This window comes from Komarekiella delphini-convector SJRDD-AB1 (genome assembly GCF_014831675.1).
Lineage (GTDB): Bacteria > Cyanobacteriota > Cyanobacteriia > Cyanobacteriales > Nostocaceae > Komarekiella.
On sequence record NZ_VJXY01000043.1, the window covers coordinates 1 to 57,671 of the forward strand.

Below are 57,671 nucleotides of genomic sequence, written 5' to 3' on the forward strand. Positions count from 1 at the left end.
GGGAAACATCAGATACTGACATTGGTTCAGTAATTGTTTGAGAAAAATTTTTGAGGGATTGAGCTAGGTCTAGTGTTGCAGGTATATTGTTATTACTTTTCAACGTAGGAGACTCCTGGTTGCTTGGATATCAGCCTAAACATCTTGTCCAGGCATCCTACTTTTTTTTGTGCCTTTCACACTACCCTTCATTACCCAACTTTTTCGCGTTGCACCCTGCTGAAATATACTGAAACCAGCGGATGCGCTCCGAGTACCAGTTGGACTTTCTCACCTCTTTGAGTTCATGCCTTAATCGCTCATTCAAATAGCGTCGTTCAAAACCCAGGCGAGCAAATAGTCGGCTACTAGTAAGATTTGTGACTGCATCTACGATAATGCCAGTTGTCTCACTTCTTGCTGCTGCGGCTCTTTGGGAGTAAATTCGGCAGCGAGTTGCCAACCAAAACGAAATACTGATGAAGAGAACTGCCCACGCTCCCACGAGTGCAGCCAGTGGAGGATAGGCGCGATACAGTAACATCGTGGCGACAATATACACGATAATTACTGCCATAAATTCACTAATCAGCATTTGCATCGTCTGCGTCACACCCAAAGAGGTTTCGCTAATCCGATGTGCCAATGCCCCAGAAAAGCTGCTACTAAGGTAACGGTGAGAATGATGCTGTAAGTAGGCATATAGCGATCGGACGATGTGCTGTCGGTGGATCGGATGAAGGATTGTCTGTAAAAGTCCAGCGGCTCGCCCGAATAACACTTCACCCACACTCAAGGCAGTGAATAACATCAGGGGTTGGCTCACGGCATCGAAAATCTGCTTACTGTCCCCTGGCGATCGCGTCACGCTCCGAATGATCTCACCAATGGCATAAGGCAACATGATGCCGCAGGTTGCATGTATTACCTCCAGAATCACCATTGTCACGTACCACCAGCGAAACTGATTCACGAAATAGCAAATGAAACTAAAGGTCGTCGCTGGCAAGGCTGGGGCATCGGCAGCACGTTGAAAGGATTTTGATTGTCTGGACTTTTTGGGCATGAATGCTGAATTAATATTCATTCCTAACGCAGACTTAACGCAGAGAATCTCCCTTGCGATATTCGGCAGTCAGGTTGTCTAGCTTTTGTTTCAAACTGTCGTCGAGTTTTAGTTCTACAGCCTTGAGGGTGTCAGTCAGTTGTTCTGGACGGCTAGCGCCAATAATGGGGGCAGTGATAATTGGATTAGCCAGTACCCAAGCCACCGCTAGGGTAGTGAGGGATAGTCCGGCTAGATCGGCCACTGTGCGTAATTCCTCCACAGTATTGAACTCGCGATCGCGCCAGTATCGTTCTTGATAACGTTCTGCGGCAGTCCCCAAGGTGAAACGTGTGCCTGCGGTGGGGCCTTGAGTCAGATTGTGTTTGCCCGTTAGTAGACCACCCGCCAAAGGATTGTAAGAAATTACACCCAGTCCTTCTTCTTTCGCTAAAGGCAAAAGTTCTCGCTCAATTTCGCGGAATAGGAGATTGTAGCGGGGTTGAATCGAAACAAAGCGAGTCAGATTTCGTGCATCGGCGCGACCCAAGGCACGGGCGAGTCGGTAAGCTAGGAAGTTGGAAACACCAATATATCTTACTTTACCAGCACGCACTATTGCATCTAATGCTTCTAAGGTTTCGTCGAGAGAGGTTGAGGCATCATCAGAGTGCAATTGGTATAAGTCTACATAATCGGTTCCCAATCGTCTTAGAGAAGCATTGATCGCATCAAGAATATGTTTGCGAGAAGCACCCTGATCCCAAGGTGCAGGGCCAACCTTGCCGACAGCTTTGGTAGCCAGTATAAAATGTTCGCGTTTGCCTTTGAGCCAACGTCCCACAATTTCTTCGGTGCGTCCAGCCGTAGCTAATCCACCACCCAGAGGATAAATGTCGGCTGTATCTAAAAAGTTAATTCCCGCATCAGCAGCAGTGTCAAGAATCTGCCTAGAAGTTTCTTCATCTGTCTGCAATCCAAAGGTCATTGTGCCAAGAGAGAGACGAGAAACGCTCAATCCAGTTTTACCGAGCTTAGTAGTTGGCAACGTTATAGAATTGCTCATGGTGTTGCTTTTGGGTGTGGAGATTTAAATGTGGAATATTCGGGCGTTTGCTTGGGGGGCTGTGGTCGCAATTCTTGGTGGACTAATCGGTTTAGGTGGTGCAGAGTTTCGCTTACCAGTTTTAGTTAGTATTTTCAACTATCGAACTCTACAGGCAATTATTATCAATCTCATTGTGAGCCTTGTCACTGTTACCTTTTCATTCATTTTTCGGAGTGGCATTATTGGTCTTGAGAGTGTTTTGGCAAACCTGACAGTAATCATAAACATTCTGGCAGGCTCTCTCATTGGCTCTTATGTTGGAGTTAACTATGCAACCCAGATCAACGAACGAACATTAAATCGCGTTGTTGTCGTGTTTCTATTTTTCCTGAGCTTTGTACTAATTGGGCATAATCTCATTTTCAGTTTTCAGAGTTGGCAACTTCCAGACTTACTGAGAATCGGTATAGGTTTTGTAGCGGGAATTGTGATTGGGATATTTAGCAGTATGCTTGGTGTCGCAGGTGGTGAGTTGATTATCCCTACGATCATTCTGGTGTTTGCAATTGATATCAAATTAGCAGGAAGTTTAAGTCTTGCAATCAGCATTCCCACAATCATCATGGGTCTATTCAAATATAGAAGTCAGCGACAACTCAACCAAGTTAAATCAGAGCAAAGTTTTATTGTTTCAATGGCATCTGGTTCAATACTAGGAGCATTCATTGGCAGCAACCTTTTGAGGTATGTAGCAAGTTTTTGGTTGTATGTAATACTAGGTGTGATTCTACTGTTATCGGCTTTGAAGTTAGCAAGGCACAAGCCATCTGCATAATGGGAATATTAACCAGCAAAGGCATCAGTCATTACTGAATTAGATCGATCCAAAGCACACCAGAAAGAATCCGCAGCCGCTATCTCTAAGCAAAAGCATCAGTCATTACTGAATTAGCTCGATGCTACCACAGAAGCCTGACGACAACTCTGTGAAACTAGCCATTGTTGCAGTTTTGAGTCACTATACACTTCATCAGCAATAAAATGATCGCCTTCAGGTAGTACAGTAAAATCTACTGTTCCCCCCAGTCCGCGCAAAGTATCGACAATCTGCTGTGTATCTTCAATCGGTAGTTTTTCGTCCTTTGCGCCTTGGAATATCTGGATAGGAATTTCTTTGAGTCCAGCTAGTTGGGTTTCTTCTAATGTCTTGGATACACGCCCTGATACTGCTACCAAACCAGCGAAGCGACTAGGGTGAGAAGCAGCGATATGCCAAGCCCCAGCTGTACCTAAACTGAACCCAGATATGATGACACGGTATGGATCGATAGACCGGGAGGCAATAAAATTATCCAACAAAGCAATTACATCTGATTCTCGCTCTACCCAAGTATGCCCTTCAGGAAGTTGGGGCGCTAAGAAGAAGTAAGGTAAGGGGCTGGATTCATTTACAAAACGAGGTAGACCCCATTTCAGCAGCACATTTAGATCATTGCCGCGATCGCGTGCGCCATGCAAAAACAACACAAGCGGTGCGGGTTTGTTAGCATCTTCAGCAACAGCCAAGAACAGATAAGGTAATAAACCGGAGCGCTTTTCGATAGGCATAGTTTTAATTTCTCAAGTGTGTGTTGAGTGCTCAGATCCCCGACTTCTTAAAAAAGTCGGGGATCTCGTAGCCTCTCAATGCCTGTAAATGGCAAAGATTTAAGCTACTACAAGGTTCTTCTCAACTTGTGGGGATGTGAGGTTAGTGACTTTGGATTCAATCGCTGTACCCTTGAAGAAGTCGGGGTTAGCTTGGGTGTAAAACTTGTAAGGATTATTGAATACATAAGCCTTAAAGTCTGCCTCAGAAATCACACCTTCTTGTACCAAATCCCAACTTTCTGCCAGTGGGTCGGTCAAATCTGGCACATCCCAGTGACCAACATCTGAGGAATAAATGGCGTTGATTGTCACACCCAAGGGATTAGCTTTATCGTTGAATGCTGCGGCTATAGTGCGATCGTCGGACTCGGAACCAAAGAAGAAACTGTTCACCCAGCGATCGCGGATGTCTTCAATTGTTTCAATCCCAGCTGCTGCAAAGTCTTCCAGTTCGCTACCAATTGGCGCACGGCTATGACGACTAAATGAAGAACCCAGTACACTCTTAGTCAATTCCTCTTTGGTGAGGGAATACCCTTGAGTAATTTCGCCACCAAATCGCTCAAACAACTCAAACAACTCATCAGAATTTGTCAGTTCTGGGTTGTAGTTTTGCAGTCCCTTGAGATTGCGCTTGGAGAAACGATCCACTAAATGAATGTAGACGTGTGCGCCCCAATCTGCACCACCTTCCAGCATAGCTACGCGCAACTGTGGGAAACGTTTAGTAACACCACCAAAGAACAACGCCTTGGCAAATGCTTGTGAGCCATCAGCAAAGTGACCGATATGGTTGTTCATGTAGTTACTGATGGAGGAGCGTCCAGTCCAACCTTGACTACCATAATGGGTAGTAATGGGTACACCTAATTCAACAGCCTTCGCCCAGAATGGATCGTAGTTGTATTCACTATCCAAGCCGTAAAAATCAATGTAAGAGGCATACTTGGCAATTTCGGGAAATTTATCGGCTGGATACTTATCAGCGATCGCCTTAATTGGCCGTTTCACACCACCAGGAATGTTTGCTACTTTTAAACCCAGTGTTTTTACGGCAAACTCTAACTCCTCAATGGCTTCTTGAGGATTACCCATCGGGATACCAGCTACAGGTGTCAGGCGATCGCTATATTTCCTGTACAAGTCAGCGTGATAGTGATTGACTGCACGTTGCAGTGCTTGACGGTTCTCCTTGCTAGCTCCAGCCGGTGCGAGGACATTGTTGGGAAACAGTACCGAATAATCTGACCCCTGCTCCGCCTGACGCTCATAGAACAGTTCAGGAAGAGTGTACGTAGCGAGATCCAAAGTATTGCGGGTGACTCTAGCCCACCAAGGTGATCGAATTGTGCGGTTGTACTGGCGTTCTTCTGGAGTTTGTTGATACCAGTCTTTACCATTGCTCTTGGAATTGAGACGAGAAGCTTCCGCTTTGCGTAATTCATCTACAAGTTTCGAGCCACCGTATTTAGCAATGTAATCCTCAAGCGCCGGAGTAAAATCATTGGTATGAACATCAGTGTCAATTATCGGATAATCAAGGTTTGCTTTGATTGCGGCGGAACGAGAAGTTTTCAATCTGCTATATTCAGTCATGATTTTTTCCTTTATTGTTATTAGACTTCTTGCATAAATATTTTGGAGTTGTTGAATGTTAGTGGCACTCTTGATTCTCTCTGCGCCTCCGCGTCTCTGCGTGAGAAACATTCATTTCCAAATAATGCAAAACCAGAAAATTTACGCCAACACCAATCTCTGATCCACTTGTTTAGCGGCAAATTGATTGCCCGGACGACGCAGCCCCAGATTTTCCCGCAAGGTAGTACCTCCATATTCACTACGGAACAATCCGCGTTTCTGGAGGATAGGAACGACTAGGTTAACGAAGTCATCTAACCCTGTAGGCAAGATAGGAGGCATAATATTAAAACCATCTGCTGCACCATTGTTAAACCATTCCTCTAACTGGTCAGCAATACTTTCAGGAGTACCAAGAATAGTACGATGACCTCTAGCGGTAGCCAGAGACAGGTACAACTGACGCAGTGTGAGAGTCCCACGAGTAGCTAAATCCCTGACTAATTTCAGACGACTCTTATTAGTGTTGGTATCACTGGGTAATTCAGGAGCTACATCATCTAAAGAATATTTCGACAAATCAACACCTTTGTAATAGTTGCTTAAAATCCCCCAAGCTACATCGGGATGAATCAGCGATTGCAGAAATTCGTATTTCTCTTGGGCTTCTGACTCAGTACGGCCAATGATTGGGAAAGCCCCAGGCATGATTTTCAGATCGTCTGGCGATCGCCCATATTTCGCCAACCTACCTTTGACATCAGCGTAAAATTCCTGAGCATCGGCTAGAGTTTGATTGGCAGTGAAAATCACCTCAGCAGTACGCGCAGCTAAATCCCGTCCAGCTTCCGATGCTCCAGCTTGCACAATCACCGGATAACCTTGAGGTGGACGACCAACATTCAAGGGGCCTTTGACAGAAAAATGTTTGCCCTTGTGGTTGAGTATGTGCAGTTTGTCCGGCTCGAAATAGATACCAGATTCTCTGTCACGGATGAAGGCATCATCTTCCCAACTGTCCCACAATCCTTTTACCACTTCCACAAACTCGTCAGCACGTTCATAACGCTGGCTGTGTTCTGGGTGATGCTCAAGACCGAAATTACGTGCGGCATTCTCGTTACCTGTGGTAACTACATTCCAACCTGCCCGGCCTTTACTCAAGTGATCCAAAGAAGCAAACTTCCGTGCCAGGGTGTAGGGTTCTTCATAGGTAGTTGAGGCAGTAGCAATAAAGCCGATATTTTGGGTTACAGAAGACAAGGCCGAAAAGAGTGTGACTGGCTCAAAATGGACAAGTTTACCATTGCGTCTCTGCGTTTGGGCATCGCCACCCCAAACTCCTGGGCTGTCTGCCAGAAAAACTGCATCGAATAAACCACGTTCGGCAGTTTGGGCAATTTCTTTGTAATGTTCAAAATTAAAACCCGCATCTATTTGTGCATCTGGATGTCGCCAAGCAGAAACATGATGTCCAGTGGCTTGAATAAATGCTCCTAAACGAAACTTACGTGTTTTGCTCATCTGCTTTTCTCTTGTTTGTATGTAATTAAATAGCATTCAAACTGGTCGCGGCGTTCCTCACTAACGCCTCTGTATGACTGTGGACTGGGAAAAAGTTTTTTAAAATTTGGTAGTGGGTAATAAGCAACCACGGTAATTTTTCAATTTGCCACCCAATCCCCAGTCACCAGTCCCCAGTCCCTTTTACTTAATGCTTCCAAGCTACTTGGATTGTTGCTGTAAGTTCTTCTGTAAAGTGACCAGAAGGCTCAACTGCTAGTAATGCTTCTTTGATATCTGCTTCAAATTCTTCGGTTTTGTCGCCATAGAAAATTTTCAGAGAAAAGGCTGTAGTGTACAAGTATCCAAGATAGCTAGAGACTGTCCAAGATTTTTCAAATGGCACTTCATATAATTCTTGGCGGGCAAATTTTGAATTGGCAATTACGACTTCGTGGGGAGGATCAACTGGTTTACGAGTACCTTGTCCTAGTTGTCCAGTTCGTCGCTCCTCACCTAACCATTTTTTCACTACTCCAATGGCAGCTTGTTTCCAAGGTAGAGAACTTTCCCAAGGATTATCACCTGTGTTGAGTAATGCTACAGCACCATCATCTGCCAGCAATTCATAAAGGCGTTCAAGTACAAGTTCGCGTTCCATCCAGTGGAAGGCTCTGCCAATGGTGGCTAGTTTAAATGTTCCCAAACTAGGGTTAATCAGTTCTGCACCTTGTTCTAGCCAAGTAATATTATTTGCTCTTACGGCTGCTGCTTGACGTTGCGCTTCCTTAAGCATCTCTGGATCGGGATCAATAGCAACTACTTCCTGAAATTTGGTGCTAAGGGCAATGGCAATTAAACCTGGCCCAGTACCCAAATCAAGAAGTCTTCCTTGACCATTGAGATTAAATATTTCAGTTAGTTTGTCAAATACAGCAGGTGAGTATTTAGTTCTGTATTGAGCGTAAACTTGGGCTGCACCCTCAAATAATGTTGGATCGTAAGTAGGAAGTGTTTTCAGTTGGGTCATAAGTTGGTTTTTAGTGAATCAATCTCTATTCGGGTACTGGGGATTAGGTATTGGGAAAATTATTCTGAATATTTTCCTAGTCTCTGTTGCTAGAACAATCTATAGAGGACTTGTAGTATGAGAATGCCGAGGTTCTTACCAAGTTTGTTTGAACCACCTAGAACATTGATCGGGCGTTTCACTACTACCTGCATCAGGTACACGATTATTTTTGCTCTATCAATATTTTTTGTAGCTTTGGCTAAGTAGTCAGCCGATAAATGAAATACTGTAGTTTATTTCTCTTAAAATACTAAAACTCGATTGATTTACCGTAGTTTGCTTATGTAAGACAGCTTTTCACACTTACGAGAAAAATGCAAGTATTGCTTAACACAAGTTTGCCAATTCCCTTGAAAAATATTTCTTAAGGGGATTGCTTTTTTTATTGTTTTATGCAAATATCCAAAGTTAGAGTAAACTACTAAATCCCGGTAAGCTTTTAGTAGTTTGCTAACAGCCACAAATTAGGCTAATTCAAATTCTTTCTTCTCAAGAGATCATCCCACTTTTTGCCTCTCTTCTCTTAGCTCGTGTGTAATCTTTTAACCCCATTTAGTCTTTGCCAAAAGGTGTTCATAAAGAAACCTCTGTAAAACAATCTATCTGAGAAATGTTTGTCTGCAAAAGGGTGTGTAATCTGGATGTAAAAATCCTGTGGGGTGCTAGCAATCAAAGATTTGTTGATTTTCTGTGCATAACTCAATAGCCAATGTTCAAAGTTTTGTGGGATTACGGGCTAATTATCCCAGCCCTTGTTAATGGATTTTTTATCCTGTCTTCAGCTGCACTTGCTGCTGAAATGCCGAATTTATCTGAGCCTAGATCAGAGATTGAGAAAATTTCCCCAAATAATAGTGCAAACCTTGTTACTAAATCGATTCAGGCTGAATTTAATCAAATTGCCAATGCAGAAATCATCAAAACGCCAGACTCATCACTCCAAAAAGGGAGCTTACTTTCTCAGAAGACTTTAACAAATCAAAACGAACCCATAGGACAAGTTACATCTGTTTCTGAGTTATCTGATGTTCAGCCTACAGATTGGGCATTTCAAGCTTTACAGTCTTTAGTTGAGCGTTATGGCTGCATAGCTGGATACCCAAACGGTGATTTTCGGGGAAACCAAGCCTTAACACGCTACGAATTTGCGGCGGGATTGAATGCTTGTCTCAACAGAGTTAACGAGCTGATTGCTAGTAGCACTGAGAGTTTAGTCACAAAAGAAGATTTGGCTACTTTGCAAAATTTACGAGAACAATTTGCATCGGAACTGACAGCGTTGCGAGGTAGGCTTGATAGCTTGGAACAGCGTCAAGCTAAAGTAGAAGCTAATCAGTTTTCGACAACCACCAAATTGGTAGGTGATGCGACATTTGTGGTGGCTGATACATTTGGCGATCGCGCCAATAATACCCCAGCCAATGACACTGAGGACAGCACCAATACCATTTTTGCCTACCGTGCCAGACTAAACTTTCAAACTAGTTTTACTGGTAGAGATCAACTCACAACGGTATTGACACTTGGTAACGCTATCCCTAACTTGACAAGCTCTACGGGAACCGCAATGACCCGTTTTACCTTTGATACTGATGGTAGAGAAGGAACATATCTGAGTCAGTTAGTATATCGTTTTCCAGTAGGTAGTCAAGCTACTGTCTGGGTAGGGACTAGAGCGCTGCAACCAGCTATTTTTACACCAACCTTAAATGCTTCAGTTGGTGGGCTAAATGGTGCTGCTTCGCGGTTCGCAACATTCAACCCTACTATTTACCGGCCTGGTTTTGATGGTGCTGGCGCAGCTTTTGCATACAAGTTCAGCGATCAATTACAAGTAAACTTGGGTTATATCACCTTTGATGGTCAAGCTAATCTCCCAGACGAAGGTAACGGATTCTTCAATGGCAACCATCTCGCGCTAGCTCAGTTAACCATATCACCTACTCGTCAATTAGATATTGGTCTTACTTACGTCCGTAAATACTTTGGTAATGGAGCTTTTAATCTTACTGGTGGGACAGGTAGCGCCTTCGCTAGAAATCCATTTGGGCAAAACGCTACTACAACTGATAATTTTGGACTGCAATTTAACTGGCGAGCTAGTTCTCGGTTTCATTTAGGTGGCTGGTTTGGCTATACTCTCGCTAATCAGCTAGCTAATGGTGATAGCAATGCAACTATTATCAATGCTGCGCTCACTCTTGCGTTTCCAGACTTGTTTAAAGAAGGTAATGTAGGTGGAATTATCGTTGGTGTACCGCCGAAAGTGACTAGCAGTGATTATCGCCCTACACCCACAGCCCCTCTCCGACAAGACCAAGACACTTCTTTGCATTTAGAGACTTTTTATTCCTACAGGGTAAATAACAACATCCGAATTATCCCAAGTTTGTACCTAATTACCAAGCCTGAACATAATGATGCCAACGATCCGATTTGGGTGGGTTCTCTCCGCACTACCTTTACTTTCTAGCAAACTAACGAAGGGAACTGAGCATGAACACTTGTCTTACTCACTCCTGATTCTCTCTAATTCAGAAATGTAAGGGTTGATTTTTACGTAATTTCGTGTAGAATTCTGACTATAAACTACGGTAATTCGGTCAAGTTGCAGTATTTAGACAAAATACTTTAGCAGTAAAGCATTTATTTCGGCTTATTCTCTACCTATTTGCGTATAACAAACACACGTAATGCCTACGTATTCAATCCTACTGATAAAACAGCCCTTAATAAAAACTTTGTCAAATCAGTAATTAACACCTTATGACTATTACCCTCAAAAAGATTAAAAGTAGCGAAAAATCCCTAGAAGCAGTATTCAACAACAAATTTGCTGATAAAATCATCCCTTGGATAGTACCTTTTATAGTGCTACTACTTTGGGAAATTGCTTCCAGAACTGATTTACTTTCCAGCAGAATTCTTCCAGCACCAAGTAGCGTAGTTTTTACGGCATTTAAGTTAGCTTCAACTGGAGAGCTATTCCAACACATGGGAATCAGTGCTACACGCGCTATATCTGGTTTTATCATTGGTGGCGGAATTGGCTTTATTTTAGGATTACTCACCGGATTTTCTCGCATTGCAGAACAATTATTAGACAGTTCCTTGCAAATGCTGCGGACTATTCCCAACTTGGCATTAATTCCCCTAGTAATTTTATGGTTTGGAATTGGCGATCAAGCTAGATTATTCCTAGTTTCTATAGGTGTGTTTTTTCCCATTTACCTTAATACCTATCATGGAATTCGTAGTGTAGACCCTCAACTCATTGAAATGGGTAGAGTTTATGGCTTAAAAACATCTCAACTCTTGTGGCAAATTGTTTTTCCAGGAGCTTTATCTTCAATTTTAATTGGTGTCCGCTTTTCCTTGGGTATTATGTGGCTATCTTTAATTGTCGCCGAACAAATTGCAGCAGATTCGGGCATCGGTTATATGGCAATGAATGCCCGTGAGTTTATGCAAACAGACGTTGTAGTGTTAAGCATTATCATCTATGCACTGTTAGGTAAACTAGCAAATTCCATCGCTAAAGCTCTAGAAAATAAATTTTTATCATGGAATCCTAACTATACATCTGCTGGATAAAAGCTTAGGTCAAAAATTAAAACTTTTTTAATTTTTGACTTTTATTAATTGATGGCAAAAAAGCCCAAGTTCAGTAACTTAATCACTCAAAAATATCTCAATAAGGAAAAAATTACATGGTTTTAAATATACAAGGCTCACAACTCAATATTTTGGGTTTAAGCAAAGTTTTTGGAAATAAAACTGTCTTAAACTCAATAAATCTAGAAGTAGCACCAGGAGAATTTATTGCTATTGTGGGGCGTAGTGGTTGCGGTAAAAGTACCTTACTACGCCTAGTGTCTGGGTTAGATAAACCTACTACAGGCGGCATATTATTAGATGGAGAACCACTACGTAAGCTTAGTCATTCTGTAAGAGTGATGTTTCAAGACCCCCGGTTACTACCTTGGAAATGTGTGATAGATAATGTAGGTCTAGGTTTGCAAGAAAATTGGCGTGCAAAAGCTGCGCGGGTATTAGAACAAGTCGGACTCAAAGATAGAGCTGATGAATGGCCTTACGTGTTATCTGGAGGACAACGACAACGGGTAGCATTAGCTAGAGCCTTGGTGAGTCAACCACAACTATTACTACTTGATGAGCCTTTAGGAGCATTGGATGCGTTAACTCGCTTAGAAATGCAACATTTAATCGAAGATATGTGGCAACAGAGAGGCTTTACGGCGTTTTTAGTTACCCATGATGTAGAGGAAGCTGTAGCGCTGGCAGACAGAGTGATAGTAATTGAAGAAGGACGGGTTGCGTTAGATTTACCTGTAAGATTGTCGCGTCCACGAGACAGAGCTAGTGAAGTATTTGTAAATATCAGAGAAGCAGTACTACAACAAGTTATGAATAATGAAGACACTCGCGCACATCAATTATTGCAAATGAGCCATTAATACTTTAGCTTTAAGTGGATATCTCATCTAATGAAAAGTGCTGAGTTCCGAGTGCTGAGTTAAAAGACCGCCCACAAGCGAAAAGTTCTGCGAAGAGAAGTTGCCAGGAGGGTTTCCCTCCAAGCTAACTTCGGGGAGGGTTTCCCTCCGCAGGAAACTTTTCAAGACAGTGGTGGGTTCAAGCCCCCACTAATTGCAATTGTGAATTATAAATTATTAACTATGAATTAGATTAACTCTGGTAGCCAGTAATACTCAACATTAGGTTGACTATTGATTTTGTTGGTTGACATATTACTAAATTGGAACTCATGCTTTTCGTAAAATGCACAAGCTCGAATATTTTCTTGCAAAGTGTGAAGCTTCAATCCTGTGGGACAAATAGTTTTTGCTTTCTCAAGCAAAGCTGAACCAATACCCCGATTCTAATAAGTTTTGTCTACAAAAAGCTGGCTTAACCATTTTTCTTCTCGGATGATGACAACAAAACCGACAATTTTCTTTTCAACTTCAGCAATCCAAATATCACCGTGTACAGCTAGGTCATCACGAAAACGAGCTTTCCACGCAATATATGGCTGTGGATGTTGAATATGGATAAAAGTTTGATGCCAAGTTCGATACCAAAGTTGAACAGTATTTTCTAAATCATCAGTTTGGTATGGACGAATTGTAATCATAATTAAATATCAAATTAGTATTTAAATTCATCCTCGGTTTTCATTTAACTGGAGTGATTAAACCCAATTCTAAATAAAGTGGAGATACTATATTTTTTATTTTTGGCAATTTTCTTATAAATATATAAGCTCCAATTAAACAACAGATACCACCAAATAATAAAGCATTATTTACTCCTATTTTACTAGCTAATCCTCCAAAAAATAAATTACCGAATGGTAAGATTCCTAAAAAACCTGTTGTGAATATACTTGTGACTCTCCCCCGCTTAGTTTCATCCACTAGAATTAATTGCACAAAGTTACTAATAGCTGCCAAGGTAAGCGTATTATTCATGCCGACAATGAAAATTAATACTAGGCAAGTGTGTAAATTATGAGAGCGAGAAAACAATATTAAACCTAAACCTAAAACCGTAGCAGAATACGCTATGACGTTTACTAATCCTGTGGCTTGTTTCCTTAAAATCAGATAAAGTCCAGCAATTATCGAACCTAGTGCGGAAGCAGTCATCAAAAAACCCATAGTTTCTGCATCACCATTTAAGATTTCTCTTACGAAAACAGGGATGAGGTTAACATGGGTCATAACCATAAAACAAATCACAATTTGTAAGGTTAAAACATACCTGATGGGGAGGAAATTATAGGCGAAAGCAAAACCTTCTTTTAAATTTTGGAAAATATTTGTGTTTTTTAGTGAATAACTATTAGACACTGATTTAATTTGAGTAGCTAATATAGCAAAAATAAAAGGTACATAACTGATACTATCGACCAAAAAACATGAAGCTGCTCCAAACCTAGCAAGTAGTAATCCTCCTATCATAGGACTGACAAACTTTGCTGTATTAATTAAGAATGAATGAATAGAAATGGCACTGTAAGTATCTGCTTTGTTATCCACCAATCTAGGAATAGTTACTAAACGTGCTGGTAAATCAAACGCTTTGACAGTTCCTTGCATGATACCGATGATAATAATCCACGTCACGGTAATATGACTGTTAATAGTGAGAAAAGTAAGAGTAGAAGATAGCAAAATAGATGCTAGCTGAGTAGCTAATAATACATATCGTAAATTCCAACGATCTAATAATACGCCCACCAATGGTGTAATAATCAAACCCATAAATTGATTTGTGAAACCAACTACACCAACTAACATGGCTGAATTAGTGATTTGATAAACCATCCATACTAGGGCGATTTGAGTCATCCAAGAGCCAAAGAAAGATACGCTTTCTCCAATTACAAAACAACAAACATTTGGAGATTTAAGAGCAGGTGGAATATGCAAAGAAGTAAACAATCGTTTGTCTACTTCAGAACTTTTTTTATGACTTGGTTGCATGAGTATTTTCAGTGGGGAGACTTGAGCCGATTTTTGGATGAAAAGTTCACTGATTTTGTTATTTTTTCACCAAATTATTGAGACAATATTAGAAGTACTTAAATTTAGATAGACGTAAAGTTAGCATACTTAGCATATTCTGACAAGGATACTGAGGCTATAGATTTGGGACTTTGCTCATAACGCACCCTACAAAACAGGGTTTGGGGATGTGCGATCGCCTGCCAACAGTTCACGAATAATTATTTATGATGATCAAAGCAATCCTTTTTGATTTAGACGGTACTCTCCTAGACCGAGAAACTCCACTCCAGCAATTTATTACAGATCAATACGATCACTTTAGCCCATAATATATTTAGTTTTACTAAGATTTAGTCTACCTCAAATTTTGGTTTACGTATACTTTACTTCCTAAGCACTTGTATTGTAGCTGTGACTATGCAATAATATCAAGCAAATCTACGATAAGTCGGTAGATGAATCGTATTTATAGCTTCTGGCACAAGTCTTATACACACAAAGTAATCAGTGAGAACGCGAATACAGTAATACAACTCCAGTTGATATCGAGTTGAAAATTTTGATTTTCGCTTGGTCGTAAAGCTTGATTTTGCTCAAAGTTGACGGTCATCTTAACTATGGAGACATAATCATGACAATTGCCCTTGAACGCCCTACTAAAAAGTCTCGTTCTGCACAGATTCGGGAGCAACTCGGTTATCCCATCATTGATACCGATGTGCATACCCAAGAATTTGAACCAGCCTTTCTTGATTATTTAGCTCAAGTGGGTGGCGCTAAACTTGCCGATAGCTTCCGAGATCATTTACCGGGTGCTGGACGTTATCGTTGGTTCCAGCAAACTTGGGAAGAACGTCATACTTACCGCACTGCTCGTCCTCCCTTTTGGGGGCGTCCTACAAAAGACACTCTAAACCTTGCTACTATTAGCTTGCCGAAGCTACTGCATGAACGTTTGCAAGAAGCTGGGACAGATTTTGCTGTACTGTATCCCAACTTAGCAACCCTAGCACCGCAAATTAAAAACGAAGAAATGCGTCGAGCAGTTTGTCGTGCCGCCAACCTCTATCATGCAGATATATTCCGGCCATACTCCGATCGCCTAACTCCCATTGCTACTATTCCTCTCAACACACCAGAAGAGGGGATAGAAGAATTGGAATATGCAGTCAAAGAACTAGGCTTGAAAGCCATTCAAATTCCTGGTTATGTTACCCGCGTTATTCCTGGCTTCGAGAAATATCCTGACGAAGTACAAAGAGAAGCAACTTGGATTGATAACTTTGCTCTGGATAGCGCCTACGATTACGATCGCTTCTGGGCCAAATGCGTAGAGCTAAAAGTTGTCCCCACTACTCACGCATCCGGTATGGGTTGGACATCTCGCCGTTCGATTTCCAACTATCAATATAATCACATTGGACACTTTGCCTCGGCTGCGGAAGCTTTTTGTAAAGCACTGTTCTTCGGTGGTGTGACTCATCGTTTCCCAACTCTCAGATTTGCTTTTCTAGAAGGTGGTTCAGCTTGGGGTGCTAGTCTCTATACAGATCTCATCTGGCATTGGGAAACTCGTAACCCAGAGATTTTACAGAACAATCATCCTGGTAATGTGAATCGGGAAGAATTACAGGAATTGTTCACTCGTTATGGTGGTAAAGAATTCCAAAATCGTTTTGATGAAATTGGTAGCGGTCTAGGTTTTCACGGGAAATACTTTGCACCTGAAGATCCTGGTGAATTGAATGAATTTGCGGCGGCGGGAATTACCAAAGCGGAAGATGTACGCGTTAGCGAAGCTCCTCCCTAGGAGGCTCGCTTCCTCAATCACTTCTACTTCGGTACAGAATCAGACGATACCCGTGTGGCTTATGCCTTCCATCAAAAAGCTAATCCTTTTGGCGACAGAGTAAAAGCTTTTTTGGGTTCTGATTCTGGTCACTGGGATGTACCTGATATTACAGCTGTTACCTCCAACGCTTACAGCATGGTAGAACGCGGTATCCTCAGCGAAGAAGACTTGCGACACTTCTTATCTATCCATCCTTTGGAGTTGTACACCAGTCTCAATCGTGACTTCTTCAAGGGTACAGCGATCGAGAAAGCAGCAGAAGAATATTTAGCGACTAATACTCGCGCTTAGGACAAGTTTGTGTACCTGATGCCTTAACTCCGCCATCTACGCCGAAGGTGGGCAATGTCCACCTTCTTATCTTGAAAATGGGGAATGACCTGTTTATTAAACCTCTTGCAAAAGTCAAACAGTTAGGCATGTCATTCTGTAGCAAGATCCCGCAGGGTGCGGAACGTAGTGAACAGAAGAATCTCACTCAGATGTTGAGCGGAGCGAAACATGACATTTTAAGCATTTATGCAAGAGGTCTATTATAAAAATTCTGCGTTAGCGTTGGCGGAGCCTCTCGTAGAGAAGGTATCGCAGTTTAATAGGAACTAGAGAGTAAGATTTATGCGATACCCAATATCTCTTCGAGTCTCTTTCAGTATGGAATTGTAGATGAACTTGGTAGGCACAAGATTGAGTTATGGTAAGAAAATTAAATGATAAAGTAGCTATTATTACCGGAGCTTCTGCGGGAATTGGTGAAGCTACGGCCATTGCCTTAGCAGCAGAAGGGGCAAAAGTAGTAATTGCAGCCAGAAGAAGCGATCGCCTAGAAGCATTAGCAAAACTTATCGAATCCAGCGGTGGACAAGCATTACCCATAGTTACCGATATCACCGACGAAACCCAAGCTAACAACCTCATCCACAAAGCAAATGCAGAGTTAGGGCGAGTTGATATTTTAGTGAACAACGCAGGTGTAGCCCTGACAGGTAACATTGATGGCGGTAATACTTCAGACTGGCGACGGATGTTTGATGTCAATATCTTCGGATTGCTTTATGCTACCCATGCAGTTCTACCAATTTTCAAAGCTCAAGGTGGAGGACATATAGTTAATATTTCATCAGTAGCAGGTCGTTTGGCCCGTGCAGGTGTCGGGATATACAATGCAACCAAATGGGGTGTAAATGCCATATCTGAATCTTTGCGGCAAGAAGTGTTGAAAGATAACATCCGCGTCACTATTATTGAGCCTGGTTTAGTAAATACAGAAATCAACAATTATATTACTGACCCCATATCTAAACAGATTAGTGAAGAACGGCGCAAATCAATCAAAGCTTTGGAAAGTGAGGATATTGCCAGAGCGATCGCTTATGCTGTAACTCAACCACCCCACGTTAATGTTAACGAAATTCTCATTAGACCAACTCAGCAAGAACGGTAATTGGATCTTGCATTTGCGGCTTATCTATGTGAATATTCTATAAATAAAATACGGTAAATTGCTTGATTTATCGTAGTATTAAATTTAATTATAGAATAAATGTATGTTGACTAAGTATTTACCAAATCGACTGATGAAGATTGTCAGCAGCTTTCTTCAGAATTATGAAATATTCAGAATTGGCATATTTGCCTTATTCTTTGCCTGCGGGTTAAGTTTGACTCTTGTGATATCTGCGTGTTCTTCCAACAACACAAGTAATTCTGCCGCAACGCAGGCAGCAAATCAAAGCGCGACAAATCAAAACGTTGCAGTTCGGATTGGCTATCAAAAAGCAGCAACTATTCTCAACGCCATAAGAGCGCAAAAAGATTTGGAGAAAGCTTTTGCTGCTAGTGGCGCTTCTGTGACATGGGCTGAATTTCCTTCTGGCCCGCCAATGTTAGAGGCAATTAACGCTGGGAGTATTGATTTTGGCTATACTGGCGAATCACCGCCGATATTTGCCCAAGTTTCGGGTACTCCCATAGTTTATGTTGCTTACGATCCTTGGAGTCCAAAAGCAGAAGCAATTATTGTGCCGAAAAGTTCATTTATTCAGACTCTTGCAGACCTCAAGGGTAAACGAGTTGCTGTTGCTAAAGGTTCAAATACTAACTACTTATTGGTAAAAGCCTTAGAAAAGGGAAGAGTAGATTACAACGATATCAAACCAGCTTTTCTCCAACCTCCCGATGCTCGTGCGGCTTTTGAGGGTAATAATGTTGATGCTTGGGCAATTTGGGATCCTTACTTAGCTGCGGCGCAAGCTGCTACAGGCGCACGCACTCTCACTGATGCAACTGGGTTAGCACCCAATCGTGGTTATTATCTAGCTGCAAAATCCTTTGTTGACAAGTATCCCGATGCCTTGAAAACAGTTCTCGATGAAGTAAAAAAAAGAAGTAACTGGGCGCAAAATAATCCCGCAGAAGTTGCCAAATTTCTCTCACCAGAATTAGGTATTGATGCTGAGGTTCTAGAAGTCGCAGAAAAACGACGGGAGTATGGTGTACTACCGCTAACAGAGGAAGTGATTCGTGGACAACAGCAGATTGCCGATACCTTTTACAAAATCAAGCTGATACCGAAATCTATCAATATTAGCGAAATCGTTTGGAAAGGCAATCAATAATACTAATTCGGAATTCGGAATTCAGAAAGTTAGATACAATCTGGGTTTCAAGGTTTGAATATGTCACCGGATTTTAGAGAATTAGTATAAGAAGGTAGAAGAATATGAATATCGATACTCAGTGGATGAAAACAGATGTGCTTGTCATTGGTGGTGGTACAGCCGGGACAATGGCTGGAATTAAAGCCAAACAAGCGAATCCCGATGCAGAGGTGTTGATTTTAGAAAAGGCTAACATACGTCGCAGTGGTGCGATCGCAATGGGGATGGATGGGGTAAACACCGCAGTTATTCCCGGACATTCCACGCCAGAACAATACGTCCGCGAAGTCACCCTTGCTAACGATGGCATTCTCAACCAAAAAGCTGTATATCAAACAGGCAAATTAGGTTATGAAGTCATCCAAGAATTAGAAAGCTGGGGTGTGAAATTTCAAAAAGATGCCCAAGGCAACTATGACTTAAAACAAGTGCATCGTGTGGGTAAATATGTCTTACCCATGCCAGAAGGTAAAGACCTTAAACCAATTCTTACCCGCCAAGTCAAACGCCACAAAGTCAAAGTCACAAATCGCGTCATGGCTACTCGTGTGTTAGTTAAAGCCGGACGTGCGATCGGTGCAGTGGGATTTGATGTCAGAAACGGCGATTATATTGTTATTCAAGCGAAAGCCGTCATCCTCTGTACAGGTGCTTGTGGGAGACTAGGATTACCTGCTTCTGGCTATCTCTATGGCACTTATGAAAATCCTACCAATGCCGGGGATGGCTATTCAATGGCTTATCATGCAGGCGCAGAACTCAGCAATATTGAATGCTTTCAAATTAATCCTTTAATTAAAGATTACAACGGCCCCGCCTGCGCCTATGTTGCTGGGCCTTTTGGCGCACATACAGCCAACGCCGCAGGAAATCGCTTCATTAGTTGTGACTATTGGAGTGGTCAAATGATGTTGGAAATCTGGAAAGAATTAAACTCCGGGAAAGGGCCAGTCCAACTGAAAATGACCCATCTTGATGAAGATACAATTGCTGAAATTGAATCCATACTGTGGGCGAATGAACGACCAAGTAGAGAACGTTTTCATCAAGGCAGAAATGAAGATTACCGCACTCACGGAGTCGAGATGAACATTTCAGAAATAGGCTTATGTAGCGGTCACAGTGCCTCTGGTGTGTGGGTGAATGAAAACGCTCAAACAACTGTCTTAGGTTTATATGCAGCCGGAGATATGGCCAGCGTTCCCCATAATTATATGATTGGAGCATTTGTTTTCGGTCGTATAGCCGGAACTCATGCCATTGAATATATTGAAGATTTAGATTTTATAGAGCCAGATACAGAGTTTTTAGAAGCTGAAAAAGCTAGAATTTATGCACCTTTAACACGTCCCAATGGCGTACCTCATACTCAAGTCGAGTACAAATTAAGACGCTTAGTTAATGATTATCTGCAACCACCAAAATCAGGTAACAAAATCGAAATTGGTTTGAAGCATTTTATCACATATCAACAAACACTAGATGTAATGGGCGCTCGTGACCCCCATGAATTAATGCGTTCTATGGAAGTTCATTTTATTCGTGATTGTGCAGAAATGGCAGCCAGAGCATCATTGTATCGTCAAGAAACTCGCTGGGGACTTTATCATTACCGCTTAGACTATCCACAAAAAAATGATGAAGAGTGGTTTTGTCATGTCAATTTAAAGAAAAATGAATTAGGACAAATGATATTGTTTAAGCGTCCTGTAGAGCCTTACATTGTGGAAGTAGATATAGTCAAAGAATCGTATAGTGTTGCAGCTAAGTAAGAGGATATTTTAAAAATTTTAGGCGAAATGTAGGGTGTGTTGTCGTGCAGCGCAACGTACCATCAGCAATTCAATGATTTTTCTAAATGCTGGAGCTAATTAACCCAACTCGTGATTTGTATTTAGAGTTTATTGATATGGTGGCGGAATATCAAAAACATGGTGAATCACGCCTATTTGATCAAAATAATTTGACGTTAATTCAAGAAAATTTTTCAGCCTATATTCAATATTTAGAAAATAATTCAAAAGGTATTAGTTTAAAGCCTGGTTTTGTACCTGCAACAACTTTTTGGTTAGTGAAGCAGAGTAAGGTAATCTTGGGGGAAAGCCAATTGCGCCACTGGTTAATACCTACTTTAGAACATCGAGGAGGACATATTGGATATATGATTCGTCCTCTCCAAAGAAGCAAAGGATATGGTACACAAATATTGGCTATGACTTTAGAAAAAGCGAGAAACATGGGTTTGAGTCGCGTTCTCTTAACCTGTAAGCAAGATAATCTTGCTTCCGCCTGCATAATTCAGAAAAATCAAGGTAAATTAACAAGTGAGGAATTTTTGGAAAATTCAGACACAGTTATTTCTCGTTATTGGATTGATTTATGAAAACTTAATTTGAGCCTAATACAAAAAATGAGTTATCAAGCCATAATTTTTGATCTAGATAATACACTGTTAAATTTTGAAATATGCGAACGTCAAGCTATTCTTGGCGCGTTGGAAGCTTGTACAATATCTGTGGATTTGAATGAAATAAGTGAAAGTGTTGTTCTGCAAGTATTTGAAAGTTATAATTACCAGTATTGGAAACAGCGAGATGTCTTTTCTCTTAGTGAAATAACCGAGATGTCTTATCAAAATACACTTGCTGAGTTGAATATAAGAGCAGATAAAATTAGTCATCTTGGTCAAAATTTTTGGCAGATTTTTAATCATTCAGCCGTTACTGAACCTGATGTATATGAAGTGCTAACTGTTCTATCACTTAATTATCGGTTAGCCGTTATCACCAACGGTTTTATAGCAGCACAAGTACCAAGAATGCAGGCTGCGGGAATTGATCATTTTTTTGAAGCAGTTGTAGTTTCTGAAGCAATTGGTTTTGCTAAACCGTCTCCTGAAATATTTCATTATGCGTTATCTAAATTAGATTTAACCCCAGCACAAGTCCTCTACGTTGGAGATTCTATTAATCATGACTATGCAGGAACAAAGCAAGTCAATATTGATTTTTGCTATTACAACAGAAAAAATCACGCTTTAGCAAAAAAGGTGCAACCAAAATTTATCATAACTCAACTTTTCGACTTGCTGGAATTAGTCAAATAATTTTCAGTCAATTACCTTAATTATTGATAAATAATGACTATTTATAATTCAATTGGTCAACAATATTCCCAAACTCGTGTTCCTGATATCCGCATTGTCAATCAACTAATTGATTTACTCAATTTAGCCAAAGGTAGCGTTATCGCTGATATTGGTGCTGGTACTGGTGGTTATAGTTTAGCATTAGCTAACCAAGGATTTTTTGTTCATGCTGTTGAACCTTCTATAGTGATGCAAAAACAAGCAGTAGAACATCCACAAGTTAAGTGGTTTACTGGCTATGCAAAAAATTTACCTCTACCAGATAAGTCTGTTGATGGTATTGTAAGTATCTTGGCAATTCATCACTTTAGTCATCTCGAAAAAGCGTTTCAAGAAATGCAACGAATTATTAGAGATGGGACAATAGTTTTGTTAACTTTTGATATTAGATTGGCTCAGAAAATATGGCTTTACGATTATTTCCCATTTTTGTGGGAAGATGCCTTACGATTTTTACCACTTAATGAACAGATTAATCTAATTCAGAGTAACACTCAAAGACGTGTTGAAGCCATACCCCTTTTGTTACCATATGATTTATCTGATTTATTCGCAGCAGCAGGATGGAGACGACCAGAGTTATATCTTAAACCAGAAGTACGTGCGGGAATATCATCTTTTGCATTAGCAAATCAAGATTTAGTAGAGAAAAAAGTAAAGTTACTTGCGGCAGATTTAAGTAGTGGAGAATGGACTAAAAAATATGATAATATTCACAACTTAAAAGAAATTGATATCGGTTATCGTTTTATTTGTTAGAAGCATATCCAAATATTTCCAAAATATATGATTTATGTGTAAAACATCCAGCCTTTATTGGCGCACAGCCTGATTTACAACCTGATGCTTCAAAGTATCATCTTGATGATGAATATTAATTGAGCAAATTCCATAGCCTACTAATGTCGTTTGAAGGTTCCAGCACAATAGTATAATTAAATAAAAAAGGGCAAGTAGTTTTTATGGCTTTAATCAATCAAAGAATAGATGTTCCTGTGATTGTTGATGAATCAAAATGTTTGGAAAAATGCACAGCTTGTATTGAAGTTTGTCCTCTTGATGTATTAGCAAAAAATCCAGAAACAGGGAAAGCTTACATGAAATATGATGAATGTTGGTTTTGCCTACCTTGTGAAAAGGAATGTCCTACTAATGCAATTACTGTGCAAATTCCTTTTTTATTACGTTAAATATTAGTGTATTTAAAATCATGAATAATGATATACAACATTGGTTAGAAATGCTGCGATCGCCTGATGTAAATGACCGCATAGTAGCAGTCAAAACATTGCAACATCTTGGCGAAGAAGAAACAGTAGACGCACTAATCATCGCTTTACAAGATAAACATATTGCTGTTCAAAAAATAGCTATATCTGCCCTTAGCGAGATTGCTAATTCTGTAGCTATTCCTGCCTTAATTGAATGTCTCAGTTCCGCAGATACAGATATTCGCACTGAAGCTATATCAGCTTTAAACGAGTTAGTTACCCAGAATGATTTACTACTGTTGCTAGATAAACTTCAGAGTGATGATATAAATACCCAACTAAATATCTTAGTACTGTTGCGGAAGATTCATGACATTCAATCTTTACCGTATATTTCACCATTTTTATCATCAAAAAGTCCCGAATTACGTGAGGCAGCTATTACCACATTACGGCATCTCAATAAACTAGAAAAATGTCCACAAGCTTTAGATTTAATATTTGATGAATCAGCAATTGTCCGTCGTGCTACTGCTTTAACTTTAGGACATCTACAAGATACACAAGTAATTACAATACTTGCTCAAGCACTTACAAATGATAGCGACTGGCAAGTTCGCCGGAATGCAGCCAAATCTCTGGCTATTGTTGAAAATCAGCAAGCAATTTCAGCGTTAGAAATAGCTTTAAGTGATGAACATTGGCAAGTACGCAAATCAGCAGCACAAGCTTTGCAAACAATCCCAGATATTCAAGTTATACCGAGATTAATTCAAGCATTAACAGATGAATATGCAGATGTTCGCAAAGAAGCAGTAATTGCTCTTGGTAATTTAGCTCATACTGATATTATTAACCCCTTGCAACAAGCCTTAGATGACCCTGACAAAGAAGTGTCCATCCAAGCGCAACGAGTAATTCAGAAGATGCAAACAGATAGAATAGTCTCAAGGGAGCAGTAAATAACTAAGGGAAAGCGCAATGGGAAATCCATTTCCTGGAATGAACCCGTATTTGGAACAACCTGAACTTTGGCATCAAGTTCACAATCGTTTAATTGTAGCGATCGCTGATGACCTAACTCCCCAAATTGCCCCTAAATACCGAGTTTCTATTGAGGAGCGAGTTTACACTAGTGTAGATGATATCTTACTCGTAGGAATTGCTGATGTAGCAGTTGCTACGAGTAACATTATAGATAACAATATAACTTTGACTGCTGCAAAACTTGCTGAACCTAGTAAAGTGAAAGTTCCTGTACCTGAACAGATAACTGAGCGATTTTTAGAGGTGAGATCGACTCAAAGCAAAGAAGTAGTCACTGTGATCGAAATACTTTCTCCTAAAAATAAACGCTCCAAAGAAGGTAGAGCCGCTTATGAGAGCAAAAGACAGAAAATTCTAGCTTCTGCAACCAACTTGGTAGAAATTGACCTATTGAGACAAGGTGAGTCAATGCCTATTCTCGGAGCATCAGTTGCAGATTATAGTATTTTAGTTAGTCGCAGCTACAACAGACCTGATGCTGATTTATATACTTTCGATTTAAAAAAACCAATTCCTGTTTTTCCTGTACCTTTGCGTGAGGGAGAACCTGAACCGATAGTTGACTTACAAAGGTTATTAAATGAAGTTTACGAACGTGCTAGATTTGATTTAGCAATTGATTATTCACAACCTTTAAAGATAGTGCGATCGCCCGAAGAAGAAGCTTGGGTAAGAGAAGTTTTAGAAAATATTTAAACTAGAGCAAGAGATAAAGTGCAACCAGATTCTCGTCAGAAAGAAGTAGTCCAACTACTCAAACAGGTTATCGAACCTACCTTAAAAAATGACATCGTTAGTTTGGGAATGGTGCGAAATCTCCGCATAGTTGATGACTATATTTACTTACGTTTATATATTGGTTTTCATCAGCACCAATTACAGACAGAAATTCAATTCTTATTATCATCTTTATCTTGGTGTAAAAAAACTTATATTCAAATTTGTACAATTCCCGGTGTTAAAACAACTCTTGCCGTTTCTAGTGGTAAAGGTGGTGTGGGCAAATCCACAACAGCCGTTAATCTAGCCGCAGCTTTAAAATTACAAGGTGCAAAAGTAGGATTATTAGATGCTGATGTTTATGGCCCCAATGTTCCCCAAATGTTGGGTTTAGGACAAGCTGATATTCAAGTGATTAATACTACCACAGGAGATAAGTTTTTACCTCTAGAAGTTCAGGGAATAAAAGTAATGTCAGTGGGTTTACTTGCACAAGCAAATCGTCCTTTGGCATGGCGGGGGCCTGTATTGCATAAAATTATCACGCAATTTTTGCAAGACGTGGAATGGGGTGAATTAGATTATTTATTGATAGATTTACCTCCCGGTACAGGTGATGCTCAAATTACAATTATCCAAGAAAGCCCAATTTGTGGAGTTATTTTAGTGACAACTCCTCAACAAGTGGCTGTTGCAGATGTACGACGTAATATATATATGTTTCGCCAAGTGGGTGTTCCTGTCCTTGGCATAATTGAAAATATGAGTTATTTAATTTGTGGTGATTGTGGTTCACGCATGCCGATTTTTGGTAGTGGTGGCGGCGAACAACTGGCTACAGAATTACAAGCGCCTCTGTTAGGACAAATTCCTATTGATCAGCGCATTTGTAGCGGTAGTGATACTGGAAATCCGATTGCGCTAAGTGAATACGCTTCACCAGTCAGGAAGGTTTTTATAGAAATAGCTACTTCGTTAAATGCTACTTTTATGACAAATTAGGACTCCTATTTGATTTTTGAACAAAACTCAGTACACATCTATCCCTTCTTGACTGTTCCCCATTCCCTACCTTTCGCGCTTGCGCTGCGCTTCTTGCACCACACATGAATCAAATACAAGAAGAAGACGCGATGAATCGCGTCTCTACGAGGGGTGATGAGGTGGTTGTTCGCGATGGGCTACGCCCCGCTGTAGGCGATCGCGTTCCCAATTGATTGGGTTATTGATAATATATTGTCTAATTTTATCGAGGGCAAATTCATCACGAATTATGTTGTCATGAAACCTTTCTTGCCATCCAAAACCTTGATAGATTTGATTAATTTCAAATGTACATCGTCCTTTGTACCACCTAACAATTTTAGAAAGGGAATTTTTAGACAACATCGGGTTAAATAGCCCAGTAACCCCACCCCGTTGACCATTCCCCCCCCGTAGAGACGCGATGAATCGCGTCTTCTTGTGTTTGATTAATCATTAGAATTCCATGAATATGATTAGGCATGACGCAAAACGAATCTATATGACAATTAGAAAAATGATTAGGAATCTCGTACCACAATTTATGAGCAATTTCTCCAATTGGTGATAACTGCATTTCACCTTGCACAACCTCACCAAAAAAGCATTTTTTACCGTCCGTGCAAATAGTAACGAAATATCCACCATTACTAGCATAATTCCACGCTGGTAAACGTGTTGAATCAATTCGATATTTACTTTTGTATTTAGGTTTGTTATTTTTTGGTTGAGGATCATAATTATTCATGATTACATCTTTGATTGATACAAAAATTTATGCAATTATTGCTTTGCATTGATGTAATTGCCAACCCAAAAAACTCGGAATTATTCAAAGCAGTGATCGCTTTTTGATTGCCTGGGTCAATTTTCCCGAAGCTAGATACCGCTTGCCAGTCGTAGCCGAAACCGTAACTTTTCTTGATCGATTGCCCGTTTTGCCAAACGTCCCAACGCAGTATTGAGTAACCGATACGTCTGAAAATTTTCTAAAGCGTTGGCGTTTGCTTGCCAAACATTCACCTAACAAGTCAGCATAACCCGCGCATTTTTCACTCATCCCGTCAATTGCTGGGAAATCTCAGTTAATGATTGGAGTGAAGACATTTTATCTGCTGCATCCAACAATAACCACACAGAATTATTCTTGAATAAATCTGCTAAAGCCTTTTTCTCTTCTTCTGTTGTATCTTCTACCGATTTTAAAGCATCTTCCAGCCAATCTTGCAGCAGATAATTTTTTACACTCTTTCCTTGCAAGTCTGCCTCAAAACGCAATTCAAAGAGCGATCACTTTCTTGCTAACTCTGCAAATAACATTAATTAGTGTAAATGCCGAAAACCTCATTCAGCAAGGAGATTCACCAATCGAGGTTTTAATGTGTATGATTAATGCAAGCAAAGAGGGGCTGTGGCTATATTGGTTGTTATACAGGAATCCGGTTTAATTGCGTCAAAAAATCTAATACCAATTTAATTAATGATTGCAACACATCCTTGGTTCAAGACGCGATGAATCGCGTCTCTACAAGATGGTATATTTATTATTTTTCAAATTGGTATCAATATAGCGTTTTTCGATTGTGTGCAATACGGTTCGGATAAGGTTTTTTGATGAAAAAAATCATAGATCACAAAAACGCTTTGTAGAGACGGCGATTTATCGCGTCTCTTTCTAATGAGGTATATTTTAAAATTTTTCATCAATCGGAATTCGATAACCGTTGGCGAGGCAATTAGTCATGTTTGCAGTAACCGCGATCACCATCAATTCACCAAACATTGTTTCACTCATCCCTTTAGCAGATGCCGCAGCTGTATGAGAGGCGATGCAATATTCACAACCATTAGTCACACTCACAGCAATGTAAATCAATTCCCGTACCAGTGGATCGAGTTCTCCAGGACTGGTCATCACTTCTTTGACTGACTGCCATGTTCACACTAAAGTAGGGGGATGGTTAGCTAGGGCTTTCCAAAAGTTGTTGATTTCGTCAGTCTGACGAGTAACACGATATCTTTTGCTTTTTTAGAATTTAATATAAATAAGCTAGGGATTGCTCCCTAACTGAGATATCCATTCATGTAGCTACACACTTGGAATTATTGATACTGATTTGTGAATCCTTGGGGTACTATTGCATCTTCTAAATCAGCCCCTAGCAAGTTTGCACCTTGGATGTTAGCATTTGTGAGATTTGTTTTTTGTAAATCTGCCTTTTGTAAGTTTGCTCCTTGCAAATCAGCCCCTAGCAAGTTTGCTCCCTCTAGATCTGCATCATATAAGTTTGCCCCTTGCAGATTTGCTTTGGCTATATTTGCTTTGCTTAAATCTACTCCCTGTAAATTAGCTGTTGCCAGGTTTGTTCCTTGTAAATTCGCTTTTTCTAATTCTGCTTCTTGTAGATTTGCACCAGCCAAATTAGTTGCTTGTAGATTTGCCTTGTCTAATTGCGCTCCAACTAAGTTGCATCCAACACATTCATTAGTTGTTAATAAACGTTGAACATTTGCAGCTACAGTATTCACTGGCAATACTGTAGGAGATGTAACTGTATCAAGCCTCGATCTTGCTGCTGCAATACCTGTGCGGTTAAATCTGACCACATCTCACGCTGGATTTTTTGAAATCGGGGATCTGTGCGAATTGCGATCGCAGAACGTTCTGTTGGTAAATCAATCTGAAATTCCTTGACAATTTTGCCAGGACGTAAACTCAATAAAAACACTCTTTGCGAAAGTGCGATCGCTTCATCGAGGTCGTGAGTTACCAAAATAAAGGTGCATCCCGTATCGCGCCATAATCGTAGGAATTCATCCTGTAAAAGAGCGCGTGTTTGAGCATCAAGACTACTAAGAGGCTCATCCAGTAACACAACATCTGGTTCATAAATTAACGTCCGAATCAGCAAAACGCGCTGCTGCATCCCGCCCGACAATTCTCTCGGAAAACTCTGCTCAAAACCATACAAGCCATACTTTGCCAACAGCGCCAAAGCCTTTTCCCGTCCTTCATTTCGCGGTACACCACGAATTTCCAAAGGAGCAGTGACATTATCTAGGACTGTCCGCCAGGGTAGTAGGGTTTGCTTTTGAAACAAGTAGCCAATTTCTTTGATGCCACTATTATTAAAAGTGCCCTTGACATCTGTACCAGGACGAATTAATCCCGCAATCACATTGAGTAAAGTACTCTTACCGCAGCCACTTGGCCCAATCAGCGCGACAAATTCACCAGAATTGACAGTCAAGCTGATATCTTGTAATGCTTCAATTCGCTTATTCTTACTCCAATAATAAATGGAGAGATTTTGGGTAGTAATCATAGGGGTTGACATAAGCAAAAATCCCAAGGGAAAATTAAAACCTAAAATAGCCATAATTACAAACTACGAACTACGAATTACGAATTACGAATTACGAATTGGTATTACTCCCCACTCTCTATGTTCAAGTCAGCTAAGAGACAGATAACGAAGCAACTCGGTTATTGACGATCTGCTCGAAAGTTGCATCAGGCTCTATCAGTCCCCAGTTCACCATCCAGTCGTAAGTACGACGGAAGTCAGCTTCAGGGTATGGTGCTGGGTCTGCGTAGCGCAATCGGTTGCGACGGAAATCTGAGGGTTCAAGGTGTACGATATCTTCTGCTACGTCGTCGATCAGATACTTCACATACTGGAGAGGGTCATTTTGTAGATCTTTCACCGCTCGACGGATTGCCCTATTAATCGCCTCGAATGTCTCTTCATCCAGATCGGGGCTACCAATCTCTAGACCTACATAGTGTGCCTCTGCGATAATTTTGTAGCCAAGTTTTTCTGCTACTGTAATCCACGGTTCCATGACGGCAACTGCATCAACAACTCCGTTACGCAAAGCGACAAAGCGGTTGAAACGCTTTCCTTGACCGCCACCATCGATATGTACCACTTTGATTTCTTCTTTGGGTAGGAAACCTTCAAGGGTTTGAATAGCGATGTAGTGGGAGCCGTGGTGAAAGTTGACACCAACTGTTACGTTAGCTAGGTCTTGAGGGATATTTATTGTAGGGTGAATCGGGTCGCACGATGATTGCTTGGCTGGCAATGGCAGCACGTTTAGCTACGACCTGACCACCACGAGAACTGTCATAGGTGCGTCGCACCTGTCCCCACTCACAAGCACGGTAGAGGGTAGTTTCTCCCTGCTCGAATAGTGATTTGCCGCCAAAAGAAAAGAGTTTACTTGGTGATGATCTTCAATCAGTTTAATATCGGGTATGCGATCGCTAGAGTTGCGTTTAACAAACTCAATATCAATCCCCTCATCTGCAAAGTAGCCTTGATCGCGAGCTACGTAATACGGCAATGAGAACACAGTTCCACTGATCTCATTCTTGATCTTTTTGAGAGTTACAGAGTTACTCATGATATGTATTATTCCCTGAACAGGATGTAAATTTTACAAGTAATGTTTGTTCTCCGGCATCTACACGTATTTAGTCATGATTAAAGTTTTTGAGGCGAGTCAGTCTTTTGAGTTTGCCTAGCTAATGGTTAGACAATTTGCCGCCTAGCAGCTTGAACATGAGCGGTCATAGCAAGAGGAGCGCTATTAATTAAATTGTAATTTACCAAGTTTTTTTAAGGCGAAAAATAATGAGCTAATATGTAATGCTTGCAATAAAATACCGCTTTCAATTAATTCTATAACTTTTTCTAAAGGGAACAGCAATACATCAATTTCTTCTGTATCATCCAAATTTAAATCAGCTATCTTTTCTACATTTGTTGCTAAAAAACAATGAGTAAGATTATTATGGTTGGCTGGATTGGGTGATAATATGCCAGTTTCAACAAAATAATCGCTAGCGTAACCTGTTTCTTCTAATAGCTCACGTTTGGCTGCTGCAAGTGGTGATAAATCTTCTGCTTCTACAGCACCGCTAGGTAATTCTAAAACTATTTTTTGTAGACCGTGACGATATTGTTTGACTAAGACAATTTCCTGATTTTTGGTTAAAGCTACAACATTTACCCATGTTGGATATTCCAGAACATAATAAGGCTCGACTATTTTGCCATCATGCATTTGGCAAGTATCGGCTCTTACTGAGATCCATCTATCTTGGATAACATATTTAGAGTTTAATACATTCCAATCAAATGAATCCACTTTACTGAATCCTTGGTTTGTTAGTGAGAATGCGATAGTCTCAGTTCATAGCTGTGAACAAGCAATTTAGGAATATCATCTGGAGTATGGGCAATTAAATCAGCACCGTAGCTCTTTAACTCTTCCTCAGTTCCGTAGCCGTAGGTGACACCAATTGCAGTTACATGATTGTGCTTGGCTCCAATCATATCGTGCGAGTGATCGCCCACCATAACCACATGAGAAGGTGAAAGATTTTCCGTGACTAAGATGTGATTAATTAAGTCAGCTTTTACACTCCGCGTGCCGTCAAGTTCACTCCCATAAACCCCATTGAAAAGCGACGACAAGCCAAAATGTTCTATGATTTGTGTAGCATAAATATGTGGTTTAGAAGTCGCAACAAAAGTTTTATAACCAGCAAAACGAATAGCGTCTAAGGTTTCTGAAATTTTGGGATAAAGGGAGTTTTCAAATAATCCTATCGTAGCAAAGCGACTGCGATAAAGTGAAATGGCTTGTTCTAAAACTGTGTCATCTGAAGTCTTCAGTAGCAGCGAAAAACTATCTTGGATTGGAGGGCCAATACACCAATGTAATTTATCAGCATCGGGTGGTCTATAACCTAGTTCAGATAACGCAAACTGAATGCAGCGAGTAATACCAGGCTTGGGATCTGTCAAAGTCCCATCTAAATCAAACAGAATAGCGTAATTAGAAACAAACATTAATACCCCACAGCCAAATGCTAGGAGCAAGATTCGAGAAAGCACTCAACTGCGTTATGGAAGTTCGCTCCCGTAACGCAGTAGCTCCCTAATTATCCTAAACTAAAGCGGGTTCACGTCGGTTATATGCAGAAGAGTCTCCCTTAATAGCCTCACTCTGCCTACCATCAATACCAACAGGAATATCACCTACAAGTGTGACACGCTGAACGTGGCGAGGTTGATTGCCGTAGTCAGCGATCGCATAATGTTGAGTAGCGCGATTATCCCAGAAAGCTACATCGCCAACTTTCCAACGCCACCGGACAGTATTCTCTGGACGTGTGATGTAAGCTTGCAATAATTTCACGATTTCATCAGATTCATTCTGTGATAAACCGCGCAGGCGGCGCACGAACCCACCGATAAACAACCCACGTTCACCGGATTCAGGATGGACGCGGACAACTGGATGCAGGGTTTCGTATAAAGTTGAGGTGAAAACAGCCCGATATTCTAAGACTTCTAGTGGCAAGTCAATTTTAGCTGCTGCATAATCGTAGGCGTTGCTGTGTACTGCCCAGAGTTGGTCAGCAAGATTACGTAGAGCAATTGGTAAATCTTCGTAGGCAGTCACGGAGTTTGCCCAAATGGTGTCACCTCCTGATGGCGGAATGACCAGCGCTCGTAAAATCGAACCAAGGGGCGGACGGTCTACAAATGTGACATCGGTGTGCCAAGTGTTAGCGCGGCTCACAGTCTTGCCGTAATTCAGGTCAAGAACTTCTGGGTTTTCTGGAAGTGATGGGACGGTGGGATGAGCTGTTGTCACTTCCCCAAAGTGTCGGGCGAAGGCTACTTGTGCTTGAGCGTCAAGGTTCTGCTCTCGGAAGAAAATGACTTTGTGTTTAACTAAAGCTTTACGGATATCGCTGATGATTTCGTCGCTAAGGTTACTGTTCAGGTTAATACCGATGATTTTTGCACCGATACGTCCGGCGATTGGTTTGATGTCAAAGTGTTGGGAAGTCATGGTATTTATTCCAAGTTAAATAAGATTGTGGATTTGTCTCATGCAGAGAGTCAAAGTATGTTTGAAAAGTCATGATTGATGTATCAAATATTTTTACCCCACCCTAACCCTCCCCTTATAAAGGCTACAGTGTACACACAAGTCTTTGAGAGTGGCCTCACAAGCTTTTGATCCCCCCAACCCCCCTTTTTAAGGGGGGCAAAAACTTCTCAAAGTCCTCCTTTTTAAGGAGGATTTAGGAGGATCTACACGATTTTGGTTTGGTACAGAGATGTGTGTACACCGTAGCTTATAAAGGGGAGGGAACCGGATTTTCTTATTTTCCCCCTTTGGGGAGCCACTGCGTTGGGCGGCTCTGCCGACTTGAAGCAAGTGGCGTGGGATTAAGGGGGGTAATAATTCGATTAAAATCACAACATACTACTTTTCAAACAACCTCTAAGAGTTGGAGGAAGTTTTTGCTATCTATGCGGGGTAAAAGACGAATGTTCGTAGTTCGATGCTTTCTCGTGGGAGAGCGTTGGCTGGGCTGGTGGGGTCTTCAAAGGCTGTATGGGCGGCAAAACGGGCGTGTCCGTCTTCTGCGGAGTCGAAGCATTTGATAAATAGTGCTTCGTCTGGGTGCATTTGTGGGAAGTAGAACCATTTATGTTGGGGATTATACGTGACTCCATAAGTTTCACCGACGCGATCGCGGTACACTAAATCACCAGCAACAAGGTCTGTTGGTGCGATACTTTGCGCGTCACACAATGCTAATGGTGACTCTTGGATTGGTTGGGCGATCGCTCGCCAAACATTGATGATGGCAAATCGTTGTTTTAGTAGCGCATCAATGTCATCTATGCCTCGCGCTGCTAATTCCAAACGGGCGCGAGTATAGCCTGATTTGGCAGTGAAGTCGTTGTGTACGCGCTTGGCAGGTTCCTTAATATTATTCTCACCTGGCTTGGAGTTACCAGCATTACGAAGGGTGTGATCGAATATCACTACCTTTGTTGCACCCGTCACCTCTTTTAACAATTGCTCGGCTTCTAGATAGTAGACGCGGCGTACTTCGTCTTCATCGTAAAAGTCGCTGACATTAGTAGTATGTCCAGTAAACGCAAAACCTTCTTTATCTAACGAGATGTTCTCTGAGATAGAACGAGCGTTGTAGATGGGTAGTTTGTGCGTCTGATAAATTCCATTCGTGCGAGGAATCCCAGCCGGCGGTTCGTAGGTATAGTTAACAGGTTTTTCTGCCATTGGAATCAGGTAACTGAGGTTAGCCTCTACGTATGGCAGTTCTTGGAAAATCGGTCTGTCTAGAACTTGGTTATTTAAGCTCATAGGTCATCCCATTTTGGATTTTGGTAATTGTTAGTTGTCAGTTGTCAGAAGGCAGGAGGCAGAAGTGAAGAATTATCTCCCTCATCTCCCTCATCTCCCCCTGCTCTATTTCTGTCCTGCACCAACAGGAACAGGTTCTCCGAGAACTTTGGCGAATCTTTGTAAATAGAAGTCCACAGGATTTGCTACTGCTTGAATTGAGGAGCGATCGCCTACCAGATTCCACCATGTCTGCAAACGAGGTGTTTCTGCTGGTAGTGTGAATTTACGGAAGTGTTCTAAGAGTGGTAAACGTTCAAACCAGGGATAGAAGCTGATATCAACTAGGCTAAACTGATCTCCTAACAAGTAATCACCTTTACCGAATCCTTCTTGTTCAATATATAGAAGTGCTTCTGTGAACTCTGTTCGTCCTTGTTCTTGTTCGGTGCTATCTTTACCGCGCAGAAATTTGTTAAAAGCTGGGACAAGGCGAGTATTGGCGTAGTCTATCCAAATCCGAGCGATCGCTTTTTTTGCCGGATCGCGGGGTAACAAAGGTGGTTCGGGGAACACTTCATCTAGATATTCATTAATAATCGCAGATTCGTAAATTTCTACATCCTCATGTTTGATAGCCGGAACTTTACCATAGCGCGAAATCTGCGTGTATCCATCTGGTTTGTTTTGTAAGTCAATTTCTATCTCAGTGAAGTCAATGCCTTTTTCCAATAAGACTACACGGGTACGTTGAGAGAAGGTAGAGGCTTTAGCGAAGTACAGTTGTATGTTGCTCATAAAATTCTTTCCTTGTCGTTATCGTGAATGCAGACTATGTGAGATTGCACAACTTAGAGCAATAAGACAGAAGCTAGATATGTTGATTAGTGCAGTTAAATAATTTGACTGACAGGTATCTACGTCTGTTAGATGATATATTACAGTTTGTCGGTCGATTTAACGTAGTTTATATATTATACAGCTTCCCTGAAAATATGTATATCTAATTATTAGTGTAGCTAAATAAATATTTAGACATGAGCAGGCTTGCCAGCAAAGAGGTATCATAATGCACTTCCAAGCTGACTCTAATAGGCAGATCCGTCTTGGCTTACTAGTACCAGCAGGTAACACCACGTTTGAGCCTGACTTTCACGCTGCTTTTTCCAGTCAAGTAAATATTCATAGCCATCGTGTGATTGCTCAACGCTCACACGCATCTGAGAGCTATGAATCAATAGATGACATTAATGAAGAAGCTGTTAAGGAAGTAGAAAAATTAGCTAGAGCTAGAGTAAATTTTGGAGCATACGGCTTCACAACAGCAACATTTTACCGAGGGCGAGTTTTTGCCGAACAATTACAACAACGGTTAACACAGGCGCTAGTAGTCTGCCAAGGAAACTTTGCATGGTGATAGGCTGAGGAAGCTGGAGAGGCTGGGGGAGAAAAAGCATTATTGAAAAAGAATTCTTTCTCCCCCTGCTCCCCCTGCTGCACCTCTCCCCCTGCTTTGCCTACACGGCAAAATTGGGTTGGTGAACTACTAGGAGTACCCGTTGTGATTCCAGCTTTAGCTTTATTAGAAGCATTAGAACATCTTAAGGCCAAGAAAATTTCTGTAGTCACCCCTTATCCAGAATGGAACAACCAAACGCTAAAAACGTTTTTGCATGAAACACCTTTTGAAATAATTACGTTTAAAGGTGATGAACGCCCAAAAGAAGTAGCGAAACAGAATTACCTATGGCATCAGTCGCCGGATGAAGCCGCAGCTTTTATCAAAGAGGTATCTCACAAAGGTGCAGATGTTATTGTGTTGCCCTGTACAGCATGGAGAACATTTGAAGTAATAGAAGAATTAGAGGCGAATTTAAATATTCCTGTAGTTACAGCAAACCAAGCCACAATATGGAGTTTAGCAAAACGTGCTTCTATTGAATCTGCACTTCATCCCAGAGGAAAACTGTTTGATATTTAGTCTCAGATAAACAACGAATGCGATCGCTTGCGAAATTAACCAATTCATTCCACGACCAAAGAGAATCTGTAACATTCATGTAACACAGTGCAACCCGATTCTTTGTTACGATGCTACTGATACCCCGTGTTCTGGAGTCTGTACCAAAATGCGAATTGAACCATACGACAAGAGTCAACTTGATGCCGTCATTCGTCTTTCGCTTCGGGCGTGGACTCCGGTTTTTGATTCGCTGCAAAAAGCGATGGATTTTGAAGTGTATCGTTCATTTTATCCCGACGGTTGGCAAGTAAACCAGCAAAAGGCTGTCGAAGAAGTCTGTAGGGCGGCAGATACAAAGGTGTGGGTTGCTAACGACTCTGGTTCAACAGTGGGCTTTGTAGCCGTGAAACTACACTTAGAGAGCAGCATGGGAGAAATATACATGGTTGCTGTCGATCCAGACTATCAACAGCGAGGCATTGGTACTACTTTAGTGGAATTCGCTCTTGATTTTATGAAAGTTGCAGGGATGTCTGTTGCTATGGTCGAGACTGGAGGCGATCCTGGTCACGCCCCAGCACGTTATACCTATGAAAAGGCGGGTTTCGGGCTGTTACCAATCGCCAGGTACTTCAAAAAGCTGTAGGCTTAGAACTATATCAGGTTAAGCTTAAAAGTTTTATTGCATTTAGGATAATCTGATTTGAAAAAGAGCGTAGACCGCAGAGCTTACCGCAGGCATCGCTTTGATAATTTAATTGTTTGCGACTTGTTTGGTTCCTAAGTGAATTAACTTCGCCATTTGGGGTAATTGTTGCACGAACAGCACTGAACCCACGATGCAAACAACACCACCCAAAATCAGCGTACTTGGAGCTGTCAAATAATGCGCTAGAGTTCCTGCCAACAAGTTACCGAAAGGAGCCATACCCATAAAGCACATTGCATAAAAGCTCATTACCCTACCTCGTTTGCTCTCCTCCACAATGAATTGCAGCACTGTATTACTAGCAGCTACCTGAAGTGTAGAACTCCAACCAACCAGCAGCAAAGCTAATTGAGATAACCAAAATATTTGAGATAGGGAAAAAAATATAAAACCAATTCCCATAATAGCCGGAGAAAAAGCAATCAGACGCTCTAAACCTGCTACCTTGTGACGAAAACTTAAATAAACACAGGCAAAAACTGAACCTGTTGCGGCGGCGGCTGTTAAAAAACCCAAGGTTTCTGAGCCTCCCCGCAGAACTTCGACTGCAAAGATGGGTAGAAGTGTTGTATAAGACATACCCACTAAACTAGCTACTGCTAGTAGTAGCAGGATAGAACGCACAGGCAGGAAGTAGTAGGCATATTGAAACCCTTCTGTCAACTTCTGCCAAGTATTACTTTTCTGTATTTCTACTGTTTTGGGTGTAATCTGCATTGCAGAGATTGCCCAAATAGCCACAATATAGCTGAGACTATCGTAAAGAAAACAGAATCCTGCACCAAACCGAGCGATCAAAATTCCCCCAAGAGTCGGGCCTATCAGACGTGCGGTATGGAGAAAGGCTGCATTCAGAGCGATGCCTGCGGCGGGCTACGCCAACGCATTTCCCATCAAGTCACGGCTGACCATATCGCTCACAAATGCTTGGCGTACAGGGACATCTAAGCCCTTCAAAAAACCTAATAACGCACTGAAAATCAGCAATGTCCAAAAATTAGCCCAACCCAGAAAAGTGATGACTGTCAGAGTGACAGATAAAAAAATACCCCCAAACTGAAGTAGCAGCAACAGTTGATGACGATTGTAGCGATCGGCTAAAATGCCTGAAATTGGAGCAAGTAAAAATACTGGCAATTGTCCAAAAAACCCTGCCAACCCCAACATTAAAGCTGAATCAGTTAATCTATAAATTAGCCATAAAATAGCTACTTGTGTCATGAAATTGCCCGTCATCGACAAAGCTTGTCCACCAAAGTAGAGGCGATAATTACGTGATCTCAAAGCAGGTAGATCAAGATTCAAATTGAATCTAAATTTAGGTAATAATTTCATGAACAAGCTCTAAAACTTCTCTGAAAAATTTGAGAATGGGCCATGGGGTAATTTGTAATTGAGAAATTACTAAGTAGGCAATCAAGTTTAAATTCATGTGTAGATAAGTTTGTAGTAAGGGCTTCAGCCCTTACTACAAACCATCAATCAAATCTCCAAAATTACACTGTCACTAATTCCCGATTTGCAACTACCGACTCAGGTTTGACCCAAATCTTATCTAACCCACCACTCAATAGGCGATATTGTTGATTGGTGTCTTGTTGTGGGTAATCCATGCGCTTGTGCATTCCTCTGGTTTCCTGACGTTGCAAACCACTGTTGTACATCCAACGCGCAGTAGCAACCATCGCCGCCGCTTCGCGCGATCGCACAATTTGGCTATCATCTAGTGTGTGGCTATGGCGGATTTCCCGCCAGAGGTTATCTAGTCTTTCTAAAGATGCGCTTAACCCTGTAGCACTGCGGAAGAGGTTGCGATCGTAGGGGAAAACTTCAGCTTGAGTTGTGGCGATCGCTTCATCCGGTGAGAATTTATTATGACCTTCACCATGCAATCCCGCTTCCCCTACACCCTGTAGACTGCGTTTGCTAGCGTATTCCCCCAAACTCAAGGCATAGTTAGCAGCAGATTGTCCAGACCAATAACCAGAAGACATTGCCCAAGCTGCATTATGACTACCTCCGCCTGTGAAACCACCACAAATTAACTCTCTGGTAGCCGCATCTCCCGCCGCATAAAGTCCATTCACTGAGGTAGCGCAGGTGTAGTCTGCAATCCGAATACCACCAGTACCGCGTACAGTTCCTTCTAAACGTAGAGTTACAGGGAATCGCTGCGTGAAGGGGTCAATCCCAGCGCGATCAAAAGTAACAAAGAAGTTAGGCTGAGATGATCGCATCCAAGCTTTTGTTTGCTCATCCATATTTTGATCAAGACGGGCATACACTGGCTGAGTCAGCAAAGTTTTAGCAATTACCGAGCGACCACGCTTAGAACCTGCACCCTCAATTACAGTGCCATCTTCATAAGTAAAAGAAGCCCAATCGTAATAACGAGTCTTAGTCACAGAAGAAAAAGCCGGAGAAATTGCATAAGCATTAGAAAATTCCATCCCAGAGAAGTCAGCACCAGCCTCGGCTGCCATCAATAAACCATCCCCAGTCAGGACATTACAACCAAGAGCTTTACTCAAGAAAGCACAGCCACCTGTAGCAATTACAACCGCCCCGGCTCTGACTGTCCAACGTTCCCCAGATTGACGATTGATACCCTTAGCCCCAGCCACAGAGCCTTCTGCATCCACAAGCAACTCTAAAGCTGGGCTGTGGTCTAAAATTTTTACACCTGCTTGCTTAATTTTTCTCCGCATAAACCGCATATAATCCGGGCCTTGCAAGGAACGACGGATAACTTTGCCATCAGCATCCACACTGAAAGGATAGCCCTCATCAGCCAGGAAATTAATGTTGTCGTAGGTGCGATCTAATACCCTAGTCATCCAATGACGATCTGCTAGAAAACCTCCCATCGCTTCCCGACTCGCCATTGCTGCTTCTCGTTGTTCTGGATCTGGTGGAACATACCACACACCATTCCCAGAAGCGGCGGCTGCTCCACTAGTACCGCAGTAACCCTTGTCTACTAAAACGACTTTTGCCCCACTAGTTGCGGCACTCCAAGCAGCCCAAGTACCGGATGGGCCACCACCGATAATTAATACATCGGTCACTAAATCTAGATTAGAAGCATCTTGACTGATATTCATGAAATTGACTCCTTATGTAAGAAAGGAGAAGAGTAAAACTTCCCCAAGAATGCGAGAGTAGCTTTTACAAAAACTTTTAGGGATTGGGAATTTGCCAATCCTTGATATCAAAATCAGATTTCAACAATTTCTGCTCGGCTAAAAACTGCTTTGTTGAATTTAAGAGTTTCAATCCTTCCGGTGTAAAAGGTTCAGTGGGATAAAGGTCTAGTGGATAGGATTCTTTAGCGATCGCCAACAGCACATTCCCACTTGCCTGAGCCGCAAACTGGTAGAATGCCTCTGGATTTGCCTTAATTTCCTGCAATGCTTGTCGTCTCATCTGATTCCACTTTTGTGGTAGTTCTGGGTGTCGAGAGAGGAAATTTTCCGTCACCACACTTACCCCTGTTCCAACTAACCCCTGATGATCTTTGGCTTGATTGATTGCTGAAAATCCTTGATAAACTAATGTTGGCCCAGCTCCCATAGCAAATGGATAAGCTGAAATATCTCCCCTCTCTAATGCTGGTTTTGCATCGGCAGCAGGAATCTGTACTACCTTCACATCCTTGGTCAGTCCCTCTTTTTCCAGCAAACCCATCAGATAGCGATGAGGATAAGTGCCTTTAGCAACTCCTATTTTTGTACCTTTAAGTTGTGCAACTGAGCGTACACCGTTTTTATTAGTAATTAACCAAGCATTCTGACCAACTCTTGTCTGATTAATCAATCGAGTAGGAAGACCAACTGCTCTACCAACTAAAGCTGGCGTATCTCCATACAAACCCATATCTAATTGACCACTAACTAGAGCTTCGTTAAGTGCCGGGCCTCCGACAAAGGGAATAAGCTTCACTTCAGTCACACCCAGACTTTTGAGCGCAGGTGTCAATGTCCCTTTTTGCAACGCCCAGCCCTCCGGGCCAATAGGTAACTTACTTTCGGAACTGGTAAAGCCAACTCGTAAAACTAGAGTTTTCGCCTCTCCCGAATTTCCTCCAGTATTGGATGAAGCTACTGCTAAGTTATTAGACTGGCTTGGTTGAGAAGTACAACTAGCAAGACCGGATAAAAGCACAATAGTTGTCACAGAAGCCAAAAAACGATGTCGAAAACTACGCTCAAGTGCATGGGTACTCATAGACTGAAACTAAGAAACTTCTCAATTACGAATTAGTTTGCGGCGTTCCCTAAGGAAGAATTCTGCCTTGAGCATCTGTAGGCAAATTACTGCTACTTTGCATAACTGGATAATAGTAAGCAGACTTCTCATTTTTTGCCGCCGATGTGCGCCCTTTACCCCAGCCGACATTTTTCCGATAACTGCCAAGTAACCCAACTGCTATCAAAGTCTCCTCATCCACCGGTACTGATTCATCAGCGTTGGGATCAACATACAGTGCATCTACAGGGCAATAAAGTTCGCACATATAACAAGTTTGACAATCGCTCTGGCGGGCAATTTTAGGCGCACTTCCTGGTACTGCATCGAACACATTAGTAGGACAAGCAGTGACGCAAAGATTACATTTAATACAGCGAGATTCACTGACTAATTCAATCACAGTGTTACTAACTCCCTCTTGACGACTTCTTTTTCAGGCTTTGCCCAAACTGTATCTAATCCGCCACTAATTAACCGATATTGCTGGTTAGGCTTTTGCTGGGGATAATCCTGGTGCTTGTGCATTCCACGAGTTTCTTTTCTAGCTTGTGCTGAAGTATACATCCATCTGGCAGTGGCAACCATTGCCGCCGCTTCTCTGGCTGGTAATGCTTGGCTATTAGAGGGGGCAGCACTATGGCGGATTTCTCGCCACAAACTATGCAATCTTTCTAAAGAATTGCTCAAGCCTCGTTCAGTGCGAAAGAGATTGCGATTGTAAGGTAATACTTCGGCTTGGGTAGCTTGGATAACTTCTTGAAGGTTAAAAGTATGACTACTTTCAGAACTAACTGCTGCCTGTCCAATTGAATCCACTAGTCGTTGATTGGCCTTGTCTCCCAATTGACAAGCATATTCAGCCGCCGCTTGTCCTGACCAATAGCCAGAAGACATTGCCCAAGCAGCGTTGTAACTTCCACCACCTGTAAAGCCACCACAAATTAATTCCCGTGTGGCTGCATCTCCAGCTGCATAGAGTCCGGGTACTGAGGTAGCACAAGAATTATCTATAATCCGAATACCACCAGTACCTCGGACTGTACCTTCCAAACGCAAAGTGACTGGAAAGCGTTGGCTGAAAGGGTCGATTCCTCGCCGATCAAATGGCAAAAAGAAATTGTGCTGGATGGTTCGCATCCAAGTCCTTACTTCTTCTGGAGTTTCGTGTAGGCTACAGTATACAGGCTGAGTCAGCAATGTCTTAGCAATTACAGAGCGTCCCCGTTGAGAACCAGCACCTTCAATTACTGTGCCATCTTCATAAGTAAATGTTGCCCAACGATAGAAAGCTCCTTTAGTTACAGAAGCAAAAGCAGGAGTGAGAGCATAGGAATTAGAGAATTCCATCCCAGACATTTGTGCACCAGCTTCAGCTGCCATTAAATAACCATCTCCGGTGAGGACGTTGCAACCGAGGGCTTTACTTAAAAAAGCACAACCACCAGTAGCGATAACTACTGCTTTGGCTCGTACTGTCCAGCGTCCACCCGCTTGACGACGTATTCCTTTTGCTCCGGACACTGCTCCTTCTTGATCTACTAGCAATTCCAGAGCAGGACTATGGTCAAGAATCTGCACTCCAGCTTTCTTGACTTGCTTACGCATCAGACGCATATATTCTGCGCCTTGCTGGAGAGAACGATAGTAAGGTTGTCCTTGTTGGTCAGAGGGAAAAGGATAACCCCAGTTACCTAACTCATACAGATTTGCATGAGTCTGATCTAGAACTCGCTCCATCCAAGAACGCTCGGCTAAAAACCCTCCTAGAGCTTCCCGACTGGCCATAGCGGTTTCTCGTTGGTCGGGGTTTGCTACATACCACACACTGGTTCCGCCAGACGCAGTTGCTCCACTAGAACCACAGTAGCCTTTATCTACCAAAATAACCTGGACTCCAACAGCCGCCGCATTGTAAGCCGCCCAAGCACCAGCCGGGCCACCTCCAATAACTAAAACATCGGCTTCTAAATCTATATCAGAGCCATTGTTAGATGATTGCTCAGACACTAATTGACTTGCGCTCACTAGCTCTCACTCCTTCATAGACAGCAATATTTTTAAAACCACAGACATGACTAGTAGAATTCATCTGTGCATAATTTTTAGAAGACCTGAAAGACTTATTTGTAAAGTAATACAGACGTTTTGCAATAAAATACTAATTATCGACCGACTTGACGGTGATTAGTTTAGCAGTATTGCACGGTGCTAGATAAAATTCAAGCCTTTCGCTATTAAAATATATGATTATCTAAATTTATTAGTCACAAATAGTTAGGATTGCTAAATAATGTCTAACGTAGTCTACGTTCGTTGAAAGTAGGAGTGAGACATGGGAAATATGGGCTAATAAAGCGATTTGATACTTTGTATTTTGTAGAAAAGGTGTAATCTAACAAGAACTGAAATATCAGGAGAGATAAAACAAATAGCAACCACAGCATTGATTGTGGAGGCTGGTAGTGGACTTAGCGCATCACTAGCCCGTTTGTTTGCAAAAGAAGGTTTTGCTGTAGCTTTAGTAGCAAGAAAAATTGATAAGCTCAGTGTATTCGCTGATGAGATTGGAGCCTTCAATTTTGCGGCTGATGCTTCTCAACCAGACGAAGTTGAACAACTATTCCAAAATGTCGAACAAAAACTAGGTGTACCAACTGTAGTTGTATATAATCCCAGTTGGCGAGTTCGGGGTTCGCTAGTTGAACTCGATCCAGTTGACGTTGCCAAAACACTAGAAATCACTGCCTATAGTGGTTTTTTGGTAGCACAAGCAGCCGCAAAACGTCAGTTAGCTGTGGGTGGGGAAGCAATTTTCTTTACAGGTGCTTTCGCTAGTGTGAAGGGTTATCCTCGTTCTGCACCGTTTGCGATGGGTAAATTTGCTTTGCGGGGTTTAGCACAAAGTATTGCGCGTGAACTGGCTCCGCAGAATATCCATGTGGCGCATTTTGTGATTGATGGGGCGATTCGTTCTGCTACTCGTATTGAGCCAGAAGATCAACCAGATAGCTAGAATTAGGTAATTAAAATTGAGCTTTAGAGCGAGTTTCACGAACAAATTGGAGGCATTCTTCTAAATCGTCGCCTTGCCATGTTCCTGCAAACTTCAATAAATCTACGGTTTTACTTCCTCGTTTAATCGGAGCTAATCGATGGAGTGAGCGATCACTTTTATTCGTTTTAATTGCCATCTAAACTATGAAGATACTGTTCTATAACTGGTCTATCTGGTGGACTCAAATCTTGTGGTAGTTCATTCAAATCAAAGAAACATACCTGATTAGCTTCTTCTTGATCTGCTTTGAGTTCACCTCTAAACTGCCGTGATATGTAGACAGCTACTACATTAACTACAATATCCCCATTAGGACACTCATAAATAAGTTCATGTCCTGAAAACAAACCGAACCAATCTAGCTTACCTAATTCTAAACCTGTTTCTTCAAGGGCTTCTCGCCTAGCAGTTTCCTCCACAGACTCGCCAACCTCCATGCTTCCACCAATCAACCCCCACTGCTGATTATCCTTGCGGTGTTGGAGCAATAGACGATTTTGTTGATCCATAAATAATACAGCAGATCCGGGAATAATTAAGGGGCGATTCCCTACTAGCGATCGCAATTCCTGAACATAGCCCATTTTTTAATCCCTACTTTATTGATATACAAAATGTAACTCATTCGATTCTGTTCACCGACGGCATATTAAGTAGTTACACACTCTATTCTCCTATTAGCAACAAAAACCAGTTAAGGGATGAGACTTGATTTATCTAAATACTTGTGATAGTCTGCCTTCATCCTAAACTACAGTTAATTGATAAACTAACCGTAGTTTGTAACTACATAGTGTGCATCAAACGGGAATCAGCCCTTATGCCAGAAGATTGGTATGAATGGCACGACCTCTACAACACTGAGCCAACGTTGCAGCAGCGTCTAGAAATCGTGCGAGAATATATTGCTTATAGCTTGAATGCTTCCCTAAATGGAGCTATCAGAGTGGTGAGTGTTTGCGCGGGTGATGGGCGAGATTTACTAGGAACTTTAAAAAATCACCCCCGTGCGAAGGATGTTTCTGCACGACTGGTTGAAATAAATTCAAATTTAGTTGAGCGTGGACGAGCAACTATAGAATCATTAGGTTTAGCCAAGCAAATTGAGTTTATTAATGGTGATGCAACTCTTGCTACTAACTACGTAGGCGCAGTACCAGCAGATATTGCGATCGTGTGTGGTGTCTTTGGCAATTTGGCTGATGAAGGAGAACTCAATCGTTTACTAGATAACTTGAGTTTTCTGAGTAAACCAGGTGCTTTTGTCATCTGGACTCGCGGACACTCTAACGGTATTCCCTACTCTGATAATGTGCGGAAAATTTTGAGTGCCTCTGGATTTGAGGAAGTGAATTTTAAACTTACGGCTACAGGAAATATGGGTGTAGGTATTCATCGATACCTTGGTGAAAATTTACCTCAACCCAAAGAGCAACAGTTATTTGTGTTTTCTGGCATTCCTAGTAAAGCGAGGTAAATAAATGTCTATTCAAAACACAGTATCGAGTTGGGAAGAAGTTTTAGAGACTGCTAGAAAAAATACCTCGGCGCGTCGGGTAAAGAGGCCGGGACAGTCTCCCTCTACTGCACCTATCCCCAGCAGTTTACAGAAACTTCCTCCAGATATAGAACCGCCAGTCTTGCTTTATCGAGATACTAATTCTTGGTGTCCTTTTTGTGAGCGAGTTTGGTTTGCTCTGGAAGAAAAGGAAATTCCTTTTGCAACGGAGTTTATTGATTTAAGTAATAAACCCAAATGGTACACTGACCTAGTTCCTACAACCCTTGTCCCGGCTGCCAAAATTGAGGGGAATTTGGTATATGAATCTAAAGATATTCTCTTGGCTTTAGAAGAAAGATTTCCACATCCAGCATTATTGCCGGAAAATCCACAGGAAAACGCTGTTGCTAGACAGTTAGTTGAAGAAGCTGAAACTAGCGGTTTTAGAGAGATTGCGTACAAATTCCTCAGAGAAGCCCCTGTAGATGCTGATGAGTTAGCTAACTTACAAGCAGCATTTGAGGCGAATTTAGATGAACTTGAGCAAGCTTTGGCTAAATATCCCAGTCCCTACTTTGTCAGTACGTTTAGCTTAGTAGACATTATGTATAGCCCTCATCTAGATAGATTGGCGGCTAATTTACCTGTGTATAGGGGATATCACCTCAAAGGAAATCCTCGCTTTCCTCGCATTAATGCTTGGTTTGACGCACTTAATCAGCGTCCTGCTTATCACAGGGTGAAGTCGGATAATATCACCAATAATTTACTGTTGCGTCGCAGATGGGGTGTAGAACCAATTGGAAATCCTTTACCTCTGGATGTGGCAGATAGTGAGAAGATTCAATATCGCGCCGAAGCAGCTGAGAGATTGAGCGATAATCAAGAAGTTGCGATCGCAGATATTATCAAAAACTCTGGAGTCCAAGCAATAGCCGCAGATGGTGATTTGACCACAGTTAAGGATGCTGTTGATTTTCACCTGCGACAACTAGCTGATTATTTAATTAATGGTAATGGTGCAACTTTACCGGGTGGTCGGACTGGTGGTAAAAATAGCAGTGTTGATCCTGTCTTCGCTGCTGTGGGGGCGATCGCTTTCGCATATTTGAGAAATCGCATCTGCGCTCCCCGTGACATGAGTGCTGGTGCAGCAACGGCGTTTCGGGCTGCGATCGATAAATTGTTGGCTTCTGTTTATTGATTGTGGGGGTTGAAAGAACGTAGACGCAATAGCGGCTTCCCGCAGGATACTACAGAGGCGCAGCGAAAAGTCGGAGCGGAGGAAACCTCCGATGGTCTGTATCACTGCCGAGAGGCGCAAAGCCTTGCGCCTCTCCCTTGTGTCCAAAGGACACAAGGCAACCGTTCTGAAAGAACGGTTGGGCAGTAAGACCCGCATAGCGATCTGAACTTTTCAAGACAGAGGACACAGAGTTAGAGAAAAGGAGAAGATTTTCATAGCACTTTTTGACGTAGTTCTGGAAATACTTTGAAGACTTTATTCAAAAGATAATCGCCATAAGTCCCGCGAAATTCGTGAACACTGGTTTTATCCCAGCGATCGCTTTTATCATCATTCACTACTACGTTGTTTAGTTCAATGGGTTTGATTTCAACGTTGAAGTTGGGATCAAAGAAGAAGGGAAATGACAGGCGATTACTTGTTGATAGGTTCTGAACACGATGGGGTGTTGAGCGATACAGTCCTCGTGTCATGCGATCGAGCATATCCCCAATTTTGCATACAAAAGAGCCAGGAATAGGAGGCGCATCTATCCAACCAGACTTTGATTTAACTTGTAATCCACCGACACTATCTTGTTTGAGTATAGTTAATACTCCATAATCTGTGTGTTCGCCAACGCCCCATTTAGATTCAGATAATGATGAATTAGGAGGGTAATTGAAAATCCGAAATAATATCAATGGATCTTTTGTATAATGGTCTGCAAAATAGGACTTTTCTAACCCCAAACTCAGAGCAATACCAGCCATTACAGTGTGTCCGAGTTTGGTCATTGAGTCTATATAATCTAGCACTGTTTCCCTAAAATGGGGAATGTTGGATGGAAAAAGATTGCACCCGTGCATTGGTATACTAGCTTTCACAAGTGGGTGGTCTTCTTCTAGTTCTGCACCTAAGTAAATACCTTCTTTTAAGTCAGGTTTACCTGATGTCAACTCGTTACCAATGGGGAAATATCCTTGCCATGCTCTACCACTAAGAGCCATACGAATCTTCAGTTTGGTTTCTATATCCTGCGCGAAAAACTGTTGACTGAGATGTTCTAACTGCTTTTGTAGTTGTTCATCAACTTCATGTCCAACGATATAGAAGAAACCGTAATCATGGAGAGCTTGTCTAATTTGGTCTGCAACTAGATAATAATCCTGTGGTGTTGCGGCAGCAGAGTGGCTAGTTTGGGAAACCAACATACTAATATCAATTACGGGAACTTGTGAAAACTCTTTGTCTACGACTTGTAATATTGTCATATTCCGGTTTTCCTAGTTGTGCGTGAACTAATAACTAAGCTACACAAAAATTATATCGATAACTATAATGTTGAATATAGCGATCGCCAGCCTTAGTCAAGTATTTAGACAAAGTATTTTGAGTATAAATGTAAATTTTATTTGCAACTCCGGTAACTTGGTAGGAATATTGCAGTATTGTCTAAATCATTCTCATTCTTTATGTGAAAAAATAATTTATTGAGCAAGTAATAATTATTGCTTAATATCAATTGCGTAAAAATCTTGTCAATTTAAGAGCAAATATAATCCATCGATATGAGAAATAATCAATTAGGTAATAGTGACCTACAAGTTTCCGAAATTTGCCTTGGCACTATGACTTATGGGCAGCAAAATACTATTGAGGAAGCCCATCAGCAGCTAGATTATGCGATTAAACAGGGAATTAACTTCATTGATGCGGCTGAGATGTACCCAGTACCAACCAGTGCTGAAACCTATGGCTTAACCGAAACTTACATTGGAGAATGGTTAAAACATCAGCAGCGAGATCAACTAATACTTGCTACTAAAATTGCAGGGCCAGGTCGCGGCTTTAAATGGGTACGTGGTGGAGCTAAAGCCATTGATCGGGATAATATCAAACAAGCTGTAGATGATAGTCTGAAAAGATTGCAGACAGACTATATTGATTTATATCAAATCCATTGGCCGGATCGTTATGTACCACGGTTTGGACAAACAGTTTTCGACCCCTATCAGGTAGGGGAAACTGTTCCCATCAGTGAACAATTGGAAGTTTTTAGTGATATTATCAATGCAGGTAAGATTCGCTACATCGGCTTAAGTAATGAAACCCCTTGGGGTGTTGCACAATTTAGTCACGCAGCTAAACAATTAAGATTACCTAAAGTCGTCTCGATTCAAAATGCCTACAATTTACTCAATCGAGTTTTTGATGGCGCACTTGCAGAAGCAGTTTATTACGAAAACATTCCTTTACTAGCTTATAGTCCTTTGGGATTTGGCTCTTTAACTGGTAAATACCTTAACGATAAACCAGAAAAAGCAAGAGTTACTTTGTTTGAAAACTTTGGTCAGCGATATTTAAAACCAAATGTTAGCAAAGCAGTAGCAGCTTATGTAGAAATAGCCAAACGCTATCAATTAAGTCCTGCACAATTAGCGATCGCATTCGTGCGGAGTCGCTGGTTTGTTGCTAGTACGATTATTGGTGCTACTACACTAGAACAACTTAAAGAGAATATAGAAAGCATCAATGTAGTTCTTGATAAAGATATCTTGGCTGAATTGGATTCAGTTCATAGTCAATATCCGAATCCAGCACCATAAGAGTGCTGAGTGCTGAGTAATCAGTCAAGAGTCATTAGTCATTAGTCATTGGTGATTGGTCATTAGTCATTGTTCAATTGTAATTTTTCTTCCCCTGCCCCTCTGCTTTTTAAGAGTCCCTAATCCTTTTAAAATTATGACGATCACAACAGCATTAGTTGACCAAAATACTATTCGTCGCCGTGGTACTGGTTTAAGAGCTTATAATCCTGACAAGGTATTCAAGGGATATACACTTTTTACCCCACTTACAGGTCATGGAGAAGTATATCTTCTGAATCTAGAAGGAGAAGTAGTACATCAATGGAATCTGCCATATTCACCGGGTTTATATGGTTATCTTTTACCCAATGGCAACCTTTTTTATAATGGTAAGACGCTAGATATTCCGCCACATTTTCCTTTGTGGGCTGCCTTTAAAGGTGGCGTTGTCTTAGAAGCAGATCCCAAGGGAAATATTATTTGGGAGTATAAACATCCAAATCATCATCACGACGGACGCAGATTACGCAACGGCAACACGATTTTATTAGCTATTGAAAAGATACCTCAGTCTTTAATTCCCCGCATCAAAGGCGGTGTACCGGGAACGGAAGCAGACGGTGATATCTATGCTGATGTACTTTATGAAGTTACTCCTGCGGGTGAAATTGTCTGGACTTGGCACGCACACGAACACCTAGACCCAGATATTTTTACCATCACTCCCCAAGATCAAAGACACGAATGGACTCATGGCAATACTGTAGGTGAACTCGCTGACGGCAACATTATCGTGAGCTTTCGTAACATATCTACCGTCGCAATTATTGATCGCCAAACAGGAGAGATTATCTGGACACTTGGAGATGACGTATTAGCACAGCAGCATTTTCCTAACGAATTAGCTAACGGCAACATCCTAATTTTTGACAATGGCGCACATCGTCGTCACACTGCTCTCAATTTCTCTCGTGTAATTGAAGTAAACCGCCAAACTAAAGAGATAGTCTGGGAGTACGCCGACAATCCACCGCAAAATTTCTTCAGTTCATATATATCAGGCGCACAGCGTCTACCAAACGGCAACACTTTAATTACAGAAGGTGCTTATGGTCGCATATTTGAAGTGACTCTTACAAAAGAGATTGTTTGGGAATATATCAATCCCCACTTTGCGGCTCGGAATCTTCCTGGTGAGAAGTCAGCAGTGGCTCGTGGAGAGCAAAACTCAGTCTTTCGCGCCTTTCGTTATGCACCTGAAGAAGTGCCTTGGCTTTAGTTAAATTTTAGATTTTGCGAAAAGTTGAGCCAGTGCGTTGGACAGGTTCCCCGGCTTAAAGCAACTGGCGTTGTAAGGAGGGAAACCCTGCGTAGCAAACTTTTCAAGCTAGATTTGGGATTGAATCAATTTCCAAAGTTAACAAACAAGTCTTATTCACACAGGAATATCAACATGGCTGAAATTAAGATATACAGTGCGGTAGTTTGTCCTTATGCTCACCGTTCGCGCTTGGTGCTTCAAGAAAAAGGCATCGACTTTGACTTGATTGAGATTAATTTGCAGAACAAGCCAGAGGGATTTACAGATATTTCTCCATACGGAAAAGTGCCTGCCATTACACATGGTGATCAACGAGTTTGGGAATCGGCAGTGATTAACGAATATCTGAATGAGGTATTTCCTAATCCACCTCTTTTACCCAGTAGTCCCATTGCTAAAGCCCAAGCTCGCATCTGGATTGATTTTGCTAATACTCGATTTGTTCCGGCTTTTTCTGCTTTGTTGCGTAGTCCCGATATTCAACAGCAAGAAGCAGCCAAACAGGAACTATACAAACATCTAGAATTTATCGAAAAAGAAGCTTTTGGGAAATTATCAAATGACGGCCCCTACTGGTTTGGTGAATCTATTAGTCTGGTTGATTTCACCTTTTATCCTTGGTTTGAGCGTTTGCCTGCACTGAAGCACTATCGAGGCTTTGGGATACCAGAGGAATTTACTCTTCTACGTCGATGGAAAAAGGCTTTAAAACAACGTGATTCTGTGGTGGCGATCGCTAATAGTAAGGAGTTCTACATAGAGCAATATGCTAGATTTGCTACTCCTGTTGCTGCCTAGCACTGCTTTTTGGTAGTCAAAATAATTTTATCTTTCCTTAAGTTTTCGTCGCTCAAAAAAAGATTTTGAGCGGCGAAAAACTAAAGATACTGGGGAAAGTATGAATTAGGTATAATGACAAGTCTGTTATAAATTAGGCAACTTAATCCTGGGAGAAATCAGCTAGATAGTAGTGAATCTTCTGTCACCAAGCTTGATCTGCGGAAATAGGAAGCAGAATTGAGTTCCATTGCGTTGCAATGTTGAGCGCACTTGCGGCAAATAGCGGCACAAAGCATCATTGTGGCATCGCTGCTCATTTGTTCACAAGCTATGGCGGTGCGATCGCAAATTTGGGCGGACAAACTACAGGTGTTTCCCATAAACTCAGAACCGTCATTAATCATGTTGACGCACATCATGCACATTTCCGCACAGTCCCGCAACATGGACATCATAGCCATATCTATATATCTACCACCCTGACTATTGCAGTATTTGAGGGTATCAATGCAAGTAGTTTGGCATTCAATACAGATTTGTTTGCAAGCTTCCATTTCAGTCAGTACAGATTCGGTTCTCATCATAGAAATAGTCTCCTGTTGTCGCCGTTAGTGGTGTGGCTGATTTAATTAGCAAGATAAAACTTTCTTTTTGAGAAATCAATAGATTCTGGAGTGCTAGCAATTTGAAGGCCACTATACCTATATACTTGATGTAAATTAAGCGGCTTTTCATCTTTAATTAGAAGCTAATTGGCTAAAATCCTTATCTACTAAGGACTAAGACTCTTCTATTAGTTATAGCGATTACTCAATTGAAGTCAGCTATCCCTTAATATCCAGAATTGACTGCTGGTTTGTTTGATTTGTCCGCCTACTAAATCGAAAAACAGTTGAGAGATAATACCACTTTTATTATTCTAGATTAGAAACCGTCAAAAGCTTTATCTAGTAGAGATTATAGCTATATCCACCATTGAAAAAACTCATTAGCTGAAAAAATGCTATGAGTACATTTTCTTATATTTGAGCAATATCAAATTTTCATGACTTTGTTAAACCATAGTTCATCATATCGTGGTGGCTTTAGGAATCCGAAGGGCATTCTGACTGAACCTAATTGAATTAAGAGTGTTGCTGAATTGAATACGAAACTGAAAAATTAACTCTTCTCAACTCTTACTCTCTGCGACTCTGTTTTGAAAAGTTATGTTCGCCCTACAGCCCTTCTCCTAAAGGAAACGCTACGCGAACGGGCAGCGTTGGCGTAAAGCCCTTCGGGCATAGCTTCGCTTACCGCGCAGCGTGTCGTAGACAAGCCATCGCACCCTACGGGATCTTGCTACATACTTTTCGCTGCGCCTCTGTCTTGGAAAGTTCTGTTCGCCGGAAGCCGGCGCTCAGACTTTCCGCTGCGTGAACCAAATTCATATTTTCACTCAGCAACGCCGAATTTTTTACAAAATGTACTTGCCTTTTACAGTTAACCATGCAACACTGCTATATTATAAGGAAAGTACTAAATCCCTACCGACTTACAGTAGTTAATTTAAACTGATCTTGCTACTACCAAGGTAGTTATTTTGTAAAAGTGCTTGCCAGGTAAGGCTTTAATATTAAGCAGACTCAACAGAACTTAAGGAGAAGCAATGTTAATTCAAAAATGTTGTTGTCCAGTTGACTGAAAAATCACTAGTTTAAACTCTTACTCTCTGCGCGAGACTAGCTCATAATTTCAATCAGCAATGCCAAGGATTGAATCTTGGGAATTGGGCGAACTATACCTCATCGTGTCGCAACTGAATTCTGCTTTCACCATTGTCCAATTCCCATTTCCTCATCCATCCATACTCACCACAAGGAGAAAACATAGATAATGGTGCAACTATTAGTCAAAGAAGAATCTAAACATTGGATTAATGTTGCTACTTCTTTATCTACGGAATTGGCAGCCACCGCGGTGGAAAGAGATAACAAGGCAGGGCTGCCAGATATAGAAATCCAACGGTTGCGAGAAACTGGTTTACTACCTTTGGTTGTACCAAAAGAGTATGGTGGTACTGGTGCGACTTGGGCAGAAGCTTTAAAAATAGTCCAAGAACTCTCGAAAGCAGATGGTTCAATTGGACAGTTGTATGGCAACCATCTTAATTTAACTGCCTTGGCTCATGTTTCGGGAACATCAGAGCAAAAGGAAAAATATTATCGGGAGACTGCAAAGAAAAATTTATTTTGGGCTAATGCCATCAACACTAGAGATACAAGGCTGAAAATTACCGCAGAGGGTGAAAATTTTCGTGTTCATGGTATCAAAAGTTTTGGTACAGGTGTCGCCATTGCAGATTTCCGTGTTTTCGCTGCCATTCAAAATAATGTAGAACTACCATTAGTATTCATAATTCCCAAAGATAGGGCTGGTGTCGCTTCCAACCAAGACTGGGATAATATTGGGCAACGGCGCACAGATAGCGATACATTCACCTTTTACGATGTTTTGGTAAAAAAAGATGAAATTTTGGGATATCCTTATCCTCCTGATGGTGCTTTTAGTACATTTTTGGGAATCATCGCCCAACTGACGAAAACCTATGTTTATTTGGGAATTGCCGCAGGCGCATTAGAGGCAGCTAAACAATACACTATTACTCAAACAAAACCTTGGATTACGTCTGGTGTCCATAGTGCTACTCAAGACCCCTATATTTTGCATCACTACGGAAACTTGTGGACATAACTGCAAGCAGCAATTAGTTTAGCTGACAAAGCTGCTACCCAAGTGCAACAAGCATGGGACAAAGAAGTTAACCTAACAATTGAAGAGAGGGGAGAGGTAGCAATTTCTGTTTTTGCAGCCAAAGGTTTTGCTACTCGTGTTGGTTTGAATCTCACTACAGGTATTTTTGAAGTTATGGGAACTCGTTCTACAGGGACTAAATACGGCTTTGATCGTTACTGGCGAGATTTACGTACTTTCACGCTTCATGACCCTGTAGATTATAAATTGCGCGATATTGGCAACTGGGTACTGAATGAAGAATTACCCTTAGTCACACAATATTCCTAAAGGTTCCGCCATAGTAAACCTCTAATCGGTCATTAGTCATTGCCAATGACCAATGGCTAATGACCAATAACTCGAAATCCCACATCTTCAAGCCGTGGGATGAGTATAAATCTCATGCATTCGCCGTTAGGCGTCCTAGTTCGCGTTGCATAGCAAAGAGTAGGCGCAGAAGCGCAGAGATGTACAGTTATGAATCAGAGAAAATCCAAAGTTATTGTGAGTGCAGATAGTAGACGGTCTTTTTTGTTACACACTAGTATCATTACTGCAAGTGGTGTTGTAGCAGGGGCAATAGGTTTAAAGTTTTCTGCTCAAAAAGGTCAGGCACAAGAGCAGATATCTTCTGCTAAGAACAAGTTTACGGAAAAGGCTTATCGCATACGTGTTGCCGCAGCCGAGGCTAATCGTCAAATTCCTATTGCATCCAATCCTACTAATGGCGATGAGGGACGGTATCCTAATAAAATTGGCTCTGATACTAGGGGACTACCACACAACAAACAGGGTGAGGTTGACCTAAAAGCTTATGACTCTTTGACTAAAGCAGTAACAACCCATGATCATGATGACTTTGAAAAGGTCATTTTGGGTGGAACCAGAAAATTGGTTAATGCTCAGGGGCCTCTCGCGGCCAGTTTAGAAGGATGTCATGGAGAGCAGGTAGCAGTACCGCCGCCACCAACTCTAGCTAGTTCAGAACGGGCTGTAGAAGCTGTTGAACTGTATTGGCAAGCTTTATTGCGGGACGTACCTTTTCATAAACTACAGAACAACACCGACGAGCCTCTGGTATTGGCAGCTGTTGAAGAACTTAATCAGCTTGCAACTTTCAAAGGGCCAAAACAAAATGGGCGTGTCACCCCCCAAACCCTGTTTCGTGGTACTGTCACCTACGTTGATCAAAATGACAAATCTGGCAGGACAGCAAAACACGTAACTCCGCCAGGGGTATTAGTAAGGCCTCACATCTCCCAGTTTGCATTGCTAAATATTCCTTGGGGCGTTCAGTTTATTCCGCCTGTGATTCGGACGGCTTTACCTGGTAATGATTTCCTCACTGATTATGAAGAATGGCTGAATGTGCAGAATGGCGGTACTCCTAAAGCTATTCAGTATGACCCAGTACGCCGTTACGTATTGACAATTCGTGACTTATCAGAATTTTCTCATGCACCAGGAGCAGCATTTTCTGGCGCTGCTCTCATTTTGGGTAGTAGTCGCAACGCTAAAGACCCTTTAAGTAGTGGAATTGGCGCACCCTTTAATTCAGGTAATCCCTTTGTTAAATCAAAAACTCAACAGGGAGGTAATGGGTCATTTGCTCTCGGACATTTACAAGCATTACTGTACCTGGGTAAATCCCGCGCTATTAGAGCTTCATACTGGCAGAAGTTTTATGTACACCGCACTCTGCGTCCAGAAGCTTATGGTGGGCTAGTCCATAACAACATTGTCAATAAAACTAAATATCCGACTCATAGAGACATATTAAACTCCCAAGCTTTAGCTCGGAGTTTCAGTAAATTTGGTTCTTATCTCTTACCGCATGGATACCCAGAAGGCGCACCCATCCATTCATCTTATATTGGTGGTGCAGCCTCTATTGCTGGTGTCAGTGCCACATTGTTAAAAGCATACTTTGACGAAGATTTTGTTATCCCTAATCCTGTAGTCCCTGATCCTAATGACCCCACTAAGGTGATTCTCTATACAGGAGAGCCTTTAACTGTGGGTGGAGAATTAAATAAACTGGCAGTTAATTATACTCTTGGTCGTGGTCATGGTGGTATTCACTGGCGCACAGATGGTTCTGCTGGCATAGCTTTGGGTGAAGGAATTGCCATCAGCATCCTGAAAGATGAAAGGTTGGGTTACAACGAAAAATTCAATGGCTTCACATTCACAAAATTTGATGGGACGAAAGTCACAGTTTAAATTTTTAATTTCACGACTTATTTGATAATTAGAGGTGAATTAATTCATGAAAGATTTTAGAAAACAAATTGCATTCTGGAACAACCGACGCATCACTCGTCGTCACGCCTTATTTGCTTTTGGCTACAGTTTAGTCTTATCTACCACTGTATTTAGTTGCAGCAATTCAGCCAATAATTCCCAGCAACAAGAAACTTCATCGGCTTCTAATATAGCTAGTAGTAATACTACTGCTGATAAAGTAATTAGAATTGTCCGCTCTAAACAACTTACTGCTCTAGCCGTCTTAGAACAAAAAGGTATTCTAGCAGAACGATTAAAACCTTTAGGATATAGGGTAGAGTGGCCAGAATTTGCTGCCGGGCCACAACAATTAGAAGCTTTAAATGCAGGCGCACTTGATATTGCCTCTACAGCCGAATCTCCTCCTGTTTTCTCTCAAGCAGCTGGCGCACCTCTTGTATATCTAGCTGCTAATTCTTCTGATGGTCAAGCAGTTTCACTGTTAGTTCCTAAAAACTCTCCTATTCAAAGTGTCAAAGATTTAAAAGGGAAAAAAGTAGCTTTTCAAAAAGCATCAATAGGTCATTATCTTATCCTTAGAGCCTTAGAAAAAGAAGGTTTAAAGCTTAGTGATATAGAATCAGTCGGACTAGCGCCTCCAGATGCTAATGTGGCATTTAGTCAAGGGAAAGTAGATGCTTGGTTTATTTGGGAACCATTTGTTACAAGAAATGTCCAAAATAACACGGGACGGGTTTTAACTGATGGTGGTAATGGTTTGCGAGATACTAACAACTTTATATCCACAAACCGCAAATTCTATAAAGAAAATCGAGAGCTAATCAAAATCTTTTTAGAAGAAGTACAAAAAGCCCAAAATTGGGCAAAAAATAACCCTAAAGAAATTTCCCAATTACTCTCTGCAACAACTCAACTTGATCCACCTACATTAGAGATTATGCACAAAAAGTATGATTTTACCCTGATCCCAATTACCGCAGCAATTATTAATAAACAA

At 41.5% G+C, this 57,671-nt stretch carries 55 protein-coding genes and 4 pseudogenes (1 of these 59 running past the window's edge); 28 read left to right on the forward strand and 31 right to left on the reverse strand.

Features of this window, described 5'->3' with window-relative positions; all coding sequences use genetic code 11:
• Positions 1-217: 217 nt before the first annotated feature.
• Both FNW02_RS27910 and FNW02_RS27915 read right to left on the reverse strand, forming a co-directional pair.
• Positions 218-1,045, reverse strand: a pseudogene (locus tag FNW02_RS27910) (ABC transporter transmembrane domain-containing protein); the annotation flags it as partial.
• 34 nt (positions 1,046-1,079) lie between these two features.
• Positions 1,080-2,078 (reverse strand): aldo/keto reductase, encoded by a 999-nt coding sequence (locus FNW02_RS27915; RefSeq protein WP_191760785.1) that lies wholly within the window; start codon positions 2,076-2,078, stop codon positions 1,080-1,082.
• Between the two features lie 40 nt (positions 2,079-2,118).
• Here FNW02_RS27915 and FNW02_RS27920 point away from each other — a divergent pair, with 40 nt between their 5' ends.
• Positions 2,119-2,907, forward strand: a complete 789-nt coding sequence (locus FNW02_RS27920) for a sulfite exporter TauE/SafE family protein (RefSeq protein WP_191760732.1) — start codon at positions 2,119-2,121, stop codon at positions 2,905-2,907.
• Positions 2,908-3,020: 113 nt separating this feature from the next.
• On the opposite strand, the gene FNW02_RS27925 is transcribed toward FNW02_RS27920, so the two are convergent.
• The 4 genes from FNW02_RS27925 to FNW02_RS27940 form a co-directional block, all read right to left on the reverse strand.
• On the reverse strand, positions 3,021-3,680 hold the full coding sequence (locus FNW02_RS27925; RefSeq protein WP_191760733.1) for a carboxylesterase family protein: 660 nt from the start codon (positions 3,678-3,680) through the stop codon (positions 3,021-3,023).
• Between the two features lie 99 nt (positions 3,681-3,779).
• Positions 3,780-5,318: an amidohydrolase family protein gene (locus tag FNW02_RS27930; protein ID WP_191760734.1), complete on the reverse strand. Its 1,539-nt coding sequence runs from the start codon at positions 5,316-5,318 to the stop codon at positions 3,780-3,782.
• 141 nt (positions 5,319-5,459) lie between these two features.
• Positions 5,460-6,824, reverse strand: coding sequence for an LLM class flavin-dependent oxidoreductase (locus tag FNW02_RS27935; RefSeq protein WP_191760735.1), 1,365 nt, complete (start codon positions 6,822-6,824; stop codon positions 5,460-5,462).
• A 187-nt stretch (positions 6,825-7,011) separates the two neighbouring features.
• A complete protein-coding gene (locus FNW02_RS27940) occupies positions 7,012-7,833 on the reverse strand; it encodes a class I SAM-dependent methyltransferase (protein ID WP_191760736.1) in 822 nt (273 codons plus the stop codon).
• Between the two features lie 751 nt (positions 7,834-8,584).
• Between FNW02_RS27940 and FNW02_RS27945 the strand changes: the two genes are divergently transcribed.
• From FNW02_RS27945 to FNW02_RS27955, 3 genes are all read left to right on the forward strand, one after another.
• A complete protein-coding gene (locus tag FNW02_RS27945) occupies positions 8,585-10,348 on the forward strand; it encodes an iron uptake porin (protein WP_191760737.1) in 1,764 nt (587 codons plus the stop codon).
• A 293-nt stretch (positions 10,349-10,641) separates the two neighbouring features.
• A complete protein-coding gene (locus FNW02_RS27950; RefSeq protein ID WP_191760738.1) occupies positions 10,642-11,469 on the forward strand; it encodes an ABC transporter permease subunit in 828 nt (275 codons plus the stop codon).
• A gap of 116 nt (positions 11,470-11,585) precedes the next feature.
• Positions 11,586-12,353 carry an ATP-binding cassette domain-containing protein gene (locus FNW02_RS27955; RefSeq protein ID WP_191760739.1) on the forward strand — a complete coding sequence of 256 codons (768 nt, stop codon included), beginning with the start codon at positions 11,586-11,588 and terminating at the stop codon, positions 12,351-12,353.
• A gap of 227 nt (positions 12,354-12,580) precedes the next feature.
• Here the strand turns inward: FNW02_RS27955 and FNW02_RS40205 are convergent, their stop codons facing one another.
• From FNW02_RS40205 to FNW02_RS27970, 3 genes are read right to left on the reverse strand one after another with little or no spacing between them, the layout of a single operon-like run.
• Positions 12,581-12,769, reverse strand: coding sequence for a GNAT family N-acetyltransferase (locus tag FNW02_RS40205; RefSeq protein WP_191760786.1), 189 nt, complete (start codon positions 12,767-12,769; stop codon positions 12,581-12,583).
• 9 nt (positions 12,770-12,778) lie between these two features.
• Positions 12,779-13,033 carry a GNAT family protein gene (locus tag FNW02_RS27965; RefSeq protein ID WP_191760740.1) on the reverse strand — a complete coding sequence of 85 codons (255 nt, stop codon included), beginning with the start codon at positions 13,031-13,033 and terminating at the stop codon, positions 12,779-12,781.
• Between the two features lie 40 nt (positions 13,034-13,073).
• Positions 13,074-14,387, reverse strand: coding sequence for an MFS transporter (locus FNW02_RS27970; RefSeq protein WP_191760741.1), 1,314 nt, complete (start codon positions 14,385-14,387; stop codon positions 13,074-13,076).
• Between the two features lie 655 nt (positions 14,388-15,042).
• Between FNW02_RS27970 and FNW02_RS27975 the strand changes: the two are divergent.
• The 11 genes and pseudogenes from FNW02_RS27975 (at position 15,043) to FNW02_RS28025 (ending at position 26,048) form a co-directional block, all read left to right on the forward strand.
• Positions 15,043-16,554 (forward strand): annotated as a pseudogene (locus FNW02_RS27975) (amidohydrolase family protein).
• Between the two features lie 400 nt (positions 16,555-16,954).
• The gene (locus FNW02_RS27980) at positions 16,955-17,704 is read left to right on the forward strand and encodes an SDR family oxidoreductase (protein WP_191760742.1); all 750 of its coding nucleotides are present in this window, start codon (positions 16,955-16,957) and stop codon (positions 17,702-17,704) included.
• A gap of 103 nt (positions 17,705-17,807) precedes the next feature.
• Positions 17,808-18,878, forward strand: a complete 1,071-nt coding sequence (locus FNW02_RS27985; protein ID WP_191760743.1) for a sulfonate ABC transporter substrate-binding protein — start codon at positions 17,808-17,810, stop codon at positions 18,876-18,878.
• 104 nt (positions 18,879-18,982) lie between these two features.
• Positions 18,983-20,692 (forward strand): fumarate reductase/succinate dehydrogenase flavoprotein subunit, encoded by a 1,710-nt coding sequence (locus FNW02_RS27990; RefSeq protein WP_191760744.1) that lies wholly within the window; start codon positions 18,983-18,985, stop codon positions 20,690-20,692.
• 86 nt (positions 20,693-20,778) lie between these two features.
• Entirely contained in the window at positions 20,779-21,303 is a 525-nt protein-coding gene (locus tag FNW02_RS27995; protein ID WP_191760745.1) for a GNAT family N-acetyltransferase, read from the forward strand.
• A gap of 27 nt (positions 21,304-21,330) precedes the next feature.
• A complete protein-coding gene (locus FNW02_RS28000) occupies positions 21,331-22,026 on the forward strand; it encodes an HAD family hydrolase (protein ID WP_191760746.1) in 696 nt (231 codons plus the stop codon).
• 33 nt (positions 22,027-22,059) lie between these two features.
• Entirely contained in the window at positions 22,060-22,827 is a 768-nt protein-coding gene (locus tag FNW02_RS28005) for a class I SAM-dependent methyltransferase (RefSeq protein ID WP_191760747.1), read from the forward strand.
• Between the two features lie 203 nt (positions 22,828-23,030).
• A complete protein-coding gene (locus FNW02_RS28010; protein WP_012408944.1) occupies positions 23,031-23,258 on the forward strand; it encodes a 4Fe-4S dicluster domain-containing protein in 228 nt (75 codons plus the stop codon).
• Between the two features lie 20 nt (positions 23,259-23,278).
• The gene (locus FNW02_RS28015) at positions 23,279-24,241 is read left to right on the forward strand and encodes a HEAT repeat domain-containing protein (RefSeq protein WP_191760748.1); all 963 of its coding nucleotides are present in this window, start codon (positions 23,279-23,281) and stop codon (positions 24,239-24,241) included.
• A gap of 19 nt (positions 24,242-24,260) precedes the next feature.
• A complete protein-coding gene (locus FNW02_RS28020) occupies positions 24,261-25,022 on the forward strand; it encodes a DUF4058 family protein (protein ID WP_191760749.1) in 762 nt (253 codons plus the stop codon).
• 18 nt (positions 25,023-25,040) lie between these two features.
• Positions 25,041-26,048 (forward strand): P-loop NTPase, encoded by a 1,008-nt coding sequence (locus FNW02_RS28025; protein ID WP_191760750.1) that lies wholly within the window; start codon positions 25,041-25,043, stop codon positions 26,046-26,048.
• A gap of 391 nt (positions 26,049-26,439) precedes the next feature.
• On the opposite strand, the gene FNW02_RS38950 is transcribed toward FNW02_RS28025, so the two are convergent.
• The 13 genes and pseudogenes from FNW02_RS38950 to FNW02_RS28080 form a co-directional block, all read right to left on the reverse strand.
• The gene (locus tag FNW02_RS38950) at positions 26,440-26,817 is read right to left on the reverse strand and encodes a transposase (RefSeq protein ID WP_225225943.1); all 378 of its coding nucleotides are present in this window, start codon (positions 26,815-26,817) and stop codon (positions 26,440-26,442) included.
• Between the two features lie 131 nt (positions 26,818-26,948).
• Positions 26,949-27,092 (reverse strand): hypothetical protein, encoded by a 144-nt coding sequence (locus tag FNW02_RS38955; RefSeq protein WP_225225944.1) that lies wholly within the window; start codon positions 27,090-27,092, stop codon positions 26,949-26,951.
• A gap of 33 nt (positions 27,093-27,125) precedes the next feature.
• Positions 27,126-27,329 carry a hypothetical protein gene (locus FNW02_RS28035; protein WP_225225945.1) on the reverse strand — a complete coding sequence of 68 codons (204 nt, stop codon included), beginning with the start codon at positions 27,327-27,329 and terminating at the stop codon, positions 27,126-27,128.
• A 430-nt stretch (positions 27,330-27,759) separates the two neighbouring features.
• Positions 27,760-28,083: pseudogene (locus tag FNW02_RS28040) on the reverse strand (carboxymuconolactone decarboxylase family protein); the annotation flags it as partial.
• 89 nt (positions 28,084-28,172) lie between these two features.
• Positions 28,173-28,598 (reverse strand): pentapeptide repeat-containing protein, encoded by a 426-nt coding sequence (locus FNW02_RS28045; RefSeq protein WP_348535455.1) that lies wholly within the window; start codon positions 28,596-28,598, stop codon positions 28,173-28,175.
• Positions 28,595-29,407 (reverse strand): ABC transporter ATP-binding protein, encoded by an 813-nt coding sequence (locus FNW02_RS28050; RefSeq protein ID WP_191760752.1) that lies wholly within the window; start codon positions 29,405-29,407, stop codon positions 28,595-28,597. The genes FNW02_RS28045 and FNW02_RS28050 overlap by 4 nt, the downstream gene beginning before the upstream one ends.
• Positions 29,408-29,528: 121 nt before the next feature.
• The gene (locus FNW02_RS28055) at positions 29,529-30,167 is read right to left on the reverse strand and encodes an ABC transporter substrate-binding protein (RefSeq protein ID WP_225225946.1); all 639 of its coding nucleotides are present in this window, start codon (positions 30,165-30,167) and stop codon (positions 29,529-29,531) included.
• A 6-nt stretch (positions 30,168-30,173) separates the two neighbouring features.
• A complete protein-coding gene (locus FNW02_RS38960; RefSeq protein ID WP_225225947.1) occupies positions 30,174-30,479 on the reverse strand; it encodes an ABC transporter substrate-binding protein in 306 nt (101 codons plus the stop codon).
• Positions 30,480-30,665: 186 nt separating this feature from the next.
• Positions 30,666-31,226, reverse strand: a complete 561-nt coding sequence (locus FNW02_RS28060; protein ID WP_191760753.1) for an NUDIX domain-containing protein — start codon at positions 31,224-31,226, stop codon at positions 30,666-30,668.
• Positions 31,227-31,246: 20 nt separating this feature from the next.
• Positions 31,247-31,933: an HAD family hydrolase gene (locus tag FNW02_RS28065; protein WP_191760754.1), complete on the reverse strand. Its 687-nt coding sequence runs from the start codon at positions 31,931-31,933 to the stop codon at positions 31,247-31,249.
• Positions 31,934-32,030: 97 nt separating this feature from the next.
• Positions 32,031-32,945: a TauD/TfdA dioxygenase family protein gene (locus tag FNW02_RS28070; RefSeq protein WP_191760755.1), complete on the reverse strand. Its 915-nt coding sequence runs from the start codon at positions 32,943-32,945 to the stop codon at positions 32,031-32,033.
• 465 nt (positions 32,946-33,410) lie between these two features.
• A complete protein-coding gene (locus FNW02_RS28075) occupies positions 33,411-34,277 on the reverse strand; it encodes a CmcJ/NvfI family oxidoreductase (RefSeq protein ID WP_191760756.1) in 867 nt (288 codons plus the stop codon).
• Between the two features lie 105 nt (positions 34,278-34,382).
• Positions 34,383-35,054, reverse strand: coding sequence for a glutathione S-transferase family protein (locus FNW02_RS28080; RefSeq protein ID WP_191760757.1), 672 nt, complete (start codon positions 35,052-35,054; stop codon positions 34,383-34,385).
• Positions 35,055-35,325: 271 nt separating this feature from the next.
• Between FNW02_RS28080 and FNW02_RS28085 the strand changes: the two genes are divergently transcribed.
• The 3 genes from FNW02_RS28085 to FNW02_RS28095 all read left to right on the forward strand — a co-directional run bounded on the left by FNW02_RS28085 (position 35,326) and on the right by FNW02_RS28095 (position 36,865).
• Positions 35,326-35,673 carry a hypothetical protein gene (locus tag FNW02_RS28085; RefSeq protein ID WP_191760758.1) on the forward strand — a complete coding sequence of 116 codons (348 nt, stop codon included), beginning with the start codon at positions 35,326-35,328 and terminating at the stop codon, positions 35,671-35,673.
• Positions 35,674-35,715: 42 nt separating this feature from the next.
• Positions 35,716-36,237: an aspartate racemase/maleate isomerase family protein gene (locus tag FNW02_RS28090; RefSeq protein ID WP_191760759.1), complete on the forward strand. Its 522-nt coding sequence runs from the start codon at positions 35,716-35,718 to the stop codon at positions 36,235-36,237.
• Positions 36,238-36,385: 148 nt separating this feature from the next.
• Complete coding sequence (locus FNW02_RS28095) at positions 36,386-36,865, forward strand: GNAT family N-acetyltransferase (protein WP_191760760.1); 480 nt, start codon at positions 36,386-36,388, stop codon at positions 36,863-36,865.
• Between the two features lie 108 nt (positions 36,866-36,973).
• Here the strand turns inward: FNW02_RS28095 and FNW02_RS40210 are convergent.
• The 5 genes and pseudogenes from FNW02_RS40210 to FNW02_RS28120 all read right to left on the reverse strand — a co-directional run bounded on the left by FNW02_RS40210 (position 36,974) and on the right by FNW02_RS28120 (position 43,204).
• A pseudogene (locus FNW02_RS40210) lies at positions 36,974-38,263 on the reverse strand (MFS transporter).
• 161 nt (positions 38,264-38,424) lie between these two features.
• A complete protein-coding gene (locus FNW02_RS28105; RefSeq protein ID WP_191760761.1) occupies positions 38,425-40,032 on the reverse strand; it encodes an FAD-dependent oxidoreductase in 1,608 nt (535 codons plus the stop codon).
• 76 nt (positions 40,033-40,108) lie between these two features.
• Positions 40,109-41,155 (reverse strand): ABC transporter substrate-binding protein, encoded by a 1,047-nt coding sequence (locus FNW02_RS28110; protein ID WP_191760762.1) that lies wholly within the window; start codon positions 41,153-41,155, stop codon positions 40,109-40,111.
• 49 nt (positions 41,156-41,204) lie between these two features.
• Positions 41,205-41,579 (reverse strand): 4Fe-4S binding protein, encoded by a 375-nt coding sequence (locus FNW02_RS28115; protein WP_191760763.1) that lies wholly within the window; start codon positions 41,577-41,579, stop codon positions 41,205-41,207.
• Positions 41,576-43,204, reverse strand: coding sequence for an FAD-dependent oxidoreductase (locus tag FNW02_RS28120; protein WP_191760764.1), 1,629 nt, complete (start codon positions 43,202-43,204; stop codon positions 41,576-41,578). The genes FNW02_RS28115 and FNW02_RS28120 overlap by 4 nt, the downstream gene beginning before the upstream one ends.
• Positions 43,205-43,628: 424 nt before the next feature.
• Between FNW02_RS28120 and FNW02_RS28125 the strand changes: the two genes are divergently transcribed.
• Positions 43,629-44,192, forward strand: coding sequence for an SDR family oxidoreductase (locus FNW02_RS28125; protein WP_348535459.1), 564 nt, complete (start codon positions 43,629-43,631; stop codon positions 44,190-44,192).
• 10 nt (positions 44,193-44,202) lie between these two features.
• Here FNW02_RS28125 and FNW02_RS40215 read toward each other — a convergent pair whose 3' ends face one another.
• The gene (locus FNW02_RS40215) at positions 44,203-44,370 is read right to left on the reverse strand and encodes a hypothetical protein (protein ID WP_191760792.1); all 168 of its coding nucleotides are present in this window, start codon (positions 44,368-44,370) and stop codon (positions 44,203-44,205) included.
• A complete protein-coding gene (locus FNW02_RS28135; protein WP_191760765.1) occupies positions 44,360-44,818 on the reverse strand; it encodes an NUDIX hydrolase in 459 nt (152 codons plus the stop codon). Before FNW02_RS28135 ends, FNW02_RS40215 begins: the two co-directional genes overlap by 11 nt.
• A gap of 236 nt (positions 44,819-45,054) precedes the next feature.
• On the opposite strand from FNW02_RS28135, the gene FNW02_RS28140 reads away from it, so the two are divergent.
• Complete coding sequence (locus FNW02_RS28140) at positions 45,055-45,711, forward strand: class I SAM-dependent methyltransferase family protein (protein WP_191760766.1); 657 nt, start codon at positions 45,055-45,057, stop codon at positions 45,709-45,711.
• Positions 45,712-45,715: 4 nt separating this feature from the next.
• Complete coding sequence (locus FNW02_RS28145) at positions 45,716-46,939, forward strand: glutathione S-transferase family protein (RefSeq protein WP_191760767.1); 1,224 nt, start codon at positions 45,716-45,718, stop codon at positions 46,937-46,939.
• Between the two features lie 254 nt (positions 46,940-47,193).
• Here FNW02_RS28145 and FNW02_RS28155 read toward each other — a convergent pair whose 3' ends face one another.
• Positions 47,194-48,234, reverse strand: a complete 1,041-nt coding sequence (locus tag FNW02_RS28155; protein ID WP_191760769.1) for an isopenicillin N synthase family dioxygenase — start codon at positions 48,232-48,234, stop codon at positions 47,194-47,196.
• Positions 48,235-48,531: 297 nt separating this feature from the next.
• Here FNW02_RS28155 and FNW02_RS28160 point away from each other — a divergent pair, with 297 nt between their 5' ends.
• The 3 genes from FNW02_RS28160 (at position 48,532) to FNW02_RS28170 (ending at position 51,670) form a co-directional block, all read left to right on the forward strand.
• Positions 48,532-49,569: an NADP(H)-dependent aldo-keto reductase gene (locus FNW02_RS28160; RefSeq protein WP_191760770.1), complete on the forward strand. Its 1,038-nt coding sequence runs from the start codon at positions 48,532-48,534 to the stop codon at positions 49,567-49,569.
• Positions 49,570-49,705: 136 nt separating this feature from the next.
• Entirely contained in the window at positions 49,706-50,830 is a 1,125-nt protein-coding gene (locus FNW02_RS28165; protein WP_191760771.1) for an aryl-sulfate sulfotransferase, read from the forward strand.
• 174 nt (positions 50,831-51,004) lie between these two features.
• Positions 51,005-51,670 carry a glutathione S-transferase family protein gene (locus FNW02_RS28170; protein WP_191760772.1) on the forward strand — a complete coding sequence of 222 codons (666 nt, stop codon included), beginning with the start codon at positions 51,005-51,007 and terminating at the stop codon, positions 51,668-51,670.
• 158 nt (positions 51,671-51,828) lie between these two features.
• Here the strand turns inward: FNW02_RS28170 and FNW02_RS28175 are convergent, their stop codons facing one another.
• A complete protein-coding gene (locus tag FNW02_RS28175) occupies positions 51,829-52,242 on the reverse strand; it encodes a four-helix bundle copper-binding protein (protein WP_191760788.1) in 414 nt (137 codons plus the stop codon).
• 1,285 nt (positions 52,243-53,527) lie between these two features.
• Between FNW02_RS28175 and FNW02_RS28180 the strand changes: the two genes are divergently transcribed.
• From FNW02_RS28180 to FNW02_RS28190, 4 genes are all read left to right on the forward strand, one after another.
• Complete coding sequence (locus tag FNW02_RS28180; RefSeq protein WP_225225949.1) at positions 53,528-54,385, forward strand: acyl-CoA dehydrogenase family protein; 858 nt, start codon at positions 53,528-53,530, stop codon at positions 54,383-54,385.
• A gap of 12 nt (positions 54,386-54,397) precedes the next feature.
• Positions 54,398-54,715, forward strand: a complete 318-nt coding sequence (locus FNW02_RS38965) for an acyl-CoA dehydrogenase family protein (RefSeq protein WP_348535460.1) — start codon at positions 54,398-54,400, stop codon at positions 54,713-54,715.
• Between the two features lie 189 nt (positions 54,716-54,904).
• Positions 54,905-56,650, forward strand: coding sequence for a vanadium-dependent haloperoxidase (locus FNW02_RS28185; protein WP_191760773.1), 1,746 nt, complete (start codon positions 54,905-54,907; stop codon positions 56,648-56,650).
• 46 nt (positions 56,651-56,696) lie between these two features.
• Positions 56,697-57,671: the 5' portion of an aliphatic sulfonate ABC transporter substrate-binding protein gene (locus FNW02_RS28190; RefSeq protein ID WP_191760774.1), read on the forward strand. The gene runs 126 nt beyond the window's last position; only the first 975 of its 1,101 coding nucleotides appear in the window; it begins with the start codon at positions 56,697-56,699; its stop codon lies beyond the right edge, outside the window.

Excerpts from the sequence above, each read along its gene's own strand:
- FNW02_RS27920 (WP_191760732.1), top strand. The coding sequence starts at position 2,119 with ATGTGGAATATTCGGGCGTTTGCTTGGGGGGCTGTGGTCGCAATTCTT.
- FNW02_RS27925 (WP_191760733.1), bottom strand. The coding sequence starts at position 3,680 with ATGCCTATCGAAAAGCGCTCCGGTTTATTACCTTATCTGTTCTTGGCT.
- FNW02_RS27930 (WP_191760734.1), bottom strand. The coding sequence starts at position 5,318 with ATGACTGAATATAGCAGATTGAAAACTTCTCGTTCCGCCGCAATCAAA.
- FNW02_RS27935 (WP_191760735.1), bottom strand. The coding sequence starts at position 6,824 with ATGAGCAAAACACGTAAGTTTCGTTTAGGAGCATTTATTCAAGCCACT.
- FNW02_RS27940 (WP_191760736.1), bottom strand. The coding sequence starts at position 7,833 with ATGACCCAACTGAAAACACTTCCTACTTACGATCCAACATTATTTGAG.
- FNW02_RS27945 (WP_191760737.1), top strand. The coding sequence starts at position 8,585 with ATGTTCAAAGTTTTGTGGGATTACGGGCTAATTATCCCAGCCCTTGTT.
- FNW02_RS27950 (WP_191760738.1), top strand. The coding sequence starts at position 10,642 with ATGACTATTACCCTCAAAAAGATTAAAAGTAGCGAAAAATCCCTAGAA.
- FNW02_RS27955 (WP_191760739.1), top strand. The coding sequence starts at position 11,586 with ATGGTTTTAAATATACAAGGCTCACAACTCAATATTTTGGGTTTAAGC.
- FNW02_RS27965 (WP_191760740.1), bottom strand. The coding sequence starts at position 13,033 with ATGATTACAATTCGTCCATACCAAACTGATGATTTAGAAAATACTGTT.
- FNW02_RS27970 (WP_191760741.1), bottom strand. The coding sequence starts at position 14,387 with ATGCAACCAAGTCATAAAAAAAGTTCTGAAGTAGACAAACGATTGTTT.
- FNW02_RS27980 (WP_191760742.1), top strand. The coding sequence starts at position 16,955 with ATGGTAAGAAAATTAAATGATAAAGTAGCTATTATTACCGGAGCTTCT.
- FNW02_RS27985 (WP_191760743.1), top strand. The coding sequence starts at position 17,808 with ATGTTGACTAAGTATTTACCAAATCGACTGATGAAGATTGTCAGCAGC.
- FNW02_RS27990 (WP_191760744.1), top strand. The coding sequence starts at position 18,983 with ATGAATATCGATACTCAGTGGATGAAAACAGATGTGCTTGTCATTGGT.
- FNW02_RS27995 (WP_191760745.1), top strand. The coding sequence starts at position 20,779 with ATGCTGGAGCTAATTAACCCAACTCGTGATTTGTATTTAGAGTTTATT.
- FNW02_RS28000 (WP_191760746.1), top strand. The coding sequence starts at position 21,331 with ATGAGTTATCAAGCCATAATTTTTGATCTAGATAATACACTGTTAAAT.
- FNW02_RS28005 (WP_191760747.1), top strand. The coding sequence starts at position 22,060 with ATGACTATTTATAATTCAATTGGTCAACAATATTCCCAAACTCGTGTT.
- FNW02_RS28010 (WP_012408944.1), top strand. The coding sequence starts at position 23,031 with ATGGCTTTAATCAATCAAAGAATAGATGTTCCTGTGATTGTTGATGAA.
- FNW02_RS28015 (WP_191760748.1), top strand. The coding sequence starts at position 23,279 with ATGAATAATGATATACAACATTGGTTAGAAATGCTGCGATCGCCTGAT.
- FNW02_RS28020 (WP_191760749.1), top strand. The coding sequence starts at position 24,261 with ATGGGAAATCCATTTCCTGGAATGAACCCGTATTTGGAACAACCTGAA.
- FNW02_RS38950 (WP_225225943.1), bottom strand. The coding sequence starts at position 26,817 with ATGAATAATTATGATCCTCAACCAAAAAATAACAAACCTAAATACAAA.
- FNW02_RS28050 (WP_191760752.1), bottom strand. The coding sequence starts at position 29,407 with ATGTCAACCCCTATGATTACTACCCAAAATCTCTCCATTTATTATTGG.
- FNW02_RS38960 (WP_225225947.1), bottom strand. The coding sequence starts at position 30,479 with ATGAGTAACTCTGTAACTCTCAAAAAGATCAAGAATGAGATCAGTGGA.
- FNW02_RS28065 (WP_191760754.1), bottom strand. The coding sequence starts at position 31,933 with ATGTTTGTTTCTAATTACGCTATTCTGTTTGATTTAGATGGGACTTTG.
- FNW02_RS28070 (WP_191760755.1), bottom strand. The coding sequence starts at position 32,945 with ATGACTTCCCAACACTTTGACATCAAACCAATCGCCGGACGTATCGGT.
- FNW02_RS28075 (WP_191760756.1), bottom strand. The coding sequence starts at position 34,277 with ATGAGCTTAAATAACCAAGTTCTAGACAGACCGATTTTCCAAGAACTG.
- FNW02_RS28080 (WP_191760757.1), bottom strand. The coding sequence starts at position 35,054 with ATGAGCAACATACAACTGTACTTCGCTAAAGCCTCTACCTTCTCTCAA.
- FNW02_RS28085 (WP_191760758.1), top strand. The coding sequence starts at position 35,326 with ATGCACTTCCAAGCTGACTCTAATAGGCAGATCCGTCTTGGCTTACTA.
- FNW02_RS28095 (WP_191760760.1), top strand. The coding sequence starts at position 36,386 with ATGCGAATTGAACCATACGACAAGAGTCAACTTGATGCCGTCATTCGT.
- FNW02_RS28105 (WP_191760761.1), bottom strand. The coding sequence starts at position 40,032 with ATGAATATCAGTCAAGATGCTTCTAATCTAGATTTAGTGACCGATGTA.
- FNW02_RS28110 (WP_191760762.1), bottom strand. The coding sequence starts at position 41,155 with ATGAGTACCCATGCACTTGAGCGTAGTTTTCGACATCGTTTTTTGGCT.
- FNW02_RS40215 (WP_191760792.1), bottom strand. The coding sequence starts at position 44,370 with ATGGCAATTAAAACGAATAAAAGTGATCGCTCACTCCATCGATTAGCT.
- FNW02_RS28135 (WP_191760765.1), bottom strand. The coding sequence starts at position 44,818 with ATGGGCTATGTTCAGGAATTGCGATCGCTAGTAGGGAATCGCCCCTTA.
- FNW02_RS28140 (WP_191760766.1), top strand. The coding sequence starts at position 45,055 with ATGCCAGAAGATTGGTATGAATGGCACGACCTCTACAACACTGAGCCA.
- FNW02_RS28145 (WP_191760767.1), top strand. The coding sequence starts at position 45,716 with ATGTCTATTCAAAACACAGTATCGAGTTGGGAAGAAGTTTTAGAGACT.
- FNW02_RS28155 (WP_191760769.1), bottom strand. The coding sequence starts at position 48,234 with ATGACAATATTACAAGTCGTAGACAAAGAGTTTTCACAAGTTCCCGTA.
- FNW02_RS28160 (WP_191760770.1), top strand. The coding sequence starts at position 48,532 with ATGAGAAATAATCAATTAGGTAATAGTGACCTACAAGTTTCCGAAATT.
- FNW02_RS28165 (WP_191760771.1), top strand. The coding sequence starts at position 49,706 with ATGACGATCACAACAGCATTAGTTGACCAAAATACTATTCGTCGCCGT.
- FNW02_RS28170 (WP_191760772.1), top strand. The coding sequence starts at position 51,005 with ATGGCTGAAATTAAGATATACAGTGCGGTAGTTTGTCCTTATGCTCAC.
- FNW02_RS28180 (WP_225225949.1), top strand. The coding sequence starts at position 53,528 with ATGGTGCAACTATTAGTCAAAGAAGAATCTAAACATTGGATTAATGTT.
- FNW02_RS28185 (WP_191760773.1), top strand. The coding sequence starts at position 54,905 with ATGAATCAGAGAAAATCCAAAGTTATTGTGAGTGCAGATAGTAGACGG.